Annotated in this window: 49 protein-coding genes and 1 riboswitch (2 of these 50 cut by a window edge); of the genes, 21 read left to right on the top strand and 28 right to left on the bottom strand. The window is 51.9% G+C overall.

From position 1 onward, the window contains the following. The 3 genes from carA to caiF all read left to right on the top strand — a co-directional run. On the top strand, positions 1 to 352 hold the 3' end of the coding sequence (gene carA / locus SK36_RS17440; RefSeq protein ID WP_045439637.1) for a glutamine-hydrolyzing carbamoyl-phosphate synthase small subunit. It extends 797 nt beyond the left edge of the window; only the last 352 of its 1,149 coding nucleotides appear in the window; its start codon lies off the left edge, out of view; its stop codon occupies positions 350 to 352. A gap of 18 nt (positions 353 to 370) precedes the next feature. Continuing rightward, the gene (gene carB / locus SK36_RS17435; protein WP_045439640.1) at positions 371 to 3,595 is read left to right on the top strand and encodes a carbamoyl-phosphate synthase large subunit; all 3,225 of its coding nucleotides are present in this window, start codon (positions 371 to 373) and stop codon (positions 3,593 to 3,595) included. A gap of 276 nt (positions 3,596 to 3,871) precedes the next feature. After that, positions 3,872 to 4,267, top strand: coding sequence for a carnitine metabolism transcriptional regulator CaiF (gene caiF / locus SK36_RS17430; protein ID WP_045439642.1), 396 nt, complete (start codon positions 3,872 to 3,874; stop codon positions 4,265 to 4,267). 41 nt (positions 4,268 to 4,308) lie between these two features. Here caiF and caiE read toward each other — a convergent pair whose 3' ends face one another. The 6 genes from caiE to caiT all read right to left on the bottom strand — a co-directional run bounded on the left by caiE (position 4,309) and on the right by caiT (position 11,577). Beyond that, positions 4,309 to 4,905: a carnitine operon protein CaiE gene (caiE, locus tag SK36_RS17425; RefSeq protein ID WP_045439644.1), complete on the bottom strand. Its 597-nt coding sequence runs from the start codon at positions 4,903 to 4,905 to the stop codon at positions 4,309 to 4,311. A gap of 78 nt (positions 4,906 to 4,983) precedes the next feature. Next, positions 4,984 to 5,769 carry a crotonobetainyl-CoA hydratase gene (gene caiD / locus SK36_RS17420; RefSeq protein ID WP_048222078.1) on the bottom strand — a complete coding sequence of 262 codons (786 nt, stop codon included), beginning with the start codon at positions 5,767 to 5,769 and terminating at the stop codon, positions 4,984 to 4,986. Positions 5,770 to 5,945: 176 nt separating this feature from the next. After that, complete coding sequence (gene caiC, locus SK36_RS17415) at positions 5,946 to 7,499, bottom strand: crotonobetaine/carnitine-CoA ligase (RefSeq protein ID WP_048222077.1); 1,554 nt, start codon at positions 7,497 to 7,499, stop codon at positions 5,946 to 5,948. Positions 7,500 to 7,561: 62 nt separating this feature from the next. Further along, positions 7,562 to 8,779: an L-carnitine CoA-transferase gene (gene caiB, locus SK36_RS17410; protein ID WP_045439653.1), complete on the bottom strand. Its 1,218-nt coding sequence runs from the start codon at positions 8,777 to 8,779 to the stop codon at positions 7,562 to 7,564. A gap of 104 nt (positions 8,780 to 8,883) precedes the next feature. Beyond that, a complete protein-coding gene (gene caiA, locus SK36_RS17405; protein ID WP_045439656.1) occupies positions 8,884 to 10,026 on the bottom strand; it encodes a crotonobetainyl-CoA dehydrogenase in 1,143 nt (380 codons plus the stop codon). Between the two features lie 33 nt (positions 10,027 to 10,059). Then, a complete protein-coding gene (gene caiT / locus SK36_RS17400; protein WP_045439665.1) occupies positions 10,060 to 11,577 on the bottom strand; it encodes an L-carnitine/gamma-butyrobetaine antiporter in 1,518 nt (505 codons plus the stop codon). Between the two features lie 481 nt (positions 11,578 to 12,058). Between caiT and SK36_RS17395 the strand changes: the two genes are divergently transcribed. From SK36_RS17395 to folA, 9 genes are all read left to right on the top strand, one after another. After that, positions 12,059 to 12,829: an electron transfer flavoprotein FixA gene (locus tag SK36_RS17395; RefSeq protein WP_045439668.1), complete on the top strand. Its 771-nt coding sequence runs from the start codon at positions 12,059 to 12,061 to the stop codon at positions 12,827 to 12,829. A gap of 15 nt (positions 12,830 to 12,844) precedes the next feature. Then, positions 12,845 to 13,786 carry an electron transfer flavoprotein subunit alpha/FixB family protein gene (locus SK36_RS17390; protein WP_048222076.1) on the top strand — a complete coding sequence of 314 codons (942 nt, stop codon included), beginning with the start codon at positions 12,845 to 12,847 and terminating at the stop codon, positions 13,784 to 13,786. Between the two features lie 47 nt (positions 13,787 to 13,833). After that, positions 13,834 to 15,120 carry an FAD-dependent oxidoreductase gene (locus SK36_RS17385; protein ID WP_045439672.1) on the top strand — a complete coding sequence of 429 codons (1,287 nt, stop codon included), beginning with the start codon at positions 13,834 to 13,836 and terminating at the stop codon, positions 15,118 to 15,120. Further along, positions 15,117 to 15,404, top strand: coding sequence for a ferredoxin-like protein FixX (gene fixX, locus SK36_RS17380; protein ID WP_045439675.1), 288 nt, complete (start codon positions 15,117 to 15,119; stop codon positions 15,402 to 15,404). The genes SK36_RS17385 and fixX overlap by 4 nt, the downstream gene beginning before the upstream one ends. Positions 15,405 to 15,554: 150 nt before the next feature. Beyond that, the gene (locus tag SK36_RS17375; RefSeq protein WP_045439678.1) at positions 15,555 to 16,898 is read left to right on the top strand and encodes an MFS transporter; all 1,344 of its coding nucleotides are present in this window, start codon (positions 15,555 to 15,557) and stop codon (positions 16,896 to 16,898) included. A gap of 90 nt (positions 16,899 to 16,988) precedes the next feature. Continuing rightward, positions 16,989 to 17,222, top strand: a complete 234-nt coding sequence (locus SK36_RS17370) for a YgdI/YgdR family lipoprotein (protein WP_005124493.1) — start codon at positions 16,989 to 16,991, stop codon at positions 17,220 to 17,222. Between the two features lie 104 nt (positions 17,223 to 17,326). Beyond that, positions 17,327 to 17,857 carry a glutathione-regulated potassium-efflux system oxidoreductase KefF gene (gene kefF, locus SK36_RS17365; RefSeq protein WP_045439684.1) on the top strand — a complete coding sequence of 177 codons (531 nt, stop codon included), beginning with the start codon at positions 17,327 to 17,329 and terminating at the stop codon, positions 17,855 to 17,857. Further along, positions 17,850 to 19,712 (top strand): glutathione-regulated potassium-efflux system protein KefC, encoded by a 1,863-nt coding sequence (gene kefC / locus SK36_RS17360; RefSeq protein WP_048222075.1) that lies wholly within the window; start codon positions 17,850 to 17,852, stop codon positions 19,710 to 19,712. The genes kefF and kefC overlap by 8 nt, the downstream gene beginning before the upstream one ends. Positions 19,713 to 19,910: 198 nt before the next feature. Next, positions 19,911 to 20,390, top strand: coding sequence for a type 3 dihydrofolate reductase (gene folA / locus SK36_RS17355; protein ID WP_136345316.1), 480 nt, complete (start codon positions 19,911 to 19,913; stop codon positions 20,388 to 20,390). Between the two features lie 99 nt (positions 20,391 to 20,489). Here the strand turns inward: folA and apaH are convergent, their stop codons facing one another. The 6 genes from apaH to lptD all read right to left on the bottom strand — a co-directional run bounded on the left by apaH (position 20,490) and on the right by lptD (position 27,361). Further along, a complete protein-coding gene (gene apaH, locus SK36_RS17350; RefSeq protein WP_048222074.1) occupies positions 20,490 to 21,338 on the bottom strand; it encodes a bis(5'-nucleosyl)-tetraphosphatase (symmetrical) ApaH in 849 nt (282 codons plus the stop codon). Between the two features lie 10 nt (positions 21,339 to 21,348). Beyond that, on the bottom strand, positions 21,349 to 21,726 hold the full coding sequence (gene apaG / locus SK36_RS17345) for a Co2+/Mg2+ efflux protein ApaG (protein ID WP_045439694.1): 378 nt from the start codon (positions 21,724 to 21,726) through the stop codon (positions 21,349 to 21,351). A gap of 2 nt (positions 21,727 to 21,728) precedes the next feature. Continuing rightward, positions 21,729 to 22,550 carry a 16S rRNA (adenine(1518)-N(6)/adenine(1519)-N(6))-dimethyltransferase RsmA gene (gene rsmA / locus SK36_RS17340; protein ID WP_045439696.1) on the bottom strand — a complete coding sequence of 274 codons (822 nt, stop codon included), beginning with the start codon at positions 22,548 to 22,550 and terminating at the stop codon, positions 21,729 to 21,731. Beyond that, entirely contained in the window at positions 22,543 to 23,535 is a 993-nt protein-coding gene (gene pdxA, locus SK36_RS17335) for a 4-hydroxythreonine-4-phosphate dehydrogenase PdxA (protein ID WP_048222073.1), read from the bottom strand. Before pdxA ends, rsmA begins: the two co-directional genes overlap by 8 nt. Next, the gene (gene surA, locus SK36_RS17330; RefSeq protein ID WP_045439701.1) at positions 23,535 to 24,821 is read right to left on the bottom strand and encodes a peptidylprolyl isomerase SurA; all 1,287 of its coding nucleotides are present in this window, start codon (positions 24,819 to 24,821) and stop codon (positions 23,535 to 23,537) included. The genes pdxA and surA overlap by 1 nt, the downstream gene beginning before the upstream one ends. 179 nt (positions 24,822 to 25,000) lie before the next feature. After that, positions 25,001 to 27,361, bottom strand: a complete 2,361-nt coding sequence (gene lptD / locus SK36_RS17325) for an LPS assembly protein LptD (protein WP_045439703.1) — start codon at positions 27,359 to 27,361, stop codon at positions 25,001 to 25,003. Between the two features lie 255 nt (positions 27,362 to 27,616). Between lptD and djlA the strand changes: the two genes are divergently transcribed. After that, entirely contained in the window at positions 27,617 to 28,429 is an 813-nt protein-coding gene (gene djlA, locus SK36_RS17320) for a co-chaperone DjlA (protein WP_045439706.1), read from the top strand. A gap of 96 nt (positions 28,430 to 28,525) precedes the next feature. Here djlA and rluA read toward each other — a convergent pair whose 3' ends face one another. The 6 genes from rluA to araB all read right to left on the bottom strand — a co-directional run bounded on the left by rluA (position 28,526) and on the right by araB (position 38,673). Then, positions 28,526 to 29,185 (bottom strand): bifunctional tRNA pseudouridine(32) synthase/23S rRNA pseudouridine(746) synthase RluA, encoded by a 660-nt coding sequence (rluA, locus tag SK36_RS17315; protein ID WP_048222072.1) that lies wholly within the window; start codon positions 29,183 to 29,185, stop codon positions 28,526 to 28,528. Positions 29,186 to 29,196: 11 nt separating this feature from the next. Further along, complete coding sequence (gene rapA / locus SK36_RS17310) at positions 29,197 to 32,103, bottom strand: RNA polymerase-associated protein RapA (protein ID WP_045439712.1); 2,907 nt, start codon at positions 32,101 to 32,103, stop codon at positions 29,197 to 29,199. Between the two features lie 176 nt (positions 32,104 to 32,279). Next, positions 32,280 to 34,631 (bottom strand): DNA polymerase II, encoded by a 2,352-nt coding sequence (gene polB / locus SK36_RS17305; RefSeq protein WP_048222071.1) that lies wholly within the window; start codon positions 34,629 to 34,631, stop codon positions 32,280 to 32,282. 112 nt (positions 34,632 to 34,743) lie between these two features. Further along, complete coding sequence (araD, locus tag SK36_RS17300) at positions 34,744 to 35,439, bottom strand: L-ribulose-5-phosphate 4-epimerase (protein ID WP_048222070.1); 696 nt, start codon at positions 35,437 to 35,439, stop codon at positions 34,744 to 34,746. An 11-nt stretch (positions 35,440 to 35,450) separates the two neighbouring features. Continuing rightward, positions 35,451 to 36,953, bottom strand: coding sequence for an L-arabinose isomerase (gene araA, locus SK36_RS17295; RefSeq protein WP_045439719.1), 1,503 nt, complete (start codon positions 36,951 to 36,953; stop codon positions 35,451 to 35,453). A gap of 10 nt (positions 36,954 to 36,963) precedes the next feature. Then, positions 36,964 to 38,673, bottom strand: a complete 1,710-nt coding sequence (araB, locus tag SK36_RS17290) for a ribulokinase (protein ID WP_048222069.1) — start codon at positions 38,671 to 38,673, stop codon at positions 36,964 to 36,966. Between the two features lie 339 nt (positions 38,674 to 39,012). Between araB and araC the strand changes: the two genes are divergently transcribed. Then, positions 39,013 to 39,858, top strand: coding sequence for an arabinose operon transcriptional regulator AraC (gene araC, locus SK36_RS17285; protein WP_045439726.1), 846 nt, complete (start codon positions 39,013 to 39,015; stop codon positions 39,856 to 39,858). 119 nt (positions 39,859 to 39,977) lie between these two features. After that, positions 39,978 to 40,745: a DedA family protein gene (locus SK36_RS17280; RefSeq protein WP_045439729.1), complete on the top strand. Its 768-nt coding sequence runs from the start codon at positions 39,978 to 39,980 to the stop codon at positions 40,743 to 40,745. On the opposite strand, the gene thiQ is transcribed toward SK36_RS17280, so the two are convergent. From thiQ to sgrR, 4 genes are all read right to left on the bottom strand, one after another. After that, entirely contained in the window at positions 40,739 to 41,440 is a 702-nt protein-coding gene (gene thiQ, locus SK36_RS17275) for a thiamine ABC transporter ATP-binding protein ThiQ (protein ID WP_048222068.1), read from the bottom strand. The two genes, SK36_RS17280 and thiQ, sit on opposite strands and share 7 nt — an antisense overlap. After that, positions 41,424 to 43,034, bottom strand: coding sequence for a thiamine/thiamine pyrophosphate ABC transporter permease ThiP (gene thiP / locus SK36_RS17270; protein ID WP_048222067.1), 1,611 nt, complete (start codon positions 43,032 to 43,034; stop codon positions 41,424 to 41,426). The genes thiQ and thiP overlap by 17 nt, the downstream gene beginning before the upstream one ends. Next, positions 43,010 to 43,993: a thiamine ABC transporter substrate binding subunit gene (gene thiB, locus SK36_RS17265; protein ID WP_048222066.1), complete on the bottom strand. Its 984-nt coding sequence runs from the start codon at positions 43,991 to 43,993 to the stop codon at positions 43,010 to 43,012. Before thiB ends, thiP begins: the two co-directional genes overlap by 25 nt. 31 nt (positions 43,994 to 44,024) lie before the next feature. Next, a riboswitch (TPP riboswitch) is annotated at positions 44,025 to 44,125 on the bottom strand. A gap of 35 nt (positions 44,126 to 44,160) precedes the next feature. Next, positions 44,161 to 45,816, bottom strand: coding sequence for an HTH-type transcriptional regulator SgrR (gene sgrR, locus SK36_RS17260; RefSeq protein ID WP_048222065.1), 1,656 nt, complete (start codon positions 45,814 to 45,816; stop codon positions 44,161 to 44,163). Positions 45,817 to 45,915: 99 nt separating this feature from the next. Here sgrR and sgrT point away from each other — a divergent pair, with 99 nt between their 5' ends. Together sgrT and SK36_RS17250 are read left to right on the top strand one after the other, a co-directional pair. After that, positions 45,916 to 46,038 (top strand): glucose uptake inhibitor SgrT, encoded by a 123-nt coding sequence (gene sgrT, locus SK36_RS17255; RefSeq protein WP_045439749.1) that lies wholly within the window; start codon positions 45,916 to 45,918, stop codon positions 46,036 to 46,038. Positions 46,039 to 46,165: 127 nt separating this feature from the next. Further along, on the top strand, positions 46,166 to 47,344 hold the full coding sequence (locus tag SK36_RS17250) for a sugar efflux transporter (protein WP_045439752.1): 1,179 nt from the start codon (positions 46,166 to 46,168) through the stop codon (positions 47,342 to 47,344). Positions 47,345 to 47,394: 50 nt separating this feature from the next. On the opposite strand, the gene leuD is transcribed toward SK36_RS17250, so the two are convergent. From leuD to leuL, 5 genes are all read right to left on the bottom strand, one after another. Beyond that, positions 47,395 to 48,000 (bottom strand): 3-isopropylmalate dehydratase small subunit, encoded by a 606-nt coding sequence (gene leuD / locus SK36_RS17245; protein WP_045439755.1) that lies wholly within the window; start codon positions 47,998 to 48,000, stop codon positions 47,395 to 47,397. Between the two features lie 10 nt (positions 48,001 to 48,010). Further along, positions 48,011 to 49,411 (bottom strand): 3-isopropylmalate dehydratase large subunit, encoded by a 1,401-nt coding sequence (leuC, locus tag SK36_RS17240; protein WP_048222064.1) that lies wholly within the window; start codon positions 49,409 to 49,411, stop codon positions 48,011 to 48,013. 2 nt (positions 49,412 to 49,413) lie between these two features. Then, the gene (gene leuB, locus SK36_RS17235; protein WP_048222063.1) at positions 49,414 to 50,505 is read right to left on the bottom strand and encodes a 3-isopropylmalate dehydrogenase; all 1,092 of its coding nucleotides are present in this window, start codon (positions 50,503 to 50,505) and stop codon (positions 49,414 to 49,416) included. Next, a complete protein-coding gene (gene leuA / locus SK36_RS17230; RefSeq protein ID WP_048222062.1) occupies positions 50,505 to 52,076 on the bottom strand; it encodes a 2-isopropylmalate synthase in 1,572 nt (523 codons plus the stop codon). The genes leuB and leuA overlap by 1 nt, the downstream gene beginning before the upstream one ends. A gap of 90 nt (positions 52,077 to 52,166) precedes the next feature. Further along, a complete protein-coding gene (leuL, locus tag SK36_RS24755; protein WP_049002746.1) occupies positions 52,167 to 52,253 on the bottom strand; it encodes a leu operon leader peptide in 87 nt (28 codons plus the stop codon). Positions 52,254 to 52,904: 651 nt separating this feature from the next. Here leuL and leuO point away from each other — a divergent pair. Then, a complete protein-coding gene (gene leuO / locus SK36_RS17225; RefSeq protein ID WP_048222061.1) occupies positions 52,905 to 53,852 on the top strand; it encodes a transcriptional regulator LeuO in 948 nt (315 codons plus the stop codon). Between the two features lie 211 nt (positions 53,853 to 54,063). Here the strand turns inward: leuO and SK36_RS24750 are convergent, their stop codons facing one another. Further along, entirely contained in the window at positions 54,064 to 54,285 is a 222-nt protein-coding gene (locus SK36_RS24750) for a hypothetical protein (RefSeq protein ID WP_136345314.1), read from the bottom strand. Between the two features lie 63 nt (positions 54,286 to 54,348). Here SK36_RS24750 and ilvI point away from each other — a divergent pair, with 63 nt between their 5' ends. The 3 genes from ilvI to cra all read left to right on the top strand — a co-directional run. Then, positions 54,349 to 56,073: an acetolactate synthase 3 large subunit gene (gene ilvI / locus SK36_RS17220; RefSeq protein ID WP_048222060.1), complete on the top strand. Its 1,725-nt coding sequence runs from the start codon at positions 54,349 to 54,351 to the stop codon at positions 56,071 to 56,073. A gap of 2 nt (positions 56,074 to 56,075) precedes the next feature. After that, entirely contained in the window at positions 56,076 to 56,567 is a 492-nt protein-coding gene (gene ilvN, locus SK36_RS17215; RefSeq protein WP_003829566.1) for an acetolactate synthase small subunit, read from the top strand. 180 nt (positions 56,568 to 56,747) lie between these two features. Further along, positions 56,748 to 57,671: the 5' portion of a catabolite repressor/activator gene (gene cra / locus SK36_RS17210; protein ID WP_045439785.1), read on the top strand. It continues 81 nt past the right edge of the window; 924 of the gene's 1,005 nt are visible here — the first part of the coding sequence; its start codon is at positions 56,748 to 56,750; the stop codon falls past the right edge of the window.

The raw sequence follows: 57,671 nt of genomic DNA, 5'->3' as shown, positions 1-57,671 counted from the left end.
CGGCATCTGCCTCGGCCATCAGCTACTGGCGCTGGCGAGCGGTGCTAAGACTATCAAGATGAAGTTTGGCCACCACGGCGGCAACCATCCGGTTAAAGATATTGATAACAACACCGTGATGATTACTGCACAAAACCACGGCTTTGCGGTGGATGAAGCGTCGCTGCCTGCAAACCTGCGCGTAACGCATAAATCGCTGTTCGATGGCACCCTTCAGGGTATCCACCGCACTGATAAACCGGCGTTCAGCTTCCAGGGCCACCCGGAAGCCAGTCCGGGGCCGCATGATGCTGCGCCGCTGTTCGACCACTTTATCGAGTTAATTGAGCTTTACCGTCAGTCCGCGAAATAATCAGGAGTTAATAGAGCCATGCCAAAACGTACAGACATAAAAAGTATCCTGATTCTGGGCGCGGGTCCGATTGTTATCGGCCAGGCGTGTGAGTTTGACTATTCCGGTGCGCAGGCATGTAAGGCCCTGCGTGAAGAGGGTTACCGCGTTATTCTGGTAAACTCCAACCCGGCAACCATCATGACCGACCCGGAAATGGCCGATGCTACCTACATCGAGCCGATTCACTGGGAAGTTGTGCGTAAGATTATCGAAAAAGAACGCCCGGATGCGGTACTGCCGACCATGGGCGGCCAGACTGCGCTGAACTGTGCACTGGAACTTGAGCGTCAGGGCGTACTGGCTGAATTCGGTGTGACCATGATTGGGGCAACGGCGGATGCGATTGATAAAGCTGAAGACCGCCGTCGCTTCGATATCGCGATGAAGAAAATCGGCCTCGACACTGCGCGTTCTGGTATCGCACATACCATGGAAGAAGCGCTCGCGGTTGCCGCTGATGTTGGCTTTCCGTGCATTATCCGGCCTAGCTTCACCATGGGCGGCACCGGTGGCGGTATCGCTTATAACCGCGAAGAGTTTGAAGAAATTTGCGAACGCGGGTTGGATCTTTCCCCAACCAAAGAGCTGCTGATTGATGAGTCGCTGATTGGCTGGAAAGAGTACGAGATGGAAGTGGTACGTGATAAAAACGACAACTGCATCATCGTCTGCTCCATCGAAAACTTCGACGCTATGGGCATCCATACTGGTGACTCCATCACCGTAGCTCCGGCGCAAACGCTGACCGATAAAGAATACCAAATCATGCGTAACGCCTCGATGGCGGTACTGCGTGAAATCGGCGTGGAAACCGGTGGTTCTAACGTCCAGTTTGCGGTGAATCCAAAAAATGGTCGTCTGATTGTTATCGAAATGAACCCGCGTGTTTCTCGATCGTCGGCGCTGGCATCAAAAGCGACCGGTTTCCCGATTGCGAAAGTGGCGGCAAAACTGGCGGTCGGTTATACCCTCGACGAACTGATGAATGACATCACGGGCGGTCGTACTCCGGCTTCCTTTGAGCCGTCTATCGACTACGTCGTGACCAAAATCCCACGCTTTAACTTCGAGAAATTCGCCGGCGCCAACGACCGTCTGACTACTCAGATGAAATCTGTTGGTGAAGTGATGGCGATTGGTCGCACCCAGCAGGAATCTTTGCAGAAAGCACTGCGCGGTCTGGAAGTGGGGGCTACCGGTTTCGACCCTAAAGTGAGCCTGGATGACCCGGAAGCGCTGACCAAGATTCGCCGTGAGCTGAAAGATGCGGGCGCTGAGCGTATCTGGTATATCGCCGATGCGTTCCGCGCAGGCCTGTCCGTCGATGGTGTCTTCAACCTGACCAACATCGACCGCTGGTTCCTGGTACAAATTGAAGAACTGGTGCGTCTGGAAGAAAAAGTGGCGGAGCTTGGCATCAACGGGCTCAATGCTGACTTCCTGCGTGCTCTTAAGCGTAAAGGCTTTGCCGATGCGCGTCTGGCAAAACTGGCGGGCGTGCGCGAAGCGGAAATCCGCAAGCTGCGCGAACAGTATAATCTGCACCCGGTTTATAAGCGTGTAGATACCTGCGCCGCAGAATTTGCCACCGATACCGCTTATATGTACTCCACCTATGAAGATGAATGCGAAGCGAACCCAACGCAGGATCGCGACAAAATCATGGTCCTGGGTGGTGGTCCGAACCGTATCGGTCAGGGTATTGAATTCGACTACTGCTGCGTACATGCTTCGCTGGCACTGCGTGAAGACGGCTACGAGACCATCATGGTTAACTGTAACCCGGAAACTGTCTCTACCGACTACGACACTTCTGACCGTCTGTACTTTGAGCCGGTAACTCTGGAAGACGTGCTGGAAATCGTGCGCATCGAGAAACCAAAAGGTGTCATCGTCCAGTACGGCGGCCAGACCCCGCTGAAGCTGGCGCGTGCGCTGGAAGCCGCAGGTGTGCCGGTTATCGGCACCAGCCCGGATGCAATTGACCGTGCAGAAGACCGTGAAAGATTCCAGCACGCGGTTGACCGTCTGAAACTGAAACAACCCGCGAACGCCACCGTCACCGCCATCGAACAAGCAGTTGAGAAGGCGAAAGAGATTGGCTATCCGCTGGTGGTGCGTCCATCCTACGTTCTCGGCGGTCGCGCGATGGAAATCGTCTACGACGAAGCCGACTTACGTCGCTACTTCCAGACGGCAGTTAGCGTCTCCAACGACGCGCCGGTACTTCTGGACCGTTTCCTGGATGACGCGGTAGAAGTGGATGTGGATGCTATTTGCGACGGCGAAATGGTGCTGATTGGTGGCATCATGGAACACATCGAACAGGCTGGCGTTCACTCCGGTGATTCAGCATGTTCCCTGCCAGCCTACACGCTGAGCCAGGAAATTCAGGATGTAATGCGCCAGCAGGTGCAAAAGTTGGCCTTCGAACTGCAGGTTCGTGGTCTGATGAACGTCCAGTTTGCGGTGAAGAATAACGAAGTCTACCTGATTGAAGTCAACCCGCGTGCGGCGCGTACGGTACCGTTTGTGTCGAAGGCGACGGGGGTTCCGCTGGCGAAAGTGGCTGCACGAGTGATGGCAGGTAAAACGCTGGCACAGCAGGGCGTCACCAAAGAAGTTATCCCACCGTACTACTCGGTAAAAGAAGTGGTGCTGCCGTTCAACAAATTCCCGGGCGTTGACCCCCTTTTAGGGCCAGAAATGCGCTCTACCGGTGAAGTGATGGGCGTTGGCCGCACCTTTGCGGAAGCGTTCGCTAAGGCACAGTTGGGTAGCAGCTCCACCATGAAAAAACAGGGCCGCGCTTTACTCTCTGTTCGCGAAGGCGACAAAGAGCGCGTCGTCGACCTTGCGGCCAAACTGCTGAAGTTTGGTTTTGAGCTGGATGCCACGCACGGTACAGCGATTGTTCTGGGGGAGGCCGGGATTAACCCGCGTCTGGTGAATAAAGTGCATGAAGGTCGCCCGCACATTCAGGACCGTATCAAGAATGGCGAATACACCTACATCATCAACACCACGGAAGGTCGTCAGGCGATTGAGGATTCCAAGCTGATTCGTCGCAGTGCGCTGCAGTACAAAGTGCATTATGACACCACCCTGAACGGTGGTTTTGCCACGGCGATGGCGTTGAATGCGGATGCCACAGAGAAGGTGACGTCTGTTCAGGAAATGCACGCGCAGATCAATAAATAATATCTGGATGGTCCGGTGATAATTGCGTTAAGCGGACTTTAAATATAATTCGAAACGGTTTCTGTAAAGGAGCCGTTTTTTTTTGCTCTATCAGGTCATTCCTGGATAAATAGAATTCCATAACCACATTTTCAATGTAATAAGCGCGATGTTGCTCACACTAATCAACATTCAAGTCGCATACTATCCTTTATATACACAATTTTAATATGGCTTTGTTTTTATTAATTTTGGACAAGCCGTAGCCAGATTTTTAATTTGTGAAATGGTGCGCTTATGTGTGAAGAATATGTTGAAAGACCGCTTTATTTGTTAATTGCCGATTGGATTATGGCAGAAGATCGTTGGGTGACGGCAAAAGAAATTTCCCGTCATTTCGATATTGAACATTGCAAAGCGATTAATACGCTCTCTTATATTCTTTCGGAAGTGAGTGAAATTGTTTGTGAAGTTAAGATGATCCCTAATCAGCTTGCTGGTCGCGGATGTCAGTGTCAGCGCCTGGTGAAAGTTGTGAGAATTGATCCTCAGCTTTATAGCCGATTGAGCCACGGTCTGCAGGAAAAAAGAGTGAGTGTAGGGAAAACGCCACGGATGTCGGCTGTTCCCCCTAGTGAGCTTAATCGCGAGCAGAAATGGCAGATGATGCTGTCAAAAAGTATGCGTCGGTAATCTTTTCTTTGCCGGATGGTGCTTATGCTTATCCGGCACCATCAGGAAGCCGTTTTGGGCTTTACCTCCGTTGTGCCTTTGAGGCGTGGACGGTTTTCTTCGACCTGCGTTAACGGCTGGGTTTCATGTAACCCAGCCCTACAGCGCACAGCGAGATCCTGATACTCCCTGGTATTCATTCGCTTCCACTGCAATTCCTGATCCGTCACTTCTCGTATTACCCGGGCGGGTGCCCCAACCAGTAATTGCCTTGGTTCGCCAGTAAATCCTGCTTTAACAAAGCTCATGGCGGCGACAATGCTTTCTTCGCCTATCACGGCACCGTCCATAATTACGCTGTTCATGCCAACCAGCGCATCGCGACCAATCACGCAGCCGTGCAGGATCGCGCCGTGTCCGATGTGTCCGTGCTCATGCACAATGGTATCGGTGTCGCAGTATCCATGCATGATGCAGCTATCCTGCAGATTGGAGCCTGCTTCAAGGATCAGACGACCATAGTCGCCGCGCAGTGAAGCGAGTGGGCCAATATAGACACCCGCACCGACAATTACATCGCCAATCAGCACAGCACTGGGATGAACATAAGCAGACGGGTGTACCACGGGGATAAGACCTTCAAAAGCGTAATAGCTCACGATATTCCTTATTTTTACCGGATGGCGGTATACGGTATTTGTTGGCCGGATAAGCGAAGCCTATCCGGCATGACAACATTAACGACCTTTCCACACCGGATCGCGTTTTTCGGCAAACGCCTGCGGACCTTCAAGCGCATCTTCAGAGTGCAACACCGCCGGGTAGTGTTTCAGCACACCACTGCGGATATAGCGGTAGCCTTCTTCTACTGGCATTTCACTGGTAGCACGGTAAATCTCTTTTAGCGCTGCGATAGCCAGTGGGGCGCTATTCACCAGCTGTTGTGCCAGTTCGCGCGCACTGTCTATAAGCTCGCTTTGGTTGACGACACGGTTTACGATCCCCCAACGTAGAGCTTCTTCGGCGCTCATCCGTCTGCCGGTCATCACCATTTCGTTGACGATAGCCGGTGGCAGCAGCTTGGGCAAACGGAGCACTCCGCCACTGTCAGGCACAATACCGAGCTTCGCTTCCGGCAGCGCAAAGCTGGCGTTTTCTGCACAGACGATAAAGTCCGCAGCCAGTGCCAGCTCGAAACCACCGCCAAAGGCATAGCCGTTTACTGCCGCTATGACAGGCTTGTTGAGGTCGAAAATTTCGGTTAAACCGGCGAAGCCGCCAGGACCAAAATCAGCATCCGGAGCTTCACCTTCTGCCGCCGCTTTTAAGTCCCAACCGGCGGAAAAGAATTTCTCTCCGCCGCCGGTGATGATAGCCACGCGTAATTCAGGATCGTCACGGAAATTAAGAAAAGCCTCTCCCATTTCAAAACTGGTTTTGGCATCAATGGCATTCGCCTTTGGTCTGTCCAGCGTAATTTCCAGAATCGGGCCATTGCGGGTCAGATGTAATGATTCACTCATAGTTCATCTCCAAAAATATACCCTTCGTTTTTCAGGCTGCATTTTTGTTAGCTGCGCCCGCTCACCCAATTCACATAGTTATCTATGCTCCTGGGATGAGCGGACTTGCCGTCTCAATGCAACTCGAAATCTATTGGGTATAGATTTCCCGGCAGGAGGAATTCCCGCCAGAGGGGTTATTTCAGATTTTTTTTGATTATTTTTCCTGAACAATTACGCGGCAGGTCGGTTCGTATCTCCATAAAAGAGGGAACCTTAAATTTCGCCATATTGTGTTCGCAGAAGCTGAAGAATTCTGCTTCGCTTAATGTTTCACCTTCATTCAGTACGATAAAAGCTTTAATCGCCTCATCACGGATAGAGTCCTTAATACCGACAACGACGATGTCCTGAATTTTGGGGTGGGCGGAGATAATATTTTCCAGTTCGACACAGGAGACATTTTCTCCACCGCGTTTAATCATGTTGCAGCGCCTGTCGACGAAATAGAAAAAACCATCTTCATCCTGGTAACCTGAATCGCCGGTATGCAGCCAACCCTCAGGCTCCAGCGCTTTGGCCGTCGCATCCGGTTGTGCATAGTACTCTTTGAAGATCGTTTTACCCGGTACGCCCTTAATACAGATTTCGCCAATTTCTCCGGCGGGTAGGGGACGGTTTTGATCGTCGCGGATTTCTGCTTCATAGCTAAAGCCCACTCGCCCAATAGAGGGCCAGCGTCGTTTATCCCCCGGACGGTCTCCAATAATGCCGACAATCGTTTCTGTCATGCCGTAGGAGGTCAGGAGTCTGACGCCAAACCGTGCGATAAAGTCATCCTTCTCCTGTACCGATAAATTGAGATAGAACATCACTTCGCGCAGATGATGCTGCTTGTCCGTGGATGCAGCGGGCTGCACCATCAATGTTCTGATCATCATCGGAATGCATTCTGTAACCGTCGCCTGATATTTACGTACCTGCTCCCAGAAGGCCCGGGCGCTGTATTTCTCTATCAGAACAAAGGTACTGCCTGCAGAGAATGCCGCCATTGCTGCCGTACACTGGCAGTCGATATGAAAGGCGGGCATCACCGTCAGGTACACATCATCGTCGCGCAGGGCGCATTGCCAGGAGGAGTAGTAGCCAGCAAAACGCAGGTTATAGTGGGTAATGACCACCCCTTTGGGACGCGAGGTGGTTCCTGAGGTGAACAGGATTTCCGCCGTATCGTCAGTGGATAACGCAGGCGCATAACACAGCGTTGCTGGCTGTTGGTTTTTCAGGTCGGAAAAGTGACTTACGCCGTCGTCAGCTGGAACATGATCGCTAATCAAACAGATGTGATTGAGCGGAGTCTCATTTTCCAACTTTATCTGGCGATACATGGGATAAAACTGGGTGCTGGTGACCAGCAGACTGACCTGGCTGTTTTGCAGGATCCAGGCACTTTCCTCTCCCAGTAAGCGGGCATTAATCGGTACCATAATGGCGCCAATTTTTGCCAGCCCAAACCAGCAAAAAATGAATTCCGGGCAGTTATCCAGATGCAATGCGACCTTATCGCCTTTGCGGATCCCCAGGGAATGAAAAAGATTTGCCGTGCGGTTAATCTCTTCATTAAGCGAGGCATAACTAAACTGTCGAACGTTTCCTTCACAGGATTCGAAAATAAGCGCCGTTTTATCTCCGTACACCCCGGCCAGGTCGTCCCACATCTGACGTAAGTTTTGTCTGCCAACGATATCCATATTACTTATCCACTGAAATCAGGCGTGAGCGCTAACCAAACGAACTGGCCAGCGCGTCGCGTTTAATCCTCAACTCTGGCCAGGCCTTTGCCGACCAGCTCATTAATGTCTGCTTCGCTATAACCGATATTTTTCAGAATGGCGGCGGTATCCATGCCGTGTGATGGCATGCCACGCCAGATTTTCCCCGGGTTGTTTTTGAATTTCGGCATGATGTTCGGTCCTTTACAGGTGCGACCGTCCATCGTTTGCCACTGGGTAATCGATTCACGGGCAACGTACTGCGGGTTATCTTCCAGTTCAGGAATGGTCAGCACTTTCGCACAAGCGATATTCAGTTCCGCAAAGCGCGCCTGCACTTCAGCGATGGTGTGCGTTGCCAGCCAGGCGTCCAGTTTCTCCTCGACTAACGGACCATATGGACATTCAACGCGGTGGATAAGCTGCGTTCCTTCCGGCACTTCAGGCGTACCGAGAATGTGCGCCAGTCCAATATCCTTAAAGCATTCGTTGATTTGCGTGATACCAACCAGTTCCATGACGATGTAACCATCGGCACATTTATACAGGCCGCAACCGGCATAATAGGGGTCTTTGCCTTTGGTCATTCGCGGACATATTTCGCCGCCGTTGAAATAATCCATCATGAAGTACTGGCCCATACGCAGCATCACTTCATACATGGCAACATCAATACTTTCGCCTTTACCGGTCTCACGCACTTTGTGCAGCGCCGCGAGTGCTGCTGTGGTTGCGGTCATACCTGAGAAGTAATCGGCTGTGTAGGGGAAGGCAGGCATGGGCTGATCAACGTCGCCGTTCTGGATCAGATAGCCGCTGAATGCCTGAGCAATGGTGTTGTAAGCGGGGAGATTGGTGTACTCATCGGTACCAAACTGGCCGAAGCCGGAAAGATGGGCAATAACCAGTTTCGGGTTATGTTGCCACAGCACCTCGTCGGTAATACCACGACGAGCGAAGGCCGGGCCTTTACTGGCTTCAATGAAAATGTCGGTGGTTTCCATTAACTTCAGAAACGCTTCCCGCCCCTCATCTTTGAAAATATTGAGCGAAAGAGCGTGCAGGTTGCGGCGTGATAGCTGCGGATAGTTAGGTTGTACTCGGATGGTATCGGCCCAGGCGACGTTTTCAATCCAGATAACTTCAGCACCCCATTCGGCAAACATTTGTCCGGCGAACGGCCCGGCAATTTCGATCCCTGAGAAGACCACGCGTAATCCGGACAGTGGTCCAAAAGCGGGCATTGGTAGACGGTTCATAAATTAGCTCCTGGCAGTGAGTTGTAGGCCCGGTAAGCTCAGCGCTACCGGGCATGTTTCCGGATGAGGGCTTAGCTCTCTCTCCGGCCTACAGATGCGCCGACTTAACGGTATTGTTTCAATACCGAACGGCCCAATGTCAGGATCTGCATTTCATCAGAGCCCCCGGACACGCGGTCAACGCGCAGGTCACGCCAGAAACGTGTGATGCGATGGTTGCCCGCGATACCGACACCACCCAGCACTTGCATGGAGGTATCTACCACTTCAAATGCGGCATTGGCGCAGAAGTATTTGCACATTGCTGCATCACCAGAGGTGATGGTACCGTTATCCGCTTTCCACGCGGCTTCCAGCAGCATGTTTTTCATCGAGTTAAGTTTGATCGCCATGTGCGCAAACTTCTCCTGAATCAGCTGGAAGCGTCCAATAGCTTCGCCAAACTGCACACGTTGATTCGCGTAGCGTGCCGCATCTTCAAACGCACACATTGCTGTACCGTAGTTAGTCAGTGCGACGAGGAAACGCTCGTGGTCAAACTCTTCTTTTACGCGGTTGAAACCATTACCTTCCCGACCGAACATGTCTTTTTCGTCCAGCTCTACGTCATCAAAGGTGATTTCACAGCAGCTATCCATACGCAGGCCGAGCTTCTCCAGCTTGTTGACCTTGATACCCGCTTTGCTCATGTCAACAAACCACTCGGTATAAACAGGTTTATCCGGCGATGCTCCATCTCTTGCCATTACCACGATGTACGGGGTATAGGCGCTACTGGTGATGAAGCACTTACTGCCATTAAGATAAACCTTACCATTTTTGCGTGTATAAGTGGTTTTCAGACTGCCAACATCCGATCCTGCTCCCGGTTCTGTAATCGCGGAGTTCCACATCTGCTTACCGGTGCCCTGGAACGCCATGATTTTATCAATTTGCTCCTGGGTTCCTTCACGCAGGAAAGTGTTAAAACCACCTGGCAATTGGTACAGCACGTAGGTTGGAGCGCCAAGACGACCCAGTTCCATCCAGACAGCGGCAACGGTGACGAATCCCGCTTCCAGACCGCCGTGTTCTTCCGGGATCAAAAGGCTGTCGATGCCCATATCCGCCAGTGCTTTCACAAAACGCTCTGGGTAGACGCTATCGCGATCGCACTCGGCAAAATAAGCTTCCCAGTTCTCACTGGCCATCAGTTCACGAATACCAGCGACAAACAGCTCCTGCTCGTCATTCAAATTGAAATCCATCTTCAAGCCTCTTCAGTAATGGGTTAATTAAACTTATTTATCTTTCCAGTGCACTTTGGCGTCTTTAATAAAGGACAGCGTTACCATGATGTTGACGAAGAACAGCGGGCACCCACCGGCGATAATCGCAGTCTGTATGGGCTTCAATCCTCCCAGTGCCAACAGAACGATACCGATGACACCTACCAATACTGACCAGCCGATACGTACCAACAGCGGAGGTTCTTCACCATCGCGAACTTCACGGCAGGTGGACATCGCCAGGGTATATGAGCAGGCGTTGATGAGTGTGACGGTGGCGATAAAGCAGAGGATAAAGAATCCCCACATGGTGGCTGTGCTGAACGGCAATGCGGCCCAGGTTTCGATAATGGCGCGCGCCACTCCGTGCTGTTCAATCAGTTGTGGGATGTTGAGGATGTTTTTATCCATCAACAGCAGAGTGTTACTGCCAAGCACGGTCCACAGGATCCAGGTAGAGGCGGTCAAGCCCAACACCATCCCGAAGCACAGTTCACGCACGGTACGGCCGCGAGAGATACGGGCAAGGAAAATACTCATCTGGATGGCGTAAATGACCCACCATGCCCAGTAGAAGACGGTCCAGCCCTGTGGGAAGCCGCCTTTGCCGATGGCATCGGTATAGAACAGCATGCGCGGCAAGTACATCAGCAGCATACCGACAGAATCGGTGAAGTAGTTCATGATGAAGCTGGCACCGCTGACGATAAACACCCAGCCCAACATCAGAAAACTCAGGTAGCTACGCACATCGCTGGCGATTTTGACCCCTTTTTGCAGGCCACAAGCCACGCAAATTGCGTTCAAAATGATCCAGCAGGTAATGATGATTGCGTCTAATTGCAGCGTGTGCGGAATACCAAACAACCACTGCATACACTCGGTAACCAGCGGTGTCGCCAGCCCAAGACTGGTGCCCATTGCGAAGATCAGCGCGACCAGATAGAAGTTATCTACGATAGTGCCGAATAACCCTTTCGCGTGTTTTTCACCGACCAGGGGAACCAGCGTGGAGCTGGGACGGATAACATCCATCTTGCGTACAAAGAAGAAGTAGGCGAATGCCACTGAGAGGAAGCTATAGGTTGCCCACGGCAGAGGCCCCCAGTGGAACAAGCTGTAGGCCAGACCAATCTCTTTCGCCGGTGTCGATCCTGGCGTTAGCGCGAACGGCGGCGTGGAGATGTAGTAATAGATCTCTATCGAACCCCAGAACAGCACGGCGGCTGAGGTGCAGGAGGCAAACATCATAAAAATCCAGCTGGCTGTGCTGAACTCAGGTTTTTCGTCGCCTAATTTCTTTTTAGCATAGGGACCAAAGACCAACCAGAACCAGCCGAATAGCATAACGACCATATACCATTCAAATGCCCAACCCCAGACATTGGTGACGTAACTGAACACCGCATTAATAACAACATTAGCGGCATCAAGATCTCTTACTGTTAGCCAACAAAGTATTCCGACAATTATTAACGGCGGAAAGAAAACCTTTGGTTCAATTCCCGATTTTTTCTTTTCATTTTTCATAAGTGAATTCCAGTTTGAAAACGAAATTTATTTAGCGTTCCCTTTTTTGCTGTTTTGTATATTTATTATTAATAATTTGTTGATAACTATTTAACCTCTGGGGCGCCTCAGTGAGTAACTCATAATGGGTATTCATTACGGGGCATTCTGTTAACTGTGTCACACTTTTATTTCTGGTGTGTTTTGCTTTGTTTTTACTTTATTTTTATTGAAAATCATGTGCTTATGTCTGTTCTTTGGGTGTTTTTAGCGAACTGCCTTTCAATATTGGTGATCCAGAAAACAATATTGAAAGTTTTCATATTTGTTTGCATCTTTTCAATATTGGTGAGGCACGTAACACTATTGAAAGTTGCAAATATCAATGTGTGACATTTTCAATATTGGTGATTAAGGTTTTATTTCCGAATTAAAGAGCGTGATATCTGTATTTAACACTGCCGATATGAATAACGTTTCCTTCATGATTTCTGGAGATGCAATGAAGATAATTACTTGCTACAAATGCGTGCCTGATGAACAGGATATTTTGATTAATAATGCTGATGGTTCACTGGATTTCAGTAAAGCGGATGGCAAAATCAGTCAGTACGATCTGAATGCGATAGAAGCGGCCTGTCAGTTAAAACAGCAACTGGGAGAAGCCCAGGTCGTCGCCTTGAGCGTAGGTGGTAAAGCGCTGACAAATGCAAAAGGCCGCAAAGATGTGCTCTCGCGCGGGCCTGATGAACTGATTGTCGTAATTGACGATCGGTTTGAGCAGGCGCTGCCGCAGCATACGGCGACCGCACTGGCTGCTGCCGCGCAAAAATCCGGTTTTGATTTGATCGTCTGCGGCGACGGATCTTCCGATCTTTATGCCCAGCAGGTTGGTCTGCTGGTGGGGGAAGCGCTGAATATTCCAGCGATTAACGGCGTGAGCAAGATCCTCTCTCTGGCTGATAACACCCTCATTGTTGAACGTGAGCTGGAAGATGAAATTGAAACCCTGAGCATTCCGCTCCCGGCAGTTATTGCGGTCTCAACAGATATCAACACGCCACAAATCCCTTCCATGAAAGCCATCCTCGGCGCAGCGAAAAAACCGGTTCAGGTCTGGTCGCCAGCGGACATTGAGCTCAATGCCGTGGAGGCGTATTCCGTACAACAGGTTGCAGCACCGAAGCAACGTGAGCGTCAGCGCGTTGTGATTGAAGGTGACGGTGAAGAACAGATTGCTGCGTTTGTCGAGAGTCTTCGCAAAATCATTTAATTATCAGGGGATGTTATGAACAAGTTTTCCAGTATCTGGGTATTCAGCGATACCCCTTCTCGTCTGCCGGAACTGATGAATGGTGCGCAGACTTTAGGTGAAAAAATCAACACGTTTGTGCTCAACGAAGCTGATAGTGCAGCGGCGTTCCAGCTTGGTGCGGATCATGTCTGGCTGCTCAGCGGTAAGCCAGATGATCGTATGGTGGAAGATTATGCCGGCGTGATGGCTGAGACTATTCGCCAGCACAGTGAAGGTGGTGCGGTGCTGTTGCCGAATACACGTCGCGGTAAGCTGCTGGCGGCGAAACTGGGTTTTCGTTTGTCTGCGGCGGTCTCTAACGATGCCAGTGCGGTGGCATTGCAGGACGGTAAGGCTGCGGTTAAACATATGGTCTACGGTGGACTGGCTATGGGCGCTGAAACGATCGCTTCGCCGTTTGCCGTGATGACGCTTAGCAGTGGGACATTTGACGCCCAACAACCCGATGCCTCCCGCAGTGGCGAGATGCATACCGTACAGTGGCAGGCTCCGACCACTGCCGTCACCCGTACCGCAACGCAGGCTCGTAAGAGCAATAGCGTTGATCTCGACAAAGCACGCCTGGTGGTCAGCGTGGGACGCGGTATTGGCAGCAAGGAGAATATTTCTCTGGCCGAAGCGCTGTGCCAGACCATTGGTGCTGAGTTGGCGTGCTCCCGTCCGGTAGCGGAAAATGAGAAGTGGATGGAGCATGAACGCTACGTCGGTATCTCCAACCTGATGCTCAAACCTGAACTGTATCTGGCCGTGGGGATTTCAGGACAGATCCAACATATGGTCGGTGCTAACGGTGCCCAGACTATTTTCGCCATCAACAAAGACAAAAATGCCCCGATCTTCCAGTACGCGGATTATGGCATCGTTGGCGATGCGCTGAAGATCCTGCCTGCATTAACGGCTGCATTAGCGCGCTAAACCATTTCGGCAGGGCGCTATATGCCCTGCCGCTGACAGGAGTTTTTATGTCTGAAGATATCTTTGATGCCATCATCGTGGGTGCAGGGCTGGCCGGTTCGGTTGCGGCGCTGGTGCTTGCCCGTGAGGGGGCTCAGGTGTTGGTTATCGAGCGTGGTAATTCTGCTGGCGCGAAGAATGTCACCGGTGGGCGCATCTACGCGCATAGCCTGGAGCGTATCATCCCCGGTTTTGCTGAACAGGCTCCCATTGAACGCATGATCACCCACGAAAAACTCGCCTTTATGACCGAACAAGGGGCGATGACGATGGATTATTGCAACGGTGAAGAAGCCGCGGCATCGCAGGTTTCTTACTCGGTATTGCGCAGTAAATTTGACGCCTGGTTGATGGAGCAAGCTGAAGAAGCAGGGGCCCAGCTTATCACCGGTATTCGCGTGGATAACGTTGTTCAGCGTGATGGCAAAGTCGTGGGTGTGGAAGCCGATGGCGATATTCTTGAAGCAAAAGTTGTGATCCTCGCTGATGGGGTGAATTCTCTGCTGGCAGAAAAGCTGGGAATGGCAAAGCGCGTTGAAGCCGCTCATGTTGCCGTTGGCGTGAAGGAGCTCATTGAATTACCGAAGTCGGTAATTGAAGATCGCTTTCATCTGCAAGGGAATCAGGGGGCAGCCTGTCTGTTTGCCGGTTCACCGACCGATGGTCTGATGGGCGGTGGCTTCCTTTATACAAATGAAACAACCCTTTCTCTGGGGCTGGTGTGCGGTCTTCATCACCTGAAAGACGCTAAAAAATCGGTCCCACAAATGCTGGAAGATTTCAAACAGCACCCGGCTGTTGCTCCACTAATAGCGGGTGGCAAGCTGGTGGAGTATGCCGCCCACGTTGTACCGGAAGCAGGAATGAATATGCAGCCTGAGCTGGTTGGCGATGGTGTGTTGATAGCCGGTGATGCCGCAGGCATGTGCATGAACCTTGGCTTCACCATTCGCGGCATGGATCTAGCCGTGTCGGCAGGAGAGGCGGCTGCTAAGACGGTGCTCTCCGCCATGAAGCGCGATGATTTTAGCAAACAGGCGCTTACCGAATATCACCAGCATCTGGACGATGGCCCGATGCGCGACATGCGCATGTACCAGCGCTTGCCTGCATTCCTTGATAATCCACGCATGTTTACAGCTTATCCAGAGATGGCGGTTGGTATCGCCCGTGACCTGTTCACCGTTGATGGTTCGGCCCCTGTTCCTATGCGTAAAAAAATGCTGCGTCATGCGAAGAAAGTGGGCTTCATCAACCTGCTGAAGGATGGCCTTAAAGGAGTGACCGTATTATGACTTCTCCTGTCAACGTGGACGTCAAGCTGGGCGTCAATAAATTCAATGTGGATGAAGAAATCCCGCATATCATTCTGAAAACTGAGCCCGATCAACAGGTGCTGGACGTGTTAATTAAAGCCTGTCCGGCAGGACTGTATAAAAAACAGGACGATGGCAGTGTGCGTTTTGATTACGCCGGATGTCTGGAATGCGGTACATGTCGGATTCTTGGGCTTGATACGGCGCTGGAAAAATGGGAATACCCACGCGGGACGTTTGGCGTGGAGTTTCGCTACGGCTAATAAGTACAGGTTTGTGCACCCGTAGGCCGGATAAGACGCCTCTGTGTCGACATCCGGCAATAATAACGTGACGCCAGTGCCGGATAGCGGCGTATATGCCTCCTCCGGCCTGGATATAACGCTTTGCCCGTGTTGAAACAGGAAGTCGCTATGCAGCAGCCCAGGAACTTTGATGACATCAAATTTACCTCCATTCACCGCCGGATAATGCTGTGGGGAAGCGGTGGGCCGTTTCTGGATGGTTATGTGCTGGTGATGATAGGCGTTGCGCTGGAGCAGCTCACACCAGCATTGAAACTGGATGCCGAATGGATTGGCCTGCTGGGAGCCGGGACGCTGGCCGGGCTGTTCGTTGGTACATCACTGTTTGGTTATATCTCCGATAAGGTCGGACGGCGCAAAATGTTCATCATCGATATTATCGCCATTGGCGTGATATCGGCGGCGACAATGTTCGTCACATCTCCTGTTGAGCTGCTGGTAATGCGCGTGCTGATCGGTGTTGTTATTGGGGCAGATTATCCCATTGCGACCTCCATGATCACCGAGTTTTCCAATACCCGCCAGCGTGCTTTCTCCATCGGTTTTATTGCCGCTATGTGGTATGTCGGCGCCACCTGTGCCGATCTGGTCGGCTACTGGCTGTATGATGTTGAGGGGGGATGGCGCTGGATGCTGGGCAGCGCGGTGATCCCTTGCATTTTGATCCTGATTGGTCGCTTTGATCTGCCTGAATCACCACGCTGGCTGCTGCGTAAAGGCCGGGTAAAAGAGTGTGAGGAGATGATGATAAAGTTGTTCGGCGAACCGGTGGTGTTCGACGAAGAAGCGCCGCAGGAAACTCGTTTTCTCCAGTTGTTTAACCGTCGCCACTTCCCGTTTGTCTTGTTTGTTGCCGCAATCTGGACCTGCCAGGTGATCCCGATGTTTGCCATTTACACCTTTGGTCCACAGATTGTCGGGCTGCTGGGCCTCGGTGTCGGGAAAAGCGCCGCGCTGGGGAATGTGGTGATCAGCTTATGCTTTATGCTGGGATGTATTCCGCCGATGTTCTGGCTGAACAGTGCAGGTCGTCGACCGCTATTGATTGGCAGCTTCGTGATGATGACACTGGCGCTGGCTGTGCTGGGGCTGGTCCCGGATATGGGGGCATGGCTGGTGGTACTGGCATTTGCCGTGTATGCGTTTTTCTCGGGTGGGCCAGGGAATCTCCAGTGGCTATATCCCAATGAACTGTTCCCTACCGATATCCGTGCGTCAGCCGTCGGCGTGATTATGTCATTGAGTCGCATCGGGACCATTATTTCAACCTGGGCGCTCCCTGTGTTTATCACTAAATATGGGATCAATTCTGTGATGTTAATGGGAGCAGGGATTTCGCTAATAGGACTACTTATTTCCATTGCTTTTGCACCGGAAACGCGAGGGTTGACGCTCGCTCAGACGAGTCAAATGACGATTCGCACCAAGTCCGTATCCCGGGCCAGTTATTAGGAGTGTTCTGTATTTTCCCTGTTACTCAGTCAGTTAGCCTACAGTTAACGGGTATATCACTGAAAATGACTGAAAAGCAGGGAGAACACCATGCAAAAACATATTCTGATCACCTCTATTTTTACCGCAGCTGCTCTGTTTACCGTCGCCGGTTGTTCCTCTAACCAAGCGGTCAAAACCACTGATGGTAAAACGATCGTCACCGATGGCAAACCGCAGGTAGATGATGATACCGGCCTGGTATCGTATAAAAACGCGGAAACTGGCAAAACGGAACAAATCAACCGTGACCAGGTTAAAGACATGAGCGAACTTGACAACTAGTTCAGTTTTCTCCATTCAGCTACTCAATAATATTGACTTTTAGCCTGCTGATTAAGTGACTAAACTCACTGTTATTACAATAATGCAGTGATAGCAGGCTAATCATGATTCTCATCATTTACGCACATCCCTATCCGCAGCACTCGCATGCGAATAAGCGGATGCTTGAACAGGCAAGGACGCTGGAAGGCGTTGAAATTCGCTCGCTCTACCAACTCTATCCCGACTTCAATATCGATATCGCTGCTGAACAGGATGCACTGGCTCGCGCGAGCCTTATTATCTGGCAGCATCCTATGCAATGGTACAGCACACCCCCTTTACTCAAACTGTGGATGGATAAAGTTCTCTCCCACGGTTGGGCATATGGTCATGGGGGGACCGCGCTGCATGGTAAACATCTGCTGTGGGCGGTGACGACTGGTGGTGGGGAAAACCACTTTGAGATCGGTTCCCATCCGGGGTTTGACGTGCTCTCTCAGCCTTTGCAGGCGACAGCGATATATTGTGGTCTCAAGTGGCTCCCACCGTTTGCTATGCACTGCACGTTTATCTGTGATGACGAAACGCTACAGGCGCAGGCCCGTCATTACAAACAACGTTTGCTGGAATGGCAGGAGGCACACCATGGATAGCCATACACTAATACAGGCGCTGATTTATCTCGGCTCGGCGGCGTTGATTGTACCGATTGCCGTCCGACTGGGTTTAGGCTCTGTGCTGGGCTATCTCATTGCCGGATGTATCATTGGTCCGTGGGGGCTACGACTGGTCACAGACGCAGAGTCTATACTGCATTTTGCTGAAATCGGCGTAGTTCTGATGCTGTTTGTTATCGGTCTGGAGCTGGATCCGCAGCGTCTGTGGAAACTGCGTGCATCGGTTTTCGGCGGCGGCGCACTGCAAATGGTGGTCTGTGGTGGATTGATCGGCGTGTTCTGTATGTTCCTCGGCCTGCGCTGGCAGGTGGCGGAACTGATTGGTATGACGCTGGCGCTCTCCTCCACGGCCATCGCCATGCAGGCAATGAATGAACGCAACCTGATGGTTTCACAAATGGGGCGCAGTGCATTTGCCGTGCTGTTGTTCCAGGATATTGCCGCTATCCCGCTGGTAGCGATGATTCCACTACTGGCTGCGAGTGGTGCGTCGACGACGCTGGGAGCTTTCGCTCTGTCTGCGCTGAAAGTGGCTGGTGCGCTGGTCCTGGTGGTTCTGTTGGGGCGCTATGTCACCCGTCCGGCATTACGTTTTGTGGCGCGTTCTGGCCTGCGGGAAGTCTTTAGTGCCGTCGCACTGTTTCTCGTATTTGGCTTCGGCTTACTGCTAGAAGAGGTCGGACTGTCGATGGCAATGGGGGCGTTTCTGGCGGGCGTATTACTGGCGAGTTCTGAGTACCGCCACGCGCTGGAAAGCGATATCGAGCCGTTTAAAGGGCTGCTGTTGGGACTCTTTTTCATCGGCGTCGGCATGTCTATCGACTTTGGGACGCTGATTGATAATCCACTGCGTATTGTCACTCTGCTGGTGGGGTTCCTGGCGATTAAAACCATTATGTTGTGGATTATTGCGAAACCGCTGCGGGTGCCGAATAAGCAGCGTCGCTGGTTTGCCGTATTATTAGGACAGGGGAGTGAGTTTGCCTTCGTGGTGTTTGGCGCAGCGCAAATGGCAAATGTGCTCGATCCCGACTGGGCGAAAGCGTTGACGCTGGTGGTAGCACTCTCAATGGCGGCCACGCCGATTTTACTGGTTGTCCTGACGCGGCTTGAGAAATCGGCTACCGATGAAGAACGTGAGGCGGATGAAATTGACGAGGAACAACCCCGGGTGATTATCGCCGGATTTGGGCGATTCGGTCAGATAACCGGTCGTTTGCTGCTGTCGAGTGGAGTGAAGATGGTCGTGCTCGATCACGATCCGGACCACATTGAAACGCTGCGCAAATTTGGTATGAAGGTTTTTTATGGCGATGCGACCCGTATGGATCTGCTGGAGTCAGCTGGCGCAGCTAAAGCTGAGGTAATTATTAATGCTATCGACGATCCCGAAACCAGCCTGCAGTTGACCGAAATGGTGAAAACCCATTTCCCTCATCTGCAAATTATTGCTCGTGCGCGCGATGTTGATCATTACATCCGCTTGCGTCAGGCGGGAGTAGAGATGCCTGAACGTGAAACTTTTGAAGGTGCACTGAAAACCGGGCGCCTGGCACTGGAAGGTCTTGGGCTTGGGCGTTATGAAGCCCGTGAACGGGCCGATGTGTTTCGTCGCTTCAATACGTTGATGGTTGAAGAGATGGTGAAGGGGGAAAACGATGCGGTTTCCCGTGCGGCTGTCTATAAACGCACCAGTGCAATGCTGAGTGAAATTATTGCTGAGGATCGTCAGCATCTATCTTTAATTCAACGCCATGGCTGGCAAGGCACGGATGAAGGTAAACATACGGGCGACGTCGCCGATGAGCCGGAAGTGAAACCGTCAGCATAAGGTACAAAATGTGATGTTCTGCAAACTTTACTGCTAACTGACTGTTTTTGAACTACTGTAATGCTGGCGTACCACCTTAAATAGGTCGGTTCGCCAGCAGAACGAAAAATTTTCCTGCTCATCCTCTTTCCGCCAGTCGACGAAAGATTGCGCTTTCCGTATAGTGGCGACAATTTTTTTGTATCCGGGAAATATTCAATGATCAGTCTGATTGCGGCGTTAGCGGTAGATCGCGTCATCGGTATGGAAAACGCCATGCCGTGGAACCTACCTGCCGATCTCGCCTGGTTTAAACGTAATACCTTAAACAAGCCAGTTGTCATGGGACGCCATACCTGGGAATCCATCGGGCGACCGTTGCCAGGGCGTAAAAATATCGTCATTAGTAGCCAGCCAGGCACCGACGATCGCGTGCAGTGGGTGAAGTCTGTCGATGAGGCAATTGCTGCCTGTGGCGATGAACCTGAAATTATGGTGATTGGCGGTGGGCGTGTGTATGAGCAGTTTCTGCCGAAAGCGCAGAAATTGTATCTGACGCATATTGACGCTGAAGTAGAAGGGGATACGCATTTCCCGGACTACGAGCCGGATGACTGGGAATCTGTTTTCAGCGAATTCCATGATGCCGACGCGCAAAACTCTCACAGCTATTGCTTCGAGATTCTGGAACGTCGTTAATACACTATGTAGGCCTGATAAGCGAAGCGCCATCAGGCAATAGATGGCGTGAATGCCGGATAGCGGCGTAAATGCCTTATCCGGCCTACAGAATGCTCATCAGCCGTTTACAACTTCGCCCGGATCCAGATCTACATGGCGATTTGACGGCTGTACAAAGTATTGTTTGTCTTCCCAGCGCAGACAGGTGAGATCTCCCCCCCAGCAGCAACCAGTATCCAGCGCGTAAATACCTTCCGGAGTGCCTTTGCCCTCCAGCGATGCCCAGTGCCCGAATGCAATGCTATACGCTTCACTGACCGGGCCGGGGATGGCAAACCAGGGCTTCAGCGGAGCTGGGGCATCTTCCGGCGACTCTTTGCTGTACATATCCAGTTGACCGTTGGGGAAACAGTAACGCATACGGGTAAAGGCGTTGGTAATAAAACGTAATCGTGCCAGCCCCGTCAGCTCCTGCGTCCAGTTATTCGGCATGTCGCCATACATGGCATCAAGGAAGAATGGATAGGAGTCGCTCGACAGTACCGCTTCGACATCACGGGCACACTCCTTTGCGGTCTGCAGATCCCACTGTGGCGTAATACCTGCATGCGCCATCACCAGCTTCTTCTCTTCATCAACCTGCAACAGCGGTTGGCGACGTAACCAGTTAAGCAGCGCGTCGGCATCCGGTGCTTCGAGTAACGACGTGAGTCTGTCTTTAGGTTTATTGCGACTAATACCTGCAAATACGGCCAGCAGATGTAAATCATGATTACCTAATACCAACCGTACGCTGTCGCCAAGTGATTTGACATAGCGCAGCACGTCCAGCGAGCCAGGACCACGGGCGACCAAATCGCCGGTAAGCCATAAGGTATCTTTCCCAGGGGCAAAGTCTACTTGATGCAGCAATGCGATCAGTTCGTCGTAACAACCGTGAACGTCGCCAATGAGGTATGTCGCCATAGCTATTGTTTTAGTGAATGAGTGTTGGAACGGCGAGTCGGAATACGGGAATATCGATGGTAAAGGCGACGCCCTGCTCATCAATCATTTCGTAATGACCCTGCATGGTGCCCAGCGGCGTTTCAATAACCGCGCCGCTGGTGTACTGGTATTCTTCACCAGGTTCAATGTGGGGCTGAACGCCAACCACACCTTCGCCCTGAACTTCGGTTTCGCGGCCATGACCATTGGTAATCAACCAATAACGCCCCAACAGCTGCACTGGTGCTCGCCCCAAATTGCGGATGGTCACGGTATAGGCAAAAACGTAACGTTCATCATCAGGTGAGGATTGAGCCTCAATATAGACGCTTTGTACCTGAATACACACTCGGGGCGAATTGATCATGCTTAACTCTCCTTCGATGGCGCGTTTTCTGACAGATAGTTAGCCATCCGGCAGTATTGCGCGACAGAGATATTTTCTGCTCGCATCGCCGGATCAACCCCCAGCTCTGTCAATACTTCAACGCTGAACAGATTACCGAGGCTGTTACGTACCGTTTTGCGGCGCTGATTAAACGCTTCGGTCGTAATACGGCTCAGGACGCGAACATCTTTAACCGGGTATGGCATCGTGGCGTGAGGAACCAGACGCACTACCGCGGAATCTACTTTAGGTGCCGGTGTGAAGGCCGATGGCGGCACTTCGAGTACCGGGATAACCTGGCAGTAATATTGTGCCATGACGCTTAATCGACCATACGCTTTACTGTTTGGCCCTGCAACCAGACGATTGACCACCTCTTTTTGTAACATGAAATGCATGTCGGCAATGGCATCAGTATAGGTAAAAAGATGGAACATTAGCGGCGTGGAGATGTTGTAAGGCAGGTTGCCAAACACGCGCAGCGGCTGACCCATTGTCTGCGACAGTTCACCGAAGTTCATGGTCATGGCGTCTTGCTGATAGATGGTCAGCTTCGGCCCTAAAAACGGGTGCGTTTGCAGACGGGCTGCCAGATCGCGGTCCAGTTCAATGACGGTTAGCTTGTCCAGACGTTCACCTACCGGCTCGGTCAGTGCAGCAAGGCCCGGGCCGATTTCGACCATGGCCTGACCCTTTTGTGGGTTGATAGCAGAGACAATACTTTCGATCACAAACTGATCGTTGAGGAAGTTTTGCCCGAAACGTTTACGGGCTAAATGGCCCTGATGGACTCGATTATTCATTGGTATTAACAATCATTTTGATGGCGAGATTAAGCGCCGTAATAAAACTGCCGACATCGGCTTGCCCACGACCCGCAAGTTCAAGTGCGGTGCCGTGATCAACGGATGTGCGAATAAATGGCAGGCCCAGTGTGATATTCACACCGCGACCAAATCCCTGGTATTTTAGCACGGGGAGGCCTTGATCGTGGTACATTGCCAGCACGGCATCCGCGCTATTGAGATATTTGGGCTGAAACAGGGTGTCTGCGGGCAGTGGACCGTTTAACTTCATCCCCTGTGCGCGCATTTCATCGAGAACCGGAATGATTGTATCTATCTCTTCCGTACCCATATGACCGCCTTCACCCGCATGTGGATTAAGTCCACATACCAGAATATGTGGATCAGGGATACCAAACTTCGTGCGTAAATCATGATGCAGAATACCGATCACTTCCCGTAGTAACGCAGGCGTAATGGCATCGGCAACGTCCCTGAGCGGCAGATGCGTGGTCGCCAGAGCAACGCGCAGCTCCTCAGTTGCCAGCATCATCACCACTTTTTTCGCCTGTGAGCGCTCTTCAAAAAATTCGGTATGACCGGTGAACGGCACGCCAGCATCATTAATCACGCCCTTGTGTACGGGGCCTGTGATCAGAGCTGAAAATTCACCTTGCAGGCAACCGTCGCACGCACGAGCCAGCGTATCCACCACATACTGCCCATTTTCCACTACCAACTGACCCGGTACGGCAGGTGCGCGTAGCGCAATCGGGAGCAACGTCAATGTGCCCGCAGATTGTGGTCTGGCTGGTATATCTTGATTGTAGGGGAGGAGCGAGAGTGGTAAACCGAGCATCGCTGCCCGGTTAGAAAGGAGCGCGGCATCTGCACAGACGACGAGCTCTACCGGCCATTCACGCTGCGCAAGCTGAACGACCAGATCCGGACCAATCCCGGCGGGTTCGCCGGGAGTGATAATAACGCGTTGAGTACGGGTCATTAGTTGCTCAGAATTTTAACGTACGCGCTGGCGCGCTGTTCCTGCATCCAGGTCGCTGCTTCTTCCGAGAATTTACGGTTCATCAGCATGCGATAAGCACGGTCTTTCTGCGCCGCGTCAGTTTTATCAACGTTACGCGTGTCCAGCAGTTCGATCAGGTGCCAGCCAAAAGAGGAATGCACCGGTGCACTCATCTGGCCTTTGTTCAGTCGGGTCAGCGCATCGCGGAAGGCTGGATCGAAAATGTCTGCTGCAGCCCAACCCAGATCGCCGCCCTGGTTTGCCGATCCAGGATCCTGAGAGAACTCTTTTGCTGCTGCTGCAAAGGTCGTTTTACCGCTCTTAATATCCGCTGCGATTTGTTCCAGCTTCAGACGTGCCTGCTGATCGGTCATGATCGGCGATGGCTTCAGCAGAATATGGCGGGCGTGAACTTCAGTCACGGAGATGCTCTGACTCTGGCCACGCATATCATTAACTTTCAGAATGTGGAAGCCGACACCAGAACGAATCGGGCCGATAATGTCGCCTTTTTTCGCGGTGCTTAACGCCTGAGCAAAGATGCCTGGCAGTTCCTGAATACGACCCCAGCCCATCTGACCGCCTTTCAGCGCCTGCTGATCGGCAGAATAAGTGATGGCCAGCTTGCCGAAATCACTACCGTTACGCGCTTCGTCAACAACAGAGCGCGCCTGGCTTTCAGCTTCGTTAACCTGATCTGAGGTTGGGTTTTCCGGTAAAGGAATAAGAATGTGGCTCAGATTGAGTTCAGTGCTGGCATCATTTTGGTTGCCAACCTGCTGCGCCAGGGCATCAACTTCCTGCGGCAGGATCGTGACACGGCGGCGTACTTCATTGTTGCGCACCTCAGAGATAGTCATCTCTTTACGGATCTGGCTGCGATAGGTCGAATAGCTTAAGCCATCCTGAGCCAGACGGCTGCGCATTTGGTCCAGCGTCATGTTGTTCTGTTTGGCGATGTTAGCGATAGCCTGATCCAACTGCTCATCAGAGATTTTCACCCCCATCTTCTGACCCATCTGCAGAATAATTTGATCCATGATCAAACGTTCCAGGATCTGATGACGAAGCGTTGCATCGTCCGGAAGCTGCTGGCCAGCCTGACCTGCATTGAGTTTTACGGACTGCATTAAGCCATCGACGTCGCTTTCCAGAACGACGCCGTTATTGACGACGGCTGCGACTTTATCGACTACCTGTGGGGCAGCGAAACTGGTATTCGCGATCATGGCGATACCGAGAAGCAGCGTTTTCCAGTTCTTCATACTTTTTCCATTATTAATTAACCGCAATGCGGATTACGTAGTATACCCTTCGTCTTTCAAGCCGCATTTTTGTTGGCCGCCTTCACTCACCCCAGTCACTTACTGATGTAAGCTCTTGGGGATTCTCTCAGTTGCCGCCTCAATGCAGCTCGAAATCCATTGGGTATAAATCAGTCAGATCATAAAGCGCTTTGGTACGGCAATATGTTCGAACGCAACATTTGATTGGTGCCAAGGCCATAGTTAGAGCTCAGACCGCGCAGTTCGATATTAAAGCCGATCGTATTGTCATAAACTGCGTGTTGTTGGGTGTTATCCCAACCGTTCAGCTTACGTTCGTAGCCGAAGCGGATGGCGTAGCAGCAGGAGTTGTACTGCAAGCCCAGCATTGAGTCCGCTTCTTTGTTCACATTGGTATCAAAGTAGTAAGCACCGACAATCGACCAACGGTCGGCAATCGGGAAGCTTGCCACTGCGCCCACCTGCGAAATCCCGTTTTTATACTGCTCCGCTGTAGAGTAGTACGATGGCAGCGTAGCCTGAATATACTCAGAGCTGGCATAACGGTAATTCAACTGCAGCATGCGGTTTTCGTCACGACGATATTCGATGCTGCTGCTACTGGTGGCGACGCTGTCCAGACGGGTGTCGTACTGGATACCGCTGCGTAAACCCCAGCGATCGGAGATACGCCAGTAGGTATCGCCTGCCCATACCAGTGAGCCGGTTTTGTCGTCATTCTCCCATTTAATGTTGTCATCGCCGGTGCGAGACTCCGTGAAATAGTAGATTTGACCCACGGAAATATTAAAACGTTCAACGGCCGCGTCATCATATACGCGAGATGTGACACCGGTAGTGACCTGGTTGGCGGAAGCAATACGGTCCAGACCGCCATAAGTGCGGTCACGGAACAGGCCGCTATAGTCAGATTGCAGCAGTGAGGAGTCATAGTTATAGATATGACTTTGGTCACGATACGGTACGTACAGGTACTGCGCGCGCGGCTCCAGCGTCTGGGTATAACCCGGTGCCAGCATTGCCATGTCACGCTCAAATACCATTTTGCCGTCAACTTTAAACTGCGGCATCACGCGGTTGGCCGATTCGTCCAGCTTGTTTACGTTGCCCGGATTATTATTGTACGTATCCAGATTCGTTTGCTGATAATGCGTTGCCAATAGCTTCGCTTCAGTGTTGATGCTTCCCCACTGATTGGATAACGGCAGATTGATAGTTGGCTCAAGGTGAACTCGTGTGGCTTCCGGCATATTGTCATTGGTATTGACGAAATGCACCGCCTGACCATAAATGCGGGTATCGAACGGACCCACATCATTCTGATAGTAGTTGACGTCTAACTGCGGTTGCGCAGAGTAACTGTTGCTGTTTTGGGCGTCGAAGACCTGGAACTGCTTGGTCGATATCGTGGCATCAAAGTTCTGTACCGCGTAGCCAACGCTGAATTTTTGCGTGGCATAGCCGTCGGTACTGGAGCCGTATTTATTATCGAAATCATTAAAGTAGCTGGTATCGCTGACTTTGGTATAGTCGACGTTGAAACGCCACACCTGGTCCATTACCCCAGCATGTTGCCAGTAGAACAGCCAGCGGCGCGAATTGTCATCCTTCGGATGTTCATCATCGTAAACTTTGTCGGAATTCAGATAGTCAAATTCCATCAGGCCCGCACCCGCCTGAGTGAGGTAACGGAATTCGTTCTCCCACATAATACCGCCACGACGGTGCATATAATGCGGCGTGATGGTGGCGTCCATATTGGGCGCGATATTCCAGTAATACGGAAGGTAGAACTCAAAATAGTTATTGGTGGAGTATTTTGCGTTCGGGATCAGGAAGCCAGAACGTCGCTTATCTCCAACGGGAAGCTGTAAATAAGGGCTGTAAAAGACCGGAACCGGGCCCAGCTTGAAGCGAGCGTTCCAGATTTCTGCCACCTGTTCTTCGCGGTCGTGGATCACTTCGCTACCGACAACGCTCCAGGTATTAGATCCCGGCAAACAGGAGGTAAAGCTACCGTTCTCCAGAATGGTATAGCGGTTTTCACCACGCTGTTTCATCAGGTCCGCTTTCCCGCGCCCCTGACGGCCAACCATCTGATAGTCACCTTCCCAGATGTTGGTATCTTTTGTATTCAGGTTAGACCAACCCTTCGGTCCCTTCAGAATGACCTGGTTGTCATCATAGTGGACGTTACCCAGAGCATCGACGGTGCGAACCGGCTCCGGCAGACCCTCGGCCTGTTTCTGATGAAGCTGTACTTCATCGGCCTGCAGGCGGCTATTACCCTGGGCGATATCCACGTTGCCGGTAAACACGGCGTCATCCGGGTAATTCCCTTTCGCGTGATCGGCATTGATGGTAACGGGTAACTCGTTTGTCTCGCCCTGCACCAGAGGACGGTTATAGCTTGGCACGCCCAACATGCACTGTGAGGCGAGATCGGCTGCCAGACCCTGCTGACTATAGAGGGCGCTGGCAATCATGGTGGCCAGAAGAGTGGGAATACGTTTTTTCATACGTTGTATTTATTGTTCCATCATCAGTAGCGTCGCGCGTGACAAACGGTCACAGCCTAACTTATCTCATCTTCACTGCGCTAGTATTAATCCTGCCCATTTAGGCATCCGTGGTGTTAGGCACGGCATTGAATGACAGGTATGATAATGCAAATTATAGGCGATGTCCCACAATTGACCGCAGCCGTAAAACGGTAAAAGCACCTTATATTGTGGGACATAGCCTGGCTGACAGCATAAAGATTTGGGGAGTCTATGCAGTATTGGGGAAAGATTATTGGTGTAGCCGTGGCCTTAATGATGGGCGGCGGCTTCTGGGGCGTGGTTTTGGGCCTGTTAGTTGGCCATATGTTCGACAAAGCTCGCATGCGCAAAATGGCATGGTTTGCGAATCAACGTGAACGTCAGGCACTGTTTTTTGCCACCACTTTTGAGGTGATGGGACATCTGACCAAATCCAAAGGACGCGTCACGGAAGCAGATATCCATATTGCCAGCCAACTGATGGATCGGATGAATTTGCACGGTGACTCACGTACCGCCGCTCAGCATGCCTTCCGGGTGGGAAAATCAGATAATTACCCATTACGTGAAAAGATGCGCCAGTTTCGTAGCGTCTGTTTTGGCCGTTTCGATCTGATCCGCATGTTTCTGGAGATTCAGATCCAGGCCGCGTTTGCCGATGGGTCATTGCATCCTAACGAACGCGAAGTGCTGTACGTAATTGCAGAAGAACTGGGGATCTCGCGTACGCAATTTGATCAGTTCCTGCGCATGATGCAGGGGGGCGCGCAGTTTGGTGGAGGATATCAGCAGCAGTCTGGTGGCGGCTGGCAGCAGGCGCAACGAGGACCTACGCTGGAAGATGCCTGTAACGTGCTTGGCGTTAAAGCAACCGATGATGCGACGACCATTAAGCGAGCCTATCGCAAACTGATGAGTGAGCACCATCCTGATAAACTGGTTGCGAAAGGGTTGCCGCCGGAGATGATGGAAATGGCGAAACAGAAAGCGCAGGAAATCCAAAAAGCTTACGAGTTGATTAAGGATCAAAAAGGGTTCAAGTGATTGCTTTGTCGGATGGCGGCTGGCGCCTTATCCGGCCTACGTTATGAATGTAGGCCGGATAAGCGAAGCGCCTCCGGCATAAATTGGCTTTGAGATTTAAAAATCTGCCGGGACTTTAAACGTCATACTGTTGCCGTAGGCGGGGTGGGTGATGGTTAGCATCTCCGCATGCAGTAGCAAGCGTGGTGCCATCGCCAGGGCTTCCGGCGGGGCATAGAAGCGATCGCCCAGAATCGGATGCCCTAACGCCTGCATATGTACGCGAAGCTGATGGGAACGCCCGGTAATAGGTTTGAGCACCACCCGGGCGGTATTATCCGCAGCAAACTCCACGACTTCATACTCGGTCTGCGCGGATTTGCCGGTTTCATAACACACTTTCTGCTTTGGTCGGTTCGGCCAGTCACAAATCAGTGGTAAATCAACCAGTCCCTCGGCAGGTGAGGGATGTCCCCAGACGCGCGCGACATATTGCTTCTTCGGTTCGCGCTCGCGAAACTGACGTTTTAGCTCGCGCTCTGCCGCTTTGGTCAGCGCCACTACAATCACACCGCTGGTTGCCATATCCAGACGATGTACGGATTCAGCCTGTGGATAGTCGCGCTGAACACGTGTCATCACGCTGTCTTTGTGCTCTTCAAGACGACCCGGCACGGACAACAAACCGCTCGGTTTGTTGACCACCATAATGTGTTCATCCTGATACAGGATAACCAACCAGGGTTCCTGCGGCGGATTGTAGTTTTCCATCCCCATGTATGGCTCCGTTACTGGTGCGTCACGACGATCAGGCGCAAGGCATCCAGGCGCCAGCCCGCCTGATCCAGGCTATCCATCACCTGTTGACGGTTGCTTTCGATTGCAGCAAGTTCGTCATCACGGATGTTTGGGTTAACAGCGCGTAGTGCTTCCAGGCGCGACAGCTCCGCAGTCAGCTTCTCGTCCGCTTCTTTGCGCGCGGCGTCGATCAATGCCCGGGCAGACTTCTCAACCTGTGCTTCGCCCAACTGCAAAATCGCGTGGACATCCTGTTGCACGGCGTTGACCAGTTTGCTTCCGGTGTGGCGGTTAACGGCACTGAGCTGACGGTTAAAGGTTTCAAACTCAACCTGCGCGGCGAGGTTATTACCATTTTTATCCAGCAACATGCGTACCGGTGTTGGCGGCAGGAAGCGGTTTAACTGTAGCTGTTTCGGCGCTTGCGCTTCAACGACGTAGATCAGTTCAACAAGCAGTGTGCCTACTGGTAATGCTTTGTTCTTCAAAAGGGAAATGGTGCTGCTACCGGTGTCTCCGGAAAGGATCAGATCCAGACCGTTGCGGATCAGCGGGTGTTCCCAGGTAATAAATTGGGCATCTTCACGCGACAGCGCCACATCACGCTCAAACGTAATGGTACAGCCATCTTCCGGCAGTCCCGGAAAGTCAGGAACCAGCATATGGTCGGATGGCGTCAGGACAATTAAGTTATCACCACGGTCATCCTGATTAATACCGACGATATCAAACAGGTTCATGGCGAACGCGATCAGGCTGGTGTCATCGTCCTGCTCTTCAATACTTTCGGTCAGCGCCAGTGCTTTTTCGCCGCCATTGGAGTGAATTTCCAGCAGACGGTCACGCCCTTGCTCCAGTTGCGCTTTCAGTGCGTCGTGCTGTTCGCGGCAGGTTTTGATCAGGTCATCAAATCCCTCGTTGTTTTCCGGTTCTGCCAGATAACCAATCAGATTATTGTAGACAGTATCATAGATGGTACGTCCGGTCGGGCAGGTGTGTTCGAACGCATCCAGACCTTCGTGGTACCAGCGCACCAGCACAGACTGCGCGGTTTTTTCCAGGAAGGGGACGTGGATCTGAATATCATGCGCCTGACCAATACGGTCCAGACGGCCGATACGCTGTTCCAGCAGATCCGGGTTAAACGGCAGATCAAACATCACCAGATTGCTGGCAAACTGGAAGTTACGGCCTTCAGAGCCGATTTCAGAGCACAGCATCACCTGTGCGCCGCTGTCTTCTTCGCTAAACCAGGCGGCGGCACGGTCACGTTCAATGATCGACATACCTTCATGGAACACGGCGGCGCGAATGCCTTCGCGCTCACGCAGCACCTGTTCCAACTGCAACGCGGTGGTCGCTTTCGCACAGATAACCAGCACTTTCTGCGAGCGATGGCTGGTCAGGTAGCCCATCAGCCACTCAACGCGCGGATCAAAATTCCACCAGGTACCGGTATCGCCTTCGAATTCCTGGTAAATCTGTTCCGGGTAGAGCATGTCGCGTGCGCGATCTTCCGCGCTCTTGCGCGCACCCATAATGCCGGAGACTTTAATTGCGGTCTGGTATTGGGTTGGCAGCGGCAGCTTGATGGTATGCAGCTCGCGTTTCGGGAAGCCTTTCACGCCGTTACGAGTGTTACGGAACAGTACGCGGCTGGTGCCATGTCTGTCCATCAGCATCGAAACCAGCTCCTGACGTGCACTCTGGGCGTCGTCACTATCGCTGTTCGCAGCTTGCAACAATGGCTCAATGTCCTGCTCGCCAATCATCTCACCCAGCATGTTTAGCTCATCGTTGCTCAGCTTCTTGCCTGCCAGCAGCATAGCGACGGCATCGGCAACCGGACGGTAATTTTTTTGCTCTTCAACGAACTGCTCGAAATCGTGGAAACGACTTGGATCCAACAGGCGCAAACGTGCAAAGTGGCTTTCCATGCCCAGCTGTTCCGGCGTTGCGGTCAGCAGCAGGATCCCCGGTACGCGCTCAGCCAGCTGTTCAATCGCCATATATTCACGGCTTGGCGCATCTTCGCTCCACACCAGGTGATGAGCTTCATCGACCACCAGCAGATCCCACTCGGCGTCGCACAGATGTTCCAGACGTTGCTTATTGCGACGGGCAAAGTCCAGCGAGCAGATGATCAGTTGTTCGGTTTCAAACGGGTTGTAGGCGTCATGCTGCGCTTCGGCATAGCGCTCATCATCAAACAGCGCAAAGCGCAGGTTGAAACGGCGCAACATTTCGACCAGCCACTGATGCTGTAACGTCTCAGGGACGATGATCAGCACACGCTCTGCGGCGCCAGACAGCAACTGTTGATGCAGGATCATCCCGGCTTCAATTGTTTTTCCTAAGCCAACTTCGTCTGCCAGCAGAACACGGGGGGCATGGCGACGACCGACATCATGGGCAATATTGAGCTGATGAGGGATCAGGCTGGTGCGTTGACCGCGCAAACCACTCCACGGCATACGGTACTGCTCGCTCTGAAATTTACGCGCACGGTAGCGCAGAGCAAAGCGGTCCATACGGTCGATTTGACCAGCAAACAGGCGATCCTGCGGTTTACTGAATACCAGTTTGCTGTCGAGTAGTACTTCACGCAGCATCACACCGGTTTCTTCGGTATCAAGGCGGGTCCCGATATAAGCAAGCAGGCCGTTTTCTTCTTTTACTTCATCGACATGCAGCTGCCAACCTTCATGGCTTGTTATCGTATCGCCAGGATTGAACATCACCCGGGTCACGGGGGAATCACTGCGCGAGTACAGACGGTTTTCACCCGTTGATGAGAAAAGTAATGTGACGGTTCGCGCATCCATGGCGACAACAGTACCAAGTCCCAATTCGCTTTCTGTATCGCTGATCCAGCGTTGACCAAGTGTAAAAGGCATATGTGTTCGGCTCTATATCTTTAATTGCAGGCAATACTCGTCATTATTCGGGCACCCCGAGTTTTTGAGAGCATACGACACCGCTACCAGGCTAATAAATCAGTGGTAGTGATGTTAAATGGGTCCAGGAATGGAAAGGGCGCTATGGTACTGGATGGCGACGCATTCGTCACGCGTCAAAATAACCCCAGTTGCCCTGTGAGTAGTGTAGCAAAGTTATCATCAATAAAGGGAAGAATTCCCTCCGCAACAGGCTGTAGCTGGCGCGTAAGATAATGTTCGTAATCCAGCGCAGATAATTGATAATCCACCGGTTCCGGGCCGTTTATCGTCCAGACATATTTGATGGTACCGCGGTTTTGATACTGCGGAGGGCGGCCCAGCTTTACGTTTTGTTCGTCAGCAAGCCGTGCGGCACGCACGTGTGGCGGCACATTACGTTGGTATTCGTTCAACGGGCGACGCAGGCGCTTGCGGTAAACCAGTTGGTCATCAAGCTCTCCCGCCATCAGTTTATCAATGGTTTCGCGGATAAACTCCTGATAGGGCTCGTTACGAAAAATACGCAGATACAGCGTTTGCTGAAACTGCTGCGCCAGCGGCGTCCAGTCGGTGCGCACTGTTTCCAGCCCTTTGAAGACCATACGCTGTTGGTCTCCATCCTGAATGAGTCCGGCGTAGCGTTTCTTGCTGCCCGTATCCGCACCGCGAATCGTCGGCATCAGAAAACGGCAGAAGTGGGTTTCAAACTCCAGTTCCAGGGCGCTGGTCAAATTCTGTTGTTGCAGCGATTGTGCCCACCAGGTATTGACGTGATTCACCAATTGCTGGCCAATCTTTCCGGCCTCCTCTTCTGAGTGTGCGCCTTTGAGCCAGACAAAGGTTGAGTCGGTATCGCCATAGATGACGTCGTATCCCTGAGCTTCAATCAGTGCTTTGGTCTGGCGCATGATCGCATGGCCGCGCATGGTAATTGATGAAGCCAGCCGTGGATCAAAAAAACGACAGGCGGTTGTTCCAAGCACGCCGTAAAACGCGTTCATGATGATTTTCAGCGCCTGAGAAAGCGGCTTATTACCGCGGCGTTTAGCCTCATCGCGTCCGTGCCAGATCTGGGTAACGATCTCCGGGAGGCAGTGTTTTTCGCGCGAGAACCAGGCATCAAGAAAACCTTCGGTACTGTGTACCGGGTCAGGATGCGCCATACCTTCAATTAACCCCACCGGGTCGATTAAAAAAGTCCGAATGATTGAGGGATACAGGCTTTTATAGTCCAGTACCAGCACGGAATCGTACAAACCCGGGCGCGAATCCATCACGTAGCCGCCGGGGCTGGCGTGAGGAGGGACTTCCCCCAGATTCGGTGCCACGTAGCCGGCGCGGTGCATGCGCGGTAAATAGAGATGGCCGAAGGCGGCAACGGAACCACCGTGCCGGTCGACAGGCAGGCCGTTGACCGTCGAGCGTTCCAGCAGAAATGGCATGATTTCAGTTTTATGAAAAATGCGCGTGACCAGTTCGCAGTCTTTAAGGTTGTATGTGGCAAGCGCAGGCTTATCGTTAGCGAATCGGCGGTCAATTTCGTCCATTCGATCCCACGGGTTATCAATAGATTTCCCTTCTCCCAGCAGCTCTTGCGAAACCGTCTCCAGTGAAAACGATGAGAAATTCCAGAATGCTGATTTAAGCGCTTCAATGCCGTCAATAATCAGACGGCCTTTAGCCTGGGCGAAGAAAACGCCATTTTTGAAACCATGCTCGCGCCACTCCAGCTCGCTGTTATCGCGGCCAAAACGCAGTGGAATACGATAACGTTCGGCATGATTTTGCAAGACGCGTAAATCGAACTGCACCACGTTCCAGCCGATAATCACATCAGGATCGTGACGTGCTATCCAGTCGTTGAGTTTTTCCAGCAACTGAGGACGACTTGCCACGTACTCAAGTGCAAAATCAAGCTGTGAGGCATCACCATTTGCCGGGCCGAGCATATACACAATGCGTTGTCCGCAGCCTTCAAGGCCAATGCAGTACAGTTCACCGTGTCGTGTCGTTTCGATATCCAGTGATACCCATTTCAGAGGGGGACGGTAGTCTGGATTCGGCTTCAGGCGGGCATTTACAAGCGTGTTGCCGCGTCTGTCGCCTTCGACCCAAACGGGGGACGTGACAAAGCGTTCCATCAGATAACGCTCTGGTGGGCGCACGTCTGCCTCGTACACCGTCACTGCGTTTTCTCGCAGCAGTTTTTCCAGACGCATAAGCTGACGATGTGAACGGCAATACAGGCCAGAAACAGGTTGTCGGTGAAAATCTTGCAAATTGAGCGGCGTCAGGCGATAGCCGTTTTCACTACTTAATAATGAGGTGACTCGGGAAACCTGACTTGTGGGGATAAAGGCGACCGACTCTTGAGGCGCAAGCGTGACAAGCAGTGGCCCATCGTCTGTTGCCAGCCAGAATGAAACCTCTGTCCCCTGCGAGGTATCCCGCCAGTGTCGGGTTAAAATAAAACCTGCCTGCGCCACGCTGTGTATCCATCAAAAAACCAGGCATGATTATAGCCTGGTTCTGAGGAGTTTGCTGTGGTTTTATACAGTTGTATGCCGCCAGAGCGCGCTGCACTGCTTGAGTAATTCGCTACTGTCCGTAATAGGCCTTGGCACCGTGTTTACGCAGATAGTGTTTGTCCAGCAGGGTTTGCTGCATATTCGGCAGTTGTGGCGCGAGCTGGCGGCAGAAAATCCCCATATAGGCGACTTCCTCCAGCACAATCGCGTTGTGTACGGCGTCTTCGGCATTTTTACCCCAGGCAAACGGGCCGTGAGAGTGCACCAGCACCCCCGGCATTTGCGCTGCGTCAATGCCTTGCTTCTCGAAGGTTTCAACGATCACATTACCGGTTTCCCACTCATATTCCCCGTTGATTTCGGCGTCGGTCATTTGACGCGTGCAGGGAATAGCCCCGTAGAAGTAGTCCGCATGTGTTGTGCCTGTTGCCGGAATCGACTGACCTGCCTGTGCCCAGATGGTCGCGTGACGCGAATGGGTGTGGACAATGCCGCCAATGGTCGGAAACGCCTGATACAGCAAACGGTGGGTTGGGGTATCGGAAGACGGTTTTTTCTCTCCTTCTACCACTTCACCCGTTGCAATACTGATGACGACCATATCATCAGCGGTCATAACACTGTAATCGACACCGGAAGGTTTTATTACAAATACGCCGCGCTCGCGGTCCACGGCACTAACGTTTCCCCAGGTCAGGGTAACCAGGTTGTGCTTCGGTAGCGCCAGGTTCGCTTCCAGTACCTGACGTTTGAGATCATCTAACATGTTTATCACCCTTAACGTTTCAAACCGTAATACACCTCATTCCAGCGCAGCGCGTCCTTGAAGGCCGGCAGGCGTGTATCGTTGTCGATCACGGTGATCTCGATATCGTGCATTTCAGCAAACTGACGCATGTCGTTCAGATCCAGCGCGTGACTGAAGACGGTATGGTGCGCGCCACCAGCAAGGATCCAGGCCTCTGATGCGGTGGGGAGATCCGGCTGGGCTTTCCATAATGCGTTAGCCACCGGTAGTTTCGGCAGGTCGTGCGGGGTTTGTACCGTGTCGATGCAGTTAACCAGCAGACGAAAGCGATCGCCGAGATCGATCAGGCTGGCAACCACTGCCGGGCCGGTTTTGGTGTTGAAGATCAAGCGGGCAGGATCGTCTTTACCACCGATGCCAAGATGCTGTACGTCGAGGATCGGTTTCTCTTCCACCGCGATAGACGGACAGACTTCCAGCATGTGCGAGCCGAGCACCAGATCGTTACCCTTCTCAAAGTGGTAGGTGTAATCCTCCATAAATGAGGTGCCGCCCTGCAGACCGGTTGACATCACCTTCATGATGCGAAGCAGAGCGGCTGTTTTCCAGTCGCCTTCGCCCGCAAAGCCGTAGCCTTGCTGCATCAGACGTTGTACGGCCAGACCCGGGAGTTGCTTCAGGCCGTGCAAATCTTCAAATGTGGTGGTAAAGGCGTGGAACCCACCCTGTTCCAGAAAGCGCTTCATCCCCAGTTCAATACGAGCTGCTTCCAGCACATTCTGACGCTTTTCGCCGTGGATCTGCGTTGCTGGTGTCATGGTGTAGCTGCTTTCGTACTCGTCGATCAGCGCATTAATATCGCCGTCGCTAATAGCGTTTACCACCTGAACCAGATCGCCAACAGCCCAGGTGTTAACGGAGAAACCAAATTTAATCTGGGCGGCAACTTTGTCACCGTCGGTGACAGCCACTTCACGCATGTTGTCGCCAAAGCGGCACACTTTCAGGTGGCGGGTATCCTGTTTGGATACAGCCTGGCGCATCCATGAACCGATACGCTCGTGCGCCTGCTTGTCCTGCCAGTGACCGGTGACGACGGCATGCTGTTGACGCATTCGCGCGCCGATAAAGCCGAACTCACGACCACCGTGCGCAGTCTGGTTCAGATTCATAAAGTCCATATCAATGCTATCCCACGGTAGGGCAGCGTTGAACTGGGTGTGAAACTGCAGCAGCGGCTTGTTAAGGATCGTCAGGCCGTTGATCCACATTTTGGCCGGAGAGAAGGTGTGCAGCCAGACCACCATCCCAGCGCAACGATCGTCATAGCTGGCATCACGACAAATTGCGGTGATCTCGTCAGGTGAAGTTCCCAACGGTTTTAAAACCAGTTTGCAGGGCAGTTTTGCTTCGGTATTCAGCGCGTTTACGACGTGCTCGGCATGTTGGGTTACCTGACGCAGAGTTTCTGGCCCATACAGATGCTGGCTACCAATCACAAACCACACTTCATAGTTATTAAAAATCGTCATTGTCGTGTCCTTAATGTGTCAGGGTTGCCTGGTTGACCGGGGCTGTTTGCGCCGGAGCGGCAGTCGGAAGATATTGTTGTTCAGCGCTTACAGCCCACTGCTGGTAGCGGCGATAAAGCTGTTCAAAACGTTGAGCTTGTTCGGTGCGAGGTTGCAGCGTGTTTTCCACAGCACTTGCCATTTTTTGCTGAGCGGTCGGGATATCGGCGTGAACTTTTGCGGCGACGGCGGCAAAGATGGCTGCGCCAAGCGCACAGCATTGATCTGAAGCGACAATCTGCAGCGGGCGATTAAGTACGTCGCAGCAGGCTTGCATGATGATCGGGTTTTTACGCGCGATGCCGCCGAGGGCCATCACGTTGTTGACTGCAATACCTTGTTCGGTAAAGCATTCCATGATGGCACGTGCGCCAAATGCCGTTGCGGCAATCAGGCCACCAAACAGTGCTGGAGCATCGGTCGCAAGGTTAAGATCGGTAATGACCCCTTTCAGGCGCTGGTTGGCATTTGGTGTACGACGACCGTTGAACCAGTCGAGTACCACCGGCAGATGATCCAGCGAAGGATTATTCGCCCATGCTTCGGTCAGCGCGGGCAGCAACTGTTTTTGGCTGGCTTTAATTTGAGCTTTCAGTTCAGGGTGCTGCGCTACAAGCTGATCCAGTGGCCAGCTCAATACGCGGCTAAACCAGGCATAGATATCGCCGAAGGCGGATTGACCAGCCTCCAGACCAATAAAATGGGGTACGACGCTGCCATCAACCTGACCGCAAATTCCCTTCACCGCGCGCTCACCCACGCTTTGCTTGTCGGCTATCAGAATGTCGCAGGTAGAAGTGCCAATAACTTTTACCAGCGTATTGGGTTGCGCTCCTGCGCCGACTGCTCCCATATGGCAGTCAAATGCGCCGCCTGAAATCACCACGCTTTCTGGCAAACCGAGGCGTTGCGCCCATTCGGCACACAGCGTGCCAACAGGCAGGTCAGCGGTGAAGGTGTCAGTAAACATCGGGTATTGCAGATGGCGGTTGATAAGCGGGTCGAGCTCATCAAAGAAACTTGCCGGAGGTAACCCCCCCCAACTTTCATGCCACAGAGACTTGTGTCCGGCGCTACAGCGTCCACGACGAATATCCTGTGGACGCACAGTATTTGAGAGCAGGGCCGGAACCCAGTCACACAGTTCAACCCAGGAGGCTGCGGCCTGTGCAACAGCGTTGTCCTGACGGGTAACGTGCAGGATTTTTGCCCAGAACCATTCGCTGGAGTAAATACCGCCGATATAGCGGGAATAATCGGCTTTGCCTGGCGTGTGGCACAGGCGGGTAATTTCTTCTGCTTCTTCTACTGAAGTGTGATCTTTCCACAACACGAACATGGCGTTCGGATTGTCAGCGAACGCCGGGTGCAGTGCGAGGACGTTGCCATCGGCATCAACGGGAGCCGGGGTTGAACCCGTACTGTCAACGCCAATCCCGACCACTTCCTCGCGCTGCTCAGCGCTCAGTTCGGCCAGCACAGTTTTGAGCGCCGCTTCCATTGATTCAATATAGTCACGCGGATGATGGCGAAACTGGTTATTTGGGCCATCGCAATACAGCCCTTCCTGCCAGCGTGGATACCACTCTACGCTGGTGGCGATTTCCTTGCCGCTGTCACAGTCCACCGCCAGAGCTCGTACTGAATCACTACCAAAATCGAGGCCAATTGCAATTGCCATCGTCTTGCTCCATCCAAAAAAACAGGTATGGATAAACAGTAGATAGTAGGGATAAAAACCGTCAGGCAGGATCCGCTAATCTTATGGATTAAAATGCTGTGACATCACAAAGTGTGACGCTGTGCAAATAATCAATGTGGACATTTCTGCCGTAGTTATAGACACTTTTGTTAGCCGTTTTTGTCGTCGATGTGGTACGGCTTTTTTACAAGATGCTTTTCACAAGCGGGGTTTATGGTCAATTTCTGAAAACACGGCGATCCACTAAAGCGAGGGTGACGATGTCTTGCGCAATATGGACGATTTGTTTCTTATCAGAGCATCGGGAGTATTGAAATTATGGCTGAAACGCAAAACGATCCCCTGCTGCCGGGTTATTCGTTTAACGCACATCTGGTGGCGGGATTAACCCCCATTGAAGCAAACGGATACCTGGATTTTTTTATCGACAGGCCGTTAGGGATGAAGGGCTATATCTTGAACCTTACCATCCGTGGGGAAGGGGTTATCAATAATCAGGGCAAGCAGTTTGTCTGCCGGCCAGGTGATATTTTATTGTTCCCACCGGGTGAAATTCACCACTACGGACGCCACCCCGATGCCAGCGAATGGTATCACCAGTGGGTCTATTTTCGACCACGCGCATACTGGCAGGAGTGGCTGACCTGGCCGACGATTTTTGCTCAGACTGGTTTTTTTCGTCCGGACGAAGCGCATCAGCCGCATTTTAACGAACTGTTTGGTCAGATCATCAGTGCCGGACAGGGGGAAGGGCGATACTCGGAACTGCTGGCGATTAATCTGCTGGAGCAACTGCTGCTCAGACGTATGGAAGCAATTAATGAATCGCTGCACCCGCCGATGGATAACCGCGTACGTGATGCCTGCCAGTACATCAGCGATCACCTTGCAGACAGCAATTTTGATATTGCCAGCGTCGCACAACATGTCTGCCTGTCGCCATCGCGTTTATCGCACCTGTTCCGCCAGCAGTTGGGTATTAGCGTATTGAGCTGGCGTGAGGATCAGCGTATTAGCCAGGCTAAACTCCTGTTGAGCACCACGCGCATGCCTATCGCTACGGTCGGGCGTAATGTTGGATTTGACGATCAGCTCTATTTCTCGCGTGTTTTCAAGAAATGTACCGGTGCCAGCCCAAGCGAATTTCGTGCAGGGTGTGAATAAAAAGTGAATGATGTGTCCTGAAAGTTGTCATATCTCGCAAACTATTCAGACAAATGATGGCTTGACGAAGTTGGGAAGGGTTATCAGAATCCCTGCTTCGTAAATCTGACGGACACATTATGCAAGCATTGCTGGAACACTTTATCCTCCAGTCCGCCGTGTACTCTTTGATAGCCGTACTACTGGTGGCTTTTCTGGAGTCACTGGCGTTGGTGGGCCTGATTTTACCCGGTACCGTAATGATGGCGGGGCTGGGCGCACTGATTGGCAGTGGTGAACTGAACTTCTGGCACGCCTGGCTTGCGGGCATCGTTGGTTGTTTGTTGGGTGACTGGATCTCTTTCTGGCTGGGATGGCGCTTTAAAAAGCCGCTTCATCGCTGGTCTTTTATGAAAAAGAACAAGGCATTACTGGATAAAACTGAACATGCGCTCCATCAGCACAGCATGTTCACCATTCTGGTAGGCCGTTTTGTAGGGCCGACGCGCCCGCTGGTGCCGATGGTGGCGGGTATGCTGGATCTGCCGGTCACAAAATTTATCGTGCCCAATATCATTGGTTGCATACTGTGGCCCCCTTTCTATTTTTTGCCGGGTATTCTGGCTGGCGCGGCGATTGATATTCCTTCTGAGATACAGAGCGGGGATTTCAAATGGTTGTTGCTGGCGACGGCGCTGCTGCTGTGGGTTGGAGGCTGGCTGTGCTGGCGACTGTGGCGCAGTGGCAAAGCCGCGGTTGATCGTTTAACGCCGTATTTGCCACGAGGCCGTCTGCTCTGGCTGGCACCACTTATTCTCGGTATCGGCGTTGTTGCGCTGGTTGCCCTGGTGCGCCATCCATTGATGCCTGTTTATATTGATATTCTGCGCAAAGTGGTTGGCTACTGACGCTCAATTCCGAGCAATGCTGAGGCACTGGCATGACCGCTTAATAACTCATCCGTTTTGCCTTGCCACGCTATACGTCCGTCGGCGACCACAATTGAACGCGGCGCAATACGCGCGGCGTCTTCTACGCTGTGTGACACCATCAGCAGAGTCAATTGCTTCTCACGACAAACATCGGCTACCAGCGTTAGCATCTCCTGACGCAGAGCGGGGTCGAGCGCGGAAAACGGTTCGTCGAGCAGTAACACGGGCTGTTCGCGAACCAGACAGCGTGCCAGAGCGACGCGTTGCCTCTGTCCGCCGGAAAGCTCGCCGGGAAGTCTCTCCAGCAGGTTTTCGATCCCCATTTGTTTGGCGATATGGTGCATTTTCTCCTGCTGAAACGCGTTCAGTTTTAATCCCGGATTAAGGCCCAGGCCAATGTTTTGCTGTACGCTCAGGTGACTGAACAGGTTGTTTTCCTGAAACAGCATGGAAACAGGACGACGAGAGGGCGGCGTGGCGGTGTGATCTTCACCTTCAATCAACATGGTACCACTGGCCGGTGTCAGAAATCCGGCGATCAGATTCAATAGGGTACTTTTCCCGGCACCGCTTGGCCCAAGTACCGCGACCTGCTCACCCCGCGCAACTGACAACGTAAAGCGCATCGGCAAATGGTGGTACAGCCATGTGATATCAATCAGTTTTAACATTTCGACCCGGTAATTTCTCAATAACGGTAAACAGCGTAAAGCACAGGAGAAGCAACAATAATGCCGTTACCGCACCATCCTGGCTGCGATAAGAACCAATTTGCTGATACAGGTAAAATGGCAGCGTGCGGAAATCATCATTACCAAACAACGCCACCACGCCAAAATCGCCAATAGAGAGCACGCAGGCAAAGGCCATTGCCTGCGCCAGCGGACGTTTCAGGGCGCGCAGTTCAACCACTTTCAGCCGTGACCACCCTTCAATACCCAAAGACTGACACAACCTACTGTAGCGTGTGGTTACATCACGCATTGGATTTTCCAGCACTTTTAACGCGTAAGGGATCGCCATCAGCGCATTGGTGAAAATGACAATGCCATCCGCAGAGTCCGGTAGCCCTATAGTGTCGTTAAGCAACAGGAAGAAGCCGGTAGCCAGCACAATGCCCGGCATGGCGAGTATCATCATGCCGCTAAGTTCCAGCGTCTGGCCTGCCAGTACCTGCTGTCGGGCACGCAGTTCGCGGCTGCTCCATAGCAGCATCATGGTGAGAATAACGCACAACATGCCTGCTGCCAGCGCGATGCGCAGTGAGGTCCACAGCGCTTGCCACAGTACTGGCTGCATAAGCACATCCAGTACATGGCGATTTAAACCATCGACCATCACCGCCAGCAGCGGCGGCAGCAACAGCAGCAGGGCCAGAATAATCAGGATTGCGTCAGCTAGGCGGCTGTGCAGGCGATCGTCGGGATCGCGCCACCCCTGGACCAGCGTGGTACCGGGGGCGATCGCCCGGCTCAGACGTTGGCTAAGCAGCACAAGGGCTAAACAACAAATCATCTGGATCAGCGCCAGCATGGCGGCTCGGGCAGGATCGTAATCAAAGCTCAGCGCCTGATAGATAGCCAGCTCAATGGTGGTTGCTTGTGGCCCACCACCGAGCGACAAGACGGTAGCGAAGCTGGCGAAACACAGCATAAAGATGAGTGCAGCGACGGGGAGGATCTGACGACGCAGCCATGGCCATTCAACAAAGCGGAAGAAATGCCAGCCGCGCATACCTAACTGCGCTGCGAGCTGACGCTGTTCACCGGGAATATTCTCCAGTGATTGCAGCAGTAAGCGGCTGGCCATTGGGAGATTGAAAAAGACGTGGGCCAGCAGAATGCCCTGCAGGCCGTACGGGGAAAACGTCCATTCCAGTCCGAATGTTTGCCAGATTGAGGCCAGCCAGCCCTGGCGACCATATACGCTGAGGATACCAAAGACGGCGACCAGCACAGGCAGGATCAGCGTCATCGCGCACAGGCGCAGCAACGCCAGACGTCCGGGAAAACGGCGGCGATAGAGTGCTCTGGCGAGGAAAATCGCCGGGATGACGGACAGCGCTGCGGATAAAAACGCCTGCCAGAAGGAAAAGCGCACCACGTGCCACAGGTAGCTGTCCTGCAACAGCGAGAACCAGTCCCCTTGTGGCGCGTTAAACCACAGCGCCAGAAATGCTGCCAGAGCGACAGCCACCATCAGCGTGGCGGCTGAAAGCCCTGGTATCAGCCAGCCGGGTATTAACGGCTGACGGCGCGTTGCCATTCGCTAATCCATGCCTGACGTTGGGTTGCTACCTGCTGCGGAGTAAATTCCAGTGCGGTAGATGGTTTTTCCAGTTGCTCAAATCCTGGCGGCAGGGCGACCTGGGTAACCGGATACATCCAGTTGCCCGTCGGAATGGCGTTCTGGAATGCCGGAGAGACCATAAATTTAAGGAATTTTTCTGCAAGTTCCGGCTGCTTGCTGGCAGCGGTGCGGGCAGCAACTTCAACCTGCAGATAGTGACCTTCGCTAAAATTCGCGGCGGCGTAGTTGTCTTTCTTCTCTCCGATGATGTGATACGCAGGAGAAGTTGTATAGCTTAGTACCAGATCACTTTCACCTTTCAGAAACAGGCCGTAGGCTTCACTCCAGCCTTTGGTGACGGTGACGGTTTTTGCTGCTAGTTTCTGCCAGGCTTCTGGCGTTTTATCGCCATAGACTTTTTGCATCCACAGCAGCAGTCCCAGACCCGGCGTGCTGGTGCGTGGGTCCTGGTAGATTACACGCCATTTTTGGTCGCTCTCGACCAGTTCCTTCAGGCTTTTCGGCGGGTTTTTCAGCTTGTTTTTGTCATAAACGAAGGCGAAATAGCCGTAATCAAACGGTACAAACGTGTCGTTTTTCCAGCCGCCAGGGACTGCGATGGTATCGTTCGCCACGTCGCTTTTGGCAAACAGTTTGGTTTGCATTGCGGCTTCAAGCAGGTTGTTGTCCAGACCAAGTACTACGTCGGCTTTACTGTTTTTTCCTTCCATACGCAGGCGGTTCAGCAGTGATACACCATCTTCCAGCGCCACCAGTTTTAGCTCACAGTTGCAGTCAGCTTCAAAGGCTTTTTTGATGGTTGGACCGGGGCCCCAGTCAGCGGCGAACGAGTCGTAGGTATAGACAGTCAAAACAGGTTTGGCGAAGGCAGGCGCTGCGCACAGTAGCAGCAGGGGAAGACATTTTTTTAACACTTTGCACCTCATTAAAAGAGTGGCAAAGGACTTGAGCTGTAGCCTCAAATCCCTTCGCCGGCGTTATCCGGATCAGGTTCGACGGGTATTTTCTCAGCCCGCGCACTCGGCGCAGCACCCCGTTGAGAACGGCACATTGTAATGATTACGTGAATAAATCAAAAGCCTTAAGGATCCGGTGGTGCGAACCATGCAGATTTAAAATCAAACCAGCCGAGGGTATTCATACGTAACCCGCGCATACTCCGCTGTCCCTGAATGATCAGCCAGTGATGGATCAGCGGCACAATAGCTTTACTGGCAAGCAGTTGCTGGCACCACGCTGCCAGACTCATTTCGCCGGTGCGCCAGCGGGCGGCGTCGCTTTCCCAGTCCAGAGAAATACAGTTTTGCAGCAGCGGGACTTCGCATAAATGGGCGAACAGTGAGAAGTCCAGTGGCAAGGTAAAGTTGGCACTGTTGAGCCAGATATCGCTGACGGTCTCGCCTGCATGCCATTGATCGTAGTCGATCTCCTGAATATTCAGCTGTACCTGATGTTCCGCAAGTAATGTTTTCATGATCTGCGCGATAACCCGATGCTCGATATGATCGCGGTAGTAGGTAAGCGTCAGCGTTTCCAGCCCTGCCGGTTTTTCACCGAGTCCTGGTCTCGCGTGATGCCAGCGGGGGAGTAATCCGTAGGCGGGAAACCAATGCCGCTGATACTGTTCGTCAGCCTGAAAAATTAAATTCGTCGGTGAGAGAATGCGGCTTACCCATTCGCGAACGTCCTGATTTGCCCCTCGATGGGAACGTGAATCAAACAGCATGTAGTAGCAGCCTTCTTCCAGGCGGCTTTCGATCGCTTTTTCATCTTCGGTTGGGCCTTTCAGCATCAGACCGCCGCCAGGTTCTTCACCGATGTCCGGTAGGACCCAAACGTTAACTTCATCGATCAACGCCCGGTAGCCAAAGTAATCATCAAATGCGTGAATTTTTAGCTGGCTATGCGTGTTGCGCATTACCGCATAGGGGCCGGTACCAATGGGGTGGCTGGAGAAATTATTGAGCGTTTCCCATTCACGCGGCAGGATCATTGCGGGCACTTGTCCCAATAACCAGGGAAGCCAGCGATCCGCTTGCGAAAGGTGGATATCCAGCGTCCAGGCCGTGGGGGAAACAATTTGCGTGATGTGCGAGTACAGCGGCAGATTGTTAATACGCGTGAGTGAGGAAATCACATCTTCCATTTCCAGCTCGCGACCATGATGAAAATGGACCCCAGGGCGCAGGAAGAAGCGCCAGTGCAGCGGGGAAATTTGTTGCCAGTGATGTGCTATATCGGCTTCCAGTTCCCCATTTTCCTCATTTACCCGAATTAAGGCGCTGAAGATTTGCCGGGCAATGTGGGTTTCAGAACGGCGTAACGCTGTACCGGGGAGCAAGTTGTGCATAGGGCGATAGTAGAGGACACGCATGATGTGTCGGCCCTGACGAAAGCTGCGACCCAAATGGGAAACCAGCATTTGCCGTACGGCTGTTTTATCCCCGACCAGTTGCACCAGTTGATCAATACGATCCTGCTCCAGCAGGTCTTCTGCACGCTGCTGCTGGAGCGCAAGCCCGGTATAGAGAAACGTCAGGCGCGATCGTTTGCCGCGTCCGACTTCTGCTTCCCATGTTAGCCAGCCGCGTTCCTGCATGGTGTTAAGCAGGGTACGCATGTGGCGTCGGGAACAGCTAAGCAGCTCCGCCAGCTCGTTCAGCGTAGTATCTTGCGTTTTGCCGTCACAGCATTGCCACAGACGGATGAACTGTTGTTGCAAACGACCAGAAGACATAAAAGGGGAACTCCTGCGGAAAACTCAGCAATTTTATTATCCCTATATTAAGTCAATAATAGATTCCGATGAAGCGATGAGACGACAAAGGGGTCATCTATGCGTCAGTTCTGGTTGAAATACTTTACCGCGACAGAACGCTTGTCCTGGTTGGCTTGCCTGAGCGCACCGCAGCGCTTAAAGATGCTCGAAGAACTGATGCAGTGGGAGCTGACAAACTGACCTCTGAATGCCGAATTGCAGACATCATGTGTGACTGAGTATTGGTGCAGGCTACCGCCTCGATTCACCCGCCAGCAGATATTACCTGCTGGCTTTTTTTCGTTTCCGCTGCGCAAAAGGAAAGGTAATGCTCTGGATTATGACGATGGGACGGCGCCTTAACGGCGTTTATGCCGCATTTATGCTGGTTGCATTCATGATGGGCGTGGCGGGTGCATTACAGGCACCCACGCTGAGCCTGTTTCTGAGTCGTGAGGTTGGGGCGCAGCCATTTTGGGTCGGTCTGTTTTACACCGTCAATGCGATTGCCGGGATTGCGGTTAGTCTTGGTCTGGCAAAACGATCAGATAGCCAGGGCGATCGGCGTAAACTGATTATGTTCTGCTGCCTGATGGCCATTGGTAACGCGCTGTTGTTTGCCTTTAATCGCCATTATTTAACGCTGATAACCTGCGGAGTACTGCTGGCCTCACTGGCGAATACGGCTATGCCACAGCTGTTTGCGCTTGCACGAGAGTATGCTGATAACTCGGCACGCGAAGTGGTGATGTTTAGTTCGGTTATGCGTGCCCAGCTTTCGCTGGCGTGGGTGATTGGACCGCCGCTGGCCTTTATGCTGGCGCTGAATTACGGTTTTACGGCGATGTTCTCTATTGCCGCAGGCATTTTCGCGATTAGCCTGGTGCTGATCGCGCTGATACTACCATCCGTGGCTCGGGTAGCACAGCCTGTTGATGTCACGCTTGAACAGGCTGGCGGCTGGCAGGATAAAAATGTGCGCATGTTGTTTATCGCCTCTACGCTGATGTGGACCTGTAACACCATGTACATCATCGATATGCCGCTGTGGATCAGCCTTGAGCTTGGTCTGCCTGACAAGCTTGCCGGGATCCTGATGGGGACTGCGGCGGGGCTGGAAATTCCAGCGATGATTCTGGCGGGCTATTACGTGAAGCGCTTCGGTAAACGGCGGATGATGATGACTGCCGTAGCGGCTGGCGTGTTGTTTTATCTCGGCCTTATTTTCTTTCATAGCCACACGGCGTTACTTATCCTGCAGCTGTTTAATGCGGTATTTATCGGTATCGTTGCGGGGATCGGTATGCTGTGGTTTCAGGATCTGATGCCTGGGCGTGCTGGTTCGGCGACGACGTTGTTTACCAACAGTATTTCAACGGGCGTGATTCTGGCGGGGGTTATTCAGGGGGCGGTGGCGCAAAGCTACGGGCATTTTGCCGTCTACTGGGTGATTGCGGGGATTTCTCTGATTACGCTGGTGATGACCGGACGGGTAAAAGATGTGTAATCAGCGTGCCGGATAAGACACTTTTGTGTCGCTATCCGGCATGTTGAGTATCAGCGCATAAACGCCGGTTGCTTATTTTCGTAAGCGGAGATGGCGTCTTCATGCTGCAACGTCAGGCCGATGCTGTCCAGGCCATTGAGCATGCAGTGGCGGCGGAAATCATCAATTTTGAAGCTGTATGACTTATCGCCCGCTTTCACTACCTGCGCTTCAAGGTCCACTTCAAAGCGGATCCCCGGATGCGCCTGCACCAGTTTGAACAGCTCATCAACTTCTACATCGCTTAATTTCACTGGCAGAAGCTGATTGTTGAAGCTGTTGCCGTAAAAGATGTCAGCGAAGCTTGGTGCAATCACCACTTTGAAGCCGTAATCAGTCAACGCCCACGGCGCGTGTTCACGCGATGAGCCGCAGCCAAAGTTTTCCCGCGCCAGCAGAATTGAGGCACCTTTATATTCCGGGAAGTTCAGGACGAATTCTGGGTTGGGTTGTTGGCCCTTTTCATCCAGGAAACGCCAGTCATTAAACAGGTGTGCGCCGAAACCGGTACGCGTTACCTTCTGCAGAAACTGTTTAGGAATAATTGCATCAGTATCGACGTTGGCGGCATCCAGTGGGACAACCAGGCCGGTATGCTGGGTAAATTTCTCTGCCATGGTGGTTTCCTTATTTGATGCTGCGAATATCGGCAAAATGGCCGGTAACGGCGGCAGCGGCGGCCATTGCCGGGCTGACTAAGTGCGTACGTCCACCGCGGCCCTGACGACCTTCAAAATTACGGTTGCTGGTGGAAGCGCAACGTTCTCCGGGATTCAGGCGGTCATTATTCATTGCCAGACACATTGAGCAACCCGGCAAGCGCCATTCAAAACCGGCTTCAATGAATATTTTATCCAGCCCTTCCGCTTCTGCCTGTGCTTTTACCGGGCCGGAACCTGGTACCACCAGCGCCTGTACCCCTGGCGCGACTTTACGCCCTTTAGCGATTTCCGCAGCGGCACGTAAATCTTCTATACGTGAGTTAGTGCAGGAGCCGATAAACACCTTGTCGATCGCCACATCGGTCAGCGGGATCCCCGGCTTCAGCCCCATATAAGCCAGCGCTTTTTCTGCCGAAGCGCGCTCAACTGGGTCGGTAAACGATGCTGGGTCGGGAATATTATCGTTCACGGAAATCACCTGGCCTGGATTCGTTCCCCAGGTTACCTGTGGTGCAATCTCTTCGGCCTGCAGAGTTACGATAGTATTAAAGGTCGCACCGTCGTCGGTTTTCAACGTTTTCCAGTACTCAACCGCGTTGGCAAAGTCCTGGCCTTTCGGCGCATGCAAACGACCCTGCACATAGTTAAACGTGGTTTCATCCGGCGCGACCAGACCCGCTTTGGCACCCATCTCAATCGCCATATTGCACAGAGTCATACGGCCTTCCATGCTCAGTGCACGGATGGCATCGCCACAAAACTCAACCACATGGCCGGTACCGCCTGCGCTGCCGGTTTTACCAATGATCGCCAGCACGATATCTTTAGCCGTGATACCCGGAGCAGCAGTGCCGTTAACCTCAATCTTCATGGTTTTTGCCCGGCCCTGTTTCAGGGTTTGCGTAGCAAGCACGTGTTCGACTTCGGAAGTCCCGATACCAAACGCCAGCGCGCCAAACGCACCATGAGTGGCAGTGTGGGAGTCACCGCAGACGATGGTCATGCCCGGCAGAGTCACGCCTTGCTCCGGCCCCATGACGTGGACGATGCCCTGATACGGATGATTCAGGTCGTACAGCTCGACGCCGAATTCATTGCAGTTTTTGATCAGTTCCTGCATCTGAATACGCGCCATTTCGCCGGAAGCGTTAATGTCTTTGGTTTGCGTTGAGACATTATGATCCATGGTCGCGAAGGTTTTTCCTGGTTGGCGAACCGGACGATTGTGCGCACGCAGACCGTCAAATGCCTGTGGAGAGGTCACTTCATGCACCAGATGTCTGTCGATATATAACAGCGGAGTTTCGTTTTGCGCCTCATACACCACGTGCGCATCAAACAATTTTTCGTATAACGTTCTGGCCATGATTACACCCCTTCTGCGACGTAACGAGCGATGATATCGCCCATTTCATCGGTACTGACTGCGGCTGCGCCACGGGCTAAGTCGCCCGTACGAATGCCTTCTTCTAATGCGCGGTTGATGGCGCTCTCAATAGCGGAGGCTGCATCATTGGCATCCAGGCTGTAGCGTAACAGCAGCGCCAGAGACAGGATCTGGGCAATTGGGTTAGCGATATTTTTCCCGGCAATATCCGGAGCGGAGCCGCCAGCGGGTTCGTACAGGCCAAAGCCCAGCTCATTGAGGCTGGCAGAGGGCAGCATGCCCATTGAGCCGGTGATCATGGCGCACTCATCAGACAGAATGTCGCCAAACAGGTTTGAGCACAACAGCACGTCGAACTGGGATGGGTCTTTGATTAACTGCATCGTGGCGTTATCGATGTACATATGAGCCAGTTCAACGTCCGGGTATTCATTAGCGATTTCATTGACGATTTCGCGCCACAAAATAGAGGTTTGCAGCACGTTAGCTTTATCAATCGACGTCACTTTACGACGGCGCTGGCGTGCAGACTCAAAGGCGATGCGCGCGATGCGTTCAATCTCAAAACGGTGATATACCTCGGTATCAAAGGCTTTCTCATGTTGGCCGCTGCCTTCACGACCTTTTGGCTGACCGAAGTAGATGCCTCCGGTCAGTTCGCGTACGCACAGGATATCGAAACCGTTGGCGGCGATGTCGGCGCGCAGTGGGCAAAATGCTTCCAGTCCCTGATACAGCTTAGCGGGACGCAGATTGCTGAATAATTTGAAGTGTTTACGTAATGGCAGTAAAGCACCGCGTTCAGGTTGCTGGTTTGGCGGCAGGTTTTCCCATTTCGGGCCACCAACGGAGCCAAACAGAATGGCATCGGCTTGCTCACAACCTTCAACCGTAGCGGGTGGCAGTGGTTGACCGTGGTTATCGATGGCGGCTCCGCCTACGTCATAGTGGCTGGTGGTAATGCGCATATTAAAACGCGTCCGAATTGCTTCCAGTACCTTCAGGGCTTGCGCCATCACTTCCGGGCCAATACCGTCACCCGGTAAAACAGCAATATGATAATTCTTCGACATCACACGGTTTCCTTATTGTTCTCGTTGTTCTGAGCTTTGCGTTGCAATTCTTTTTCGACTTCTTCGGCGCGCCAGATATTGTTCAGCACATGTACCATCGCTTTTGCGGAAGATTCGACGATATCTGTTGCCAGACCGACGCCATGGAAGCGGCGCCCGTTATAGTTAGCGACAATATCTACCTGACCCAGCGCATCTTTACCGTGGCCTTTCGCGGTCAGGCTGTATTTCACCAGTTCAACGTTGTAATCGGTAATACGGTTGATGGCTTGATAAATGGCATCGACCGGCCCGTTGCCGTTGGCTGCTTCGGCTTTGACTTCTTCGCCACAGACCAGCTTGACGGAGGCGGTAGCGATATCATTAGAACCTGACTGCACGCTGAAATAATCCAGACGGAAATGTTCTGGTTCTTCCTGCTGTTTGTTAATGAAGGCCAGGGCTTCCAGGTCGTAATCGAATACCTGACCTTTTTTATCCGCCAGTTTCAGGAATGCGTCGTACAGATTATCCAGACTGTATTCACTCTCTTTGTAACCCATCTCATCCATACGGTGTTTTACGGCGGCACGTCCGGAACGGGAAGTCAGGTTCAACTGCACCTGATTCAAACCGATGGATTCCGGGGTCATGATTTCGTAGTTTTCACGGTTTTTCAGCACGCCGTCCTGATGAATGCCTGAGGAGTGGGCAAAAGCGCCACTGCCAACAATCGCTTTGTTTGCCGGAATCGGCATATTACAGATTTGGCTGACCATCTGACTGGTACGCCAGATCTCCTGGTGATTGATGCGGGTCTGCACATCCAGGATATCTTTGCGGACTTTGATCGCCATGATGACTTCTTCCAGCGAGCAGTTACCAGCACGTTCACCGATACCGTTCATTGCCCCTTCTACCTGACGAGCCCCCGCATGCACTGCCGCCAGCGCATTACCGACACCCAGACCTAAATCGTCATGGGTGTGTACAGATATGATCGCTTTGTCGATATTCGGTACGCGTTCATACAGACCGGAAATAATTGCCCCAAATTCGAAAGGCATGGTGTAACCGACGGTATCGGGGATATTGATGGTTCTGGCTCCCGCATTAATAGCCGCTTCCACCACGCGAGCCAGATCAGCGATAGGGGTTCGGCCAGCGTCTTCGCACGAGAATTCAACGTCATCCGTGTAATTACGAGCGCGTTTAACCATATAGATAGCCCGCTCAATAACTTCATCCAGCGTACTGCGCAGCTTGGTCGCAATATGCATCGGTGAGGTGGCAATAAACGTATGAATACGGAAAGCCTCTGCCACTTTCAGGGATTCAGCCGCGACGTCGATATCTTTTTCTACACAGCGGGCTAATGCACAAACGCGGCTGTTTTTAACCTGACGGGCGATGGTTTGTACTGATTCAAAGTCACCCGGCGACGAAACAGGGAAACCCACTTCCATCACGTCAACGCCCATACGCTCGAGAGCCAGAGCAATCTGCAGTTTTTCTTTTACACTCAGGCTTGCCTGTAACGCCTGTTCACCATCGCGTAAGGTGGTATCGAAAATAATGACTTGCTGGCTCATGGTTTAGGTCCTTGGTGTTTAGGGCGCCTTGCTTCGAGCATAAAAAAACCCGCGCAACGGCGCGGGTTTTTTGTCTTAACTGGAGCTGACTTAATGCTGAATGTCGTTCACCAGTCTACCGCGCAACGAAGATGCGTTTAGTAGTAGTAGACCGTTAAAACGAGCAATGTAAGTCATCAATCAGGCTCCAGGCGAATGCGATATGCTTTTAGTGGTACTGGATATGAAGTCTGATGTCAACCCTGCTCACTGCAAATCCCTCCGTTCAGAGAGAAATACCTCTCCATGTTTGAGCGAATTGTGCTGAATTTTTATGTTTGTATAAAATAAATCAGTATGCGGCGTACATACTTTTCATTATTTGAAATGTTTAAGCATAATTATTTTCAATTGTTGTAATGGAACAGATGAAGAGGAGTTTCGGTAAAGGATTTTTTATCTTTATGATTTATCTATTTTTATAGTAACTCTGAATGGGTGTGGCAAAGGTGGTAACAAATAATTGATAAATTAATGTTAATCATTAATGTATTAAAAATATAAATATTTAATTAAATCTTAATTACGTATTCACTGTGTGTATGATTGTACATTCGTCATGCTTATGGTTATATTGTTTATGAAATTAAAACATATGAATCATCGTGCAGTGACATCTGCCACACTGCGCTCGCATTGTTTTTATGTTCATTTAGGTTAGTGCCTTTATGTTTTCCTAATTTTAATGTTTTCTCTTTTTCTCATTCTATATGTATGGTAAATCATATTATCGGAGATTATTCACTCCGTCTGGGGAAAAGGGAGTTTAGAGTGACAGTGGAGTTAATTATGCCAGAAGTAAAAATAATAGATAAATCCAATCTTATAGATATTGGGAAACCGCAGCTTCGTATGGTTGATCTTAATTTATTAACCGTCTTTGATGCGGTTATGCAAGAACAGAACATTACACGTGCTGCACATTCTCTGGGGATGTCACAACCTGCGGTCAGTAATGCAGTTGCGCGGCTGAAGGTCATGTTTAATGATGAGCTTTTTGTTCGTTATGGGCGAGGGATTCAGCCGACAGCAAGGGCTTTCCAGCTATTTGGTTCAGTTCGTCAGGCGTTACAATTGGTGCAGAATGAATTGCCAGGATCGGGGTTTGAACCTGCCATCAGCGAGCGTGTTTTCAACCTCTGCGTATGTAGCCCATTGGATAATATTCTGACATCCTTGATTTATAATCGAGTTGAGGATGTAGCGCCTAATATTAATGTCGTATTTAAATCTTCACTTAATCAAAATACAGAACACCAATTGCGCTATCAGGAAACAGAGTTTGTTATTAGTTATGAAGAATTCCGCCGGGTTGAATTCACAAGCATACCGTTGTTCAATGACGAAATGGTGCTGGTAGCGAGCAAAAAACATCCACGCATAAGTGGTCCATTATTGGAAAGTGATGTCTATAATGAGCAACATGCTGTGGTTTCTCTTGACCGCTATGCTTCATTTAGCCAACCATGGTACGACACACCGGATAAACAATCCTGCGTTGCTTATCAGGGAATGGCATTAATAAGTGTATTGAATATTGTTTCTCAAACCCAATTGGTCTCCATTGCACCGCGCTGGTTAGCAGAAGAGTTCTCAGAGTCTTTAGACCTGCAGGTATTGCCTTTACCATTAAAATTGAACAGTCGCACATGTTATCTTTCCTGGCATGAAGCAGCAGGTCGGGATAAAGGACATAAATGGATGGAAGAATTGTTAGTTTCCGTCTGCAAGAAGTAGCATTTATATCCTTTGTTTTTCAAGCTGCTTTGTCTCCCCAGCCACATTGTTATCTATGCTGCTGGGGGAATGAGGAGGCATCTCTGTCCCTCCCCAGATGCAGTCTTTGGCTGTTTATATTCGTTTCAGACGAACGTGTCACGGGCTTGCCGCCTCAATGCGACTCGAAATCCATTGGGTATAGCAGAATAAACTCGATGTCATATCTGGTTTATTCTGCTTTTTTCTTTTTATTTGAAATTTTATGCTGAATTCCTTTTTTTACATTTGTTCTGAAATGTAAAAAAATAGAGTAATCGCTGTAAGTTCCCATTTTTAAGCGATTATTTATCATTCCACTTAATTCTACTGGTTTAATTCTCCGTTTATTCGACTCTTTCCTCCGTTTTATTCTTATTCGCTGTAATGCCACCACGTCGGTGCGAATTGCCATGCGTCATCGTCAGCGGTTAATGTGTTGTTAAACCGTTATTCATTATAAGAGTGGAGGCAAGCCATGGAGATGTTGTCTGGTGCCGAGATGGTCGTCCGATCGCTCATCGACCAGGGTGTGAAGCAGGTATTCGGTTATCCCGGGGGGGCAGTCCTTGATATCTATGATGCACTACATACGGTCGGTGGAATTGATCATGTGCTGGTCCGCCATGAACAAGCTGCAGTACATATGGCCGATGGCCTGGCGCGAGCCACGGGAGAAGTGGGCGTCGTACTGGTCACTTCGGGACCAGGAGCTACCAATGCGATTACAGGAATTGCAACGGCTTATATGGACTCCATACCACTCGTGATCCTCTCCGGGCAGGTTGCAACCTCTCTGATTGGCTATGATGCCTTTCAGGAGTGCGATATGGTCGGCATATCCCGCCCGGTGGTGAAGCACAGCTTCCTCGTAAAGCAAACAGAGGACATCCCGCAGGTATTGAAAAAAGCCTTCTGGCTGGCGGCAAGCGGCCGTCCAGGTCCAGTGGTGGTGGATTTACCGAAGGATATTCTGAATCCTGCGAAGAAACTGCCTTATAGCTGGCCGGAATCGGTAAGTATGCGTTCGTATAATCCTACAACCACCGGGCATAAAGGGCAGATAAAACGCGCACTGCAAACGCTGATAGCAGCCAAAAAACCGGTAGTGTATGTTGGTGGCGGTGCAGTTAATGCGGCCTGTCACGAGCAACTGGGGCAGATTGCAGAAGCACTTAACCTGCCGGTTGTGTCTTCGTTGATGGGGTTAGGCGTGTTTCCGGCAACGCATCGTCAGGCGTTGGGCATGTTGGGAATGCACGGCACTTATGAAGCAAATATGACCATGCATCATTCTGATGCCATTTTTGCCATCGGTGTTCGTTTTGACGATCGCACGACCAATAACCTGGCAAAATATTGCCCGCATGCGACCGTGTTGCATATCGACATCGACCCTACTTCAATTTCGAAAACAGTGACGGCGGATATTCCTATTGTTGGTGATGCCCGGTTGGTGCTCGATCAGATGCTGGAGCTGCTGGCGCAGGAGAAGTCGCAGCAACCACTGGATGATAACCGTGACTGGTGGCAACAGATTGAGCAATGGCGCGCCCGTCAGTGCCTGAAATATGACACCCAAAGTGAAAGTATTAAGCCGCAGGCTGTGATTGAAACTATCTGGCAGTTAACGAAAGGGGATGCGTATGTGACCTCGGACGTTGGGCAGCATCAGATGTTTGCCGCACTTTACTACCCGTTTGATAAACCACGCCGTTGGATTAACTCCGGTGGTCTTGGCACGATGGGATTTGGTTTACCCGCAGCGTTAGGTGTCAAGATGGCGCTACCTGATGAAACGGTAGTGTGTGTGACCGGCGATGGCAGCATTCAGATGAATATCCAGGAGTTGTCGACAGCGCTGCAGTATGAACTGCCAGTGTTGGTACTCAATCTTAACAACCGCTACCTCGGTATGGTCAAACAGTGGCAGGACATGATCTACTCCGGAAGGCACTCGCAGTCTTATATGCAGTCGCTGCCTGATTTCGTCCGCCTTGCTGAAGCCTATGGGCATATTGGTATCCAGATAAACCATCCAAACGAACTGGAGAGCAAACTGGTTGAAGCGTTGGAGCATGTGCGCAACCATCGTTTGGTGTTTGTCGATGTTACCGTTGATGGCAGTGAGCATGTTTATCCAATGCAGATTCGTGGGGGCGGTATGGATGAAATGTGGTTAAGCAAAACGGAGAGGACCTGATTATGCGCCGGATATTATCGGTATTGCTGGAAAACGAGTCGGGTGCATTGTCGCGTGTGATAGGTCTCTTCGCCCAGCGCGGTTACAACATCGAAAGCCTGACAGTCGCGCCCACGGACGATCCGACCTTATCGCGGATGACGATCCAGACTGTAGGGGATGAAAAAGTCCTCGAGCAAATTGAAAAGCAACTGCACAAACTAGTGGATGTCCTGCGTGTGAGTGAACTGGGACAGGGCGCCCATGTTGAACGAGAAATCATGTTGGTGAAAATTCAGGCCAGCGGATACGGCAGGGAAGAGGTGAAGCGCAACACGGAAATTTTCCGTGGGCAAATCATTGACGTTACGCCGTCTATTTACACCGTACAACTGGCTGGCACCAGCGATAAACTGGATGCGTTCCTGGCGACATTACGTGAAGTCGCAAAGATCGTCGAGGTTGCTCGCTCAGGTGTTGTGGGTCTCTCTCGCGGCGATAAAATTATGCGCTAATCATGACCATGTTCTTAATTCGCAAGCCTGACAGTAGCGGTTGGGCTTTTTTTTGCGAAATCAGCAGTAACCAGAGACAAAAGCGGTTGCCGCAGTCATTATTCTGCGCTTAGATGTTAATAAATTTAACCCATGCCATCTCAAAGGTTATGGTTTGTACATTTTACGCAAGGGGCAATTGTGAAACTGGATGAAATCGCTCGGCTGGCCGGCGTTTCGCGAACGACTGCAAGCTACGTTATTAACGGCAAAGCAAAGCAATATCGCGTAAGCGACAAGACGGTTGAAAAAGTCATGGCAGTGGTGCGCGAGCATAATTACCACCCAAATGCTGTGGCAGCCGGGCTGCGTGCTGGACGCACACGTTCTATCGGGTTGGTGATCCCTGACCTGGAGAACACAAGTTATACCCGGATTGCAAACTACCTGGAGCGCCAGGCACGACAGCGTGGGTATCAACTGCTGATAGCCTGCTCTGAAGATCAGCCGGATAACGAAATGCGCTGTATTGAGCATCTTTTACAACGCCAGGTTGATGCCATCATTGTGTCAACGTCTTTGCCTCCTGAGCACCCGTTCTACCAGCGCTGGGCAAATAGCTCATTCCCTATCGTGGCGTTAGACCGTGCACTGGATCGTGAGCATTTCACCAGTGTTGTGGGGGCTGATCAGGATGATGCAGAAATGCTGGCTGAGGAATTACGTAAATTTCCGGCTGAAAACGTGCTCTATCTGGGGGCTCTCCCTGAATTATCCGTGAGTTTCCTGCGTGAGCAGGGTTTTCGTACCGCCTGGAAGGATGACCCGCGAGAAGTGAATTTCCTGTACGCTAACAGCTATGAGCGGGAGGCCGCCGCACAGTTGTTTGATAAATGGCTGGAAACGCACCCTATGCCTCAGGCGCTGTTTACCACTTCGTTTGCCCTGTTGCAGGGGGTGATGGACGTGACACTACGCCGCGATGGGCAATTACCGTCAGATTTAGCCATTGCTACCTTTGGCGATCATGAACTACTCGATTTCCTGCAATGTCCGGTGTTGGCAGTCGCGCAACGCCATCGTGATGTTGCCGAACGCGTACTGGAAATCGTGCTAGCCAGCCTG

This window comes from Citrobacter sp. MGH106, from assembly GCF_001037495.1.
In the GTDB taxonomy this organism is placed as follows: domain Bacteria; phylum Pseudomonadota; class Gammaproteobacteria; order Enterobacterales; family Enterobacteriaceae; genus Citrobacter; species Citrobacter murliniae.
The sequence above is the reverse complement of the archived record's forward strand: the minus strand, read 5'-3'. Positions and strand labels throughout refer to the sequence as shown.

What these genes read in the sequence shown, in the direction of transcription:
- carB (WP_045439640.1), top strand. Translation starts at nt 371, where the DNA reads ATGCCAAAACGTACAGACATAAAAAGTATCCTGATTCTGGGCGCGGGT.
- caiF (WP_045439642.1), top strand. Translation starts at nt 3,872, where the DNA reads ATGTGTGAAGAATATGTTGAAAGACCGCTTTATTTGTTAATTGCCGAT.
- caiD (WP_048222078.1), bottom strand. Translation starts at nt 5,769, where the DNA reads ATGAGTGAATCATTACATCTGACCCGCAATGGCCCGATTCTGGAAATT.
- caiC (WP_048222077.1), bottom strand. Translation starts at nt 7,499, where the DNA reads ATGGATATCGTTGGCAGACAAAACTTACGTCAGATGTGGGACGACCTG.
- caiB (WP_045439653.1), bottom strand. Translation starts at nt 8,779, where the DNA reads ATGAACCGTCTACCAATGCCCGCTTTTGGACCACTGTCCGGATTACGC.
- caiA (WP_045439656.1), bottom strand. Translation starts at nt 10,026, where the DNA reads ATGGATTTCAATTTGAATGACGAGCAGGAGCTGTTTGTCGCTGGTATT.
- caiT (WP_045439665.1), bottom strand. Translation starts at nt 11,577, where the DNA reads ATGAAAAATGAAAAGAAAAAATCGGGAATTGAACCAAAGGTTTTCTTT.
- SK36_RS17395 (WP_045439668.1), top strand. Translation starts at nt 12,059, where the DNA reads ATGAAGATAATTACTTGCTACAAATGCGTGCCTGATGAACAGGATATT.
- SK36_RS17390 (WP_048222076.1), top strand. Translation starts at nt 12,845, where the DNA reads ATGAACAAGTTTTCCAGTATCTGGGTATTCAGCGATACCCCTTCTCGT.
- SK36_RS17385 (WP_045439672.1), top strand. Translation starts at nt 13,834, where the DNA reads ATGTCTGAAGATATCTTTGATGCCATCATCGTGGGTGCAGGGCTGGCC.
- fixX (WP_045439675.1), top strand. Translation starts at nt 15,117, where the DNA reads ATGACTTCTCCTGTCAACGTGGACGTCAAGCTGGGCGTCAATAAATTC.
- SK36_RS17375 (WP_045439678.1), top strand. Translation starts at nt 15,555, where the DNA reads ATGCAGCAGCCCAGGAACTTTGATGACATCAAATTTACCTCCATTCAC.
- SK36_RS17370 (WP_005124493.1), top strand. Translation starts at nt 16,989, where the DNA reads ATGCAAAAACATATTCTGATCACCTCTATTTTTACCGCAGCTGCTCTG.
- kefF (WP_045439684.1), top strand. Translation starts at nt 17,327, where the DNA reads ATGATTCTCATCATTTACGCACATCCCTATCCGCAGCACTCGCATGCG.
- kefC (WP_048222075.1), top strand. Translation starts at nt 17,850, where the DNA reads ATGGATAGCCATACACTAATACAGGCGCTGATTTATCTCGGCTCGGCG.
- folA (WP_136345316.1), top strand. Translation starts at nt 19,911, where the DNA reads ATGATCAGTCTGATTGCGGCGTTAGCGGTAGATCGCGTCATCGGTATG.
- apaH (WP_048222074.1), bottom strand. Translation starts at nt 21,338, where the DNA reads ATGGCGACATACCTCATTGGCGACGTTCACGGTTGTTACGACGAACTG.
- apaG (WP_045439694.1), bottom strand. Translation starts at nt 21,726, where the DNA reads ATGATCAATTCGCCCCGAGTGTGTATTCAGGTACAAAGCGTCTATATT.
- rsmA (WP_045439696.1), bottom strand. Translation starts at nt 22,550, where the DNA reads ATGAATAATCGAGTCCATCAGGGCCATTTAGCCCGTAAACGTTTCGGG.
- pdxA (WP_048222073.1), bottom strand. Translation starts at nt 23,535, where the DNA reads ATGACCCGTACTCAACGCGTTATTATCACTCCCGGCGAACCCGCCGGG.
- surA (WP_045439701.1), bottom strand. Translation starts at nt 24,821, where the DNA reads ATGAAGAACTGGAAAACGCTGCTTCTCGGTATCGCCATGATCGCGAAT.
- lptD (WP_045439703.1), bottom strand. Translation starts at nt 27,361, where the DNA reads ATGAAAAAACGTATTCCCACTCTTCTGGCCACCATGATTGCCAGCGCC.
- djlA (WP_045439706.1), top strand. Translation starts at nt 27,617, where the DNA reads ATGCAGTATTGGGGAAAGATTATTGGTGTAGCCGTGGCCTTAATGATG.
- rluA (WP_048222072.1), bottom strand. Translation starts at nt 29,185, where the DNA reads ATGGGGATGGAAAACTACAATCCGCCGCAGGAACCCTGGTTGGTTATC.
- rapA (WP_045439712.1), bottom strand. Translation starts at nt 32,103, where the DNA reads ATGCCTTTTACACTTGGTCAACGCTGGATCAGCGATACAGAAAGCGAA.
- araD (WP_048222070.1), bottom strand. Translation starts at nt 35,439, where the DNA reads ATGTTAGATGATCTCAAACGTCAGGTACTGGAAGCGAACCTGGCGCTA.
- araA (WP_045439719.1), bottom strand. Translation starts at nt 36,953, where the DNA reads ATGACGATTTTTAATAACTATGAAGTGTGGTTTGTGATTGGTAGCCAG.
- araB (WP_048222069.1), bottom strand. Translation starts at nt 38,673, where the DNA reads ATGGCAATTGCAATTGGCCTCGATTTTGGTAGTGATTCAGTACGAGCT.
- araC (WP_045439726.1), top strand. Translation starts at nt 39,013, where the DNA reads ATGGCTGAAACGCAAAACGATCCCCTGCTGCCGGGTTATTCGTTTAAC.
- SK36_RS17280 (WP_045439729.1), top strand. Translation starts at nt 39,978, where the DNA reads ATGCAAGCATTGCTGGAACACTTTATCCTCCAGTCCGCCGTGTACTCT.
- thiQ (WP_048222068.1), bottom strand. Translation starts at nt 41,440, where the DNA reads ATGTTAAAACTGATTGATATCACATGGCTGTACCACCATTTGCCGATG.
- thiP (WP_048222067.1), bottom strand. Translation starts at nt 43,034, where the DNA reads ATGGCAACGCGCCGTCAGCCGTTAATACCCGGCTGGCTGATACCAGGG.
- sgrR (WP_048222065.1), bottom strand. Translation starts at nt 45,816, where the DNA reads ATGTCTTCTGGTCGTTTGCAACAACAGTTCATCCGTCTGTGGCAATGC.
- sgrT (WP_045439749.1), top strand. Translation starts at nt 45,916, where the DNA reads ATGCGTCAGTTCTGGTTGAAATACTTTACCGCGACAGAACGCTTGTCC.
- SK36_RS17250 (WP_045439752.1), top strand. Translation starts at nt 46,166, where the DNA reads ATGCTCTGGATTATGACGATGGGACGGCGCCTTAACGGCGTTTATGCC.
- leuD (WP_045439755.1), bottom strand. Translation starts at nt 48,000, where the DNA reads ATGGCAGAGAAATTTACCCAGCATACCGGCCTGGTTGTCCCACTGGAT.
- leuC (WP_048222064.1), bottom strand. Translation starts at nt 49,411, where the DNA reads ATGGCCAGAACGTTATACGAAAAATTGTTTGATGCGCACGTGGTGTAT.
- leuB (WP_048222063.1), bottom strand. Translation starts at nt 50,505, where the DNA reads ATGTCGAAGAATTATCATATTGCTGTTTTACCGGGTGACGGTATTGGC.
- leuA (WP_048222062.1), bottom strand. Translation starts at nt 52,076, where the DNA reads ATGAGCCAGCAAGTCATTATTTTCGATACCACCTTACGCGATGGTGAA.
- leuL (WP_049002746.1), bottom strand. Translation starts at nt 52,253, where the DNA reads ATGACTTACATTGCTCGTTTTAACGGTCTACTACTACTAAACGCATCT.
- leuO (WP_048222061.1), top strand. Translation starts at nt 52,905, where the DNA reads ATGCCAGAAGTAAAAATAATAGATAAATCCAATCTTATAGATATTGGG.
- SK36_RS24750 (WP_136345314.1), bottom strand. Translation starts at nt 54,285, where the DNA reads ATGGCAATTCGCACCGACGTGGTGGCATTACAGCGAATAAGAATAAAA.
- ilvI (WP_048222060.1), top strand. Translation starts at nt 54,349, where the DNA reads ATGGAGATGTTGTCTGGTGCCGAGATGGTCGTCCGATCGCTCATCGAC.
- ilvN (WP_003829566.1), top strand. Translation starts at nt 56,076, where the DNA reads ATGCGCCGGATATTATCGGTATTGCTGGAAAACGAGTCGGGTGCATTG.